At 66.0% G+C, this 48,876-nt stretch carries 33 protein-coding genes; 12 read left to right on the plus strand and 21 right to left on the minus strand.

Features of this window, described 5'->3' with window-relative positions:
- The 4 genes from R2834_21750 to R2834_21765 form a co-directional block, all read left to right on the plus strand.
- Positions 1–1,590 (plus strand): hypothetical protein (locus tag R2834_21750; GenBank protein MEZ4702972.1); only part of this gene is annotated, 1,590 nt, incomplete at its 5' end.
- Between the two features lie 125 nt (positions 1,591–1,715).
- The gene (locus R2834_21755) at positions 1,716–2,591 is read left to right on the plus strand and encodes a cytochrome c (GenBank protein ID MEZ4702973.1); all 876 of its coding nucleotides are present in this window, start codon (positions 1,716–1,718) and stop codon (positions 2,589–2,591) included.
- 22 nt (positions 2,592–2,613) lie between these two features.
- Complete coding sequence (locus tag R2834_21760; protein ID MEZ4702974.1) at positions 2,614–2,751, plus strand: hypothetical protein; 138 nt, start codon at positions 2,614–2,616, stop codon at positions 2,749–2,751.
- Between the two features lie 26 nt (positions 2,752–2,777).
- Positions 2,778–3,728, plus strand: a complete 951-nt coding sequence (locus R2834_21765; protein ID MEZ4702975.1) for an ABC transporter permease — start codon at positions 2,778–2,780, stop codon at positions 3,726–3,728.
- Between the two features lie 77 nt (positions 3,729–3,805).
- Here the strand turns inward: R2834_21765 and R2834_21770 are convergent, their stop codons facing one another.
- From R2834_21770 to R2834_21800, 7 genes are all read right to left on the minus strand, one after another.
- Positions 3,806–4,507, minus strand: a complete 702-nt coding sequence (locus R2834_21770) for an ATP-dependent Clp protease proteolytic subunit (GenBank protein ID MEZ4702976.1) — start codon at positions 4,505–4,507, stop codon at positions 3,806–3,808.
- Between the two features lie 238 nt (positions 4,508–4,745).
- Positions 4,746–6,146: a trigger factor gene (tig, locus tag R2834_21775; GenBank protein ID MEZ4702977.1), complete on the minus strand. Its 1,401-nt coding sequence runs from the start codon at positions 6,144–6,146 to the stop codon at positions 4,746–4,748.
- Between the two features lie 78 nt (positions 6,147–6,224).
- Positions 6,225–6,593, minus strand: coding sequence for a hypothetical protein (locus tag R2834_21780; protein ID MEZ4702978.1), 369 nt, complete (start codon positions 6,591–6,593; stop codon positions 6,225–6,227).
- 82 nt (positions 6,594–6,675) lie between these two features.
- Positions 6,676–9,972 carry a BamA/TamA family outer membrane protein gene (locus R2834_21785; GenBank protein MEZ4702979.1) on the minus strand — a complete coding sequence of 1,099 codons (3,297 nt, stop codon included), beginning with the start codon at positions 9,970–9,972 and terminating at the stop codon, positions 6,676–6,678.
- A 157-nt stretch (positions 9,973–10,129) separates the two neighbouring features.
- A complete protein-coding gene (locus tag R2834_21790) occupies positions 10,130–11,356 on the minus strand; it encodes an ABC transporter permease (GenBank protein ID MEZ4702980.1) in 1,227 nt (408 codons plus the stop codon).
- A gap of 152 nt (positions 11,357–11,508) precedes the next feature.
- The gene (locus R2834_21795; GenBank protein ID MEZ4702981.1) at positions 11,509–12,438 is read right to left on the minus strand and encodes an ATP-binding cassette domain-containing protein; all 930 of its coding nucleotides are present in this window, start codon (positions 12,436–12,438) and stop codon (positions 11,509–11,511) included.
- 113 nt (positions 12,439–12,551) lie between these two features.
- Positions 12,552–12,836 carry a hypothetical protein gene (locus R2834_21800; protein MEZ4702982.1) on the minus strand — a complete coding sequence of 95 codons (285 nt, stop codon included), beginning with the start codon at positions 12,834–12,836 and terminating at the stop codon, positions 12,552–12,554.
- Positions 12,837–13,172: 336 nt separating this feature from the next.
- On the opposite strand from R2834_21800, the gene R2834_21805 reads away from it, so the two are divergent.
- On the plus strand, positions 13,173–13,433 hold the full coding sequence (locus R2834_21805; protein MEZ4702983.1) for a DUF4290 domain-containing protein: 261 nt from the start codon (positions 13,173–13,175) through the stop codon (positions 13,431–13,433).
- 47 nt (positions 13,434–13,480) lie between these two features.
- Here the strand turns inward: R2834_21805 and ruvC are convergent, their stop codons facing one another.
- From ruvC to ggt, 6 genes are all read right to left on the minus strand, one after another.
- Positions 13,481–14,023: a crossover junction endodeoxyribonuclease RuvC gene (ruvC, locus tag R2834_21810; protein ID MEZ4702984.1), complete on the minus strand. Its 543-nt coding sequence runs from the start codon at positions 14,021–14,023 to the stop codon at positions 13,481–13,483.
- Between the two features lie 91 nt (positions 14,024–14,114).
- Positions 14,115–14,861, minus strand: a complete 747-nt coding sequence (locus R2834_21815) for a YebC/PmpR family DNA-binding transcriptional regulator (GenBank protein MEZ4702985.1) — start codon at positions 14,859–14,861, stop codon at positions 14,115–14,117.
- Positions 14,862–14,972: 111 nt separating this feature from the next.
- Entirely contained in the window at positions 14,973–15,377 is a 405-nt protein-coding gene (locus R2834_21820) for a hypothetical protein (GenBank protein MEZ4702986.1), read from the minus strand.
- A 49-nt stretch (positions 15,378–15,426) separates the two neighbouring features.
- Positions 15,427–15,990 (minus strand): hypothetical protein, encoded by a 564-nt coding sequence (locus R2834_21825; protein MEZ4702987.1) that lies wholly within the window; start codon positions 15,988–15,990, stop codon positions 15,427–15,429.
- Positions 15,991–15,999: 9 nt separating this feature from the next.
- Positions 16,000–17,481: an HD domain-containing protein gene (locus R2834_21830; GenBank protein MEZ4702988.1), complete on the minus strand. Its 1,482-nt coding sequence runs from the start codon at positions 17,479–17,481 to the stop codon at positions 16,000–16,002.
- 101 nt (positions 17,482–17,582) lie between these two features.
- Positions 17,583–19,340: a gamma-glutamyltransferase gene (gene ggt / locus R2834_21835; protein ID MEZ4702989.1), complete on the minus strand. Its 1,758-nt coding sequence runs from the start codon at positions 19,338–19,340 to the stop codon at positions 17,583–17,585.
- Between the two features lie 110 nt (positions 19,341–19,450).
- Between ggt and R2834_21840 the strand changes: the two genes are divergently transcribed.
- Positions 19,451–21,031: a D-aminoacylase gene (locus R2834_21840; GenBank protein ID MEZ4702990.1), complete on the plus strand. Its 1,581-nt coding sequence runs from the start codon at positions 19,451–19,453 to the stop codon at positions 21,029–21,031.
- A 40-nt stretch (positions 21,032–21,071) separates the two neighbouring features.
- A complete protein-coding gene (locus tag R2834_21845) occupies positions 21,072–22,727 on the plus strand; it encodes a D-aminoacylase (protein ID MEZ4702991.1) in 1,656 nt (551 codons plus the stop codon).
- Positions 22,728–22,770: 43 nt separating this feature from the next.
- On the opposite strand, the gene R2834_21850 is transcribed toward R2834_21845, so the two are convergent.
- The 7 genes from R2834_21850 to R2834_21880 form a co-directional block, all read right to left on the minus strand.
- Complete coding sequence (locus R2834_21850; protein ID MEZ4702992.1) at positions 22,771–23,919, minus strand: ABC transporter permease; 1,149 nt, start codon at positions 23,917–23,919, stop codon at positions 22,771–22,773.
- Between the two features lie 3 nt (positions 23,920–23,922).
- On the minus strand, positions 23,923–25,014 hold the full coding sequence (locus R2834_21855) for an ABC transporter permease (GenBank protein ID MEZ4702993.1): 1,092 nt from the start codon (positions 25,012–25,014) through the stop codon (positions 23,923–23,925).
- A complete protein-coding gene (locus tag R2834_21860) occupies positions 25,011–25,736 on the minus strand; it encodes an ABC transporter ATP-binding protein (GenBank protein MEZ4702994.1) in 726 nt (241 codons plus the stop codon). Before R2834_21860 ends, R2834_21855 begins: the two co-directional genes overlap by 4 nt.
- Positions 25,736–26,659, minus strand: a complete 924-nt coding sequence (locus tag R2834_21865) for an ABC transporter ATP-binding protein (GenBank protein MEZ4702995.1) — start codon at positions 26,657–26,659, stop codon at positions 25,736–25,738. Before R2834_21865 ends, R2834_21860 begins: the two co-directional genes overlap by 1 nt.
- Before the next feature lie 236 nt (positions 26,660–26,895).
- A complete protein-coding gene (locus R2834_21870) occupies positions 26,896–27,795 on the minus strand; it encodes an HlyD family efflux transporter periplasmic adaptor subunit (protein MEZ4702996.1) in 900 nt (299 codons plus the stop codon).
- 66 nt (positions 27,796–27,861) lie between these two features.
- Positions 27,862–29,109: a TolC family protein gene (locus R2834_21875; protein ID MEZ4702997.1), complete on the minus strand. Its 1,248-nt coding sequence runs from the start codon at positions 29,107–29,109 to the stop codon at positions 27,862–27,864.
- Positions 29,106–29,711: a TetR/AcrR family transcriptional regulator gene (locus tag R2834_21880; protein ID MEZ4702998.1), complete on the minus strand. Its 606-nt coding sequence runs from the start codon at positions 29,709–29,711 to the stop codon at positions 29,106–29,108. The genes R2834_21875 and R2834_21880 overlap by 4 nt, the downstream gene beginning before the upstream one ends.
- Before the next feature lie 712 nt (positions 29,712–30,423).
- Between R2834_21880 and R2834_21885 the strand changes: the two genes are divergently transcribed.
- From R2834_21885 to R2834_21900, 4 genes are read left to right on the plus strand one after another with little or no spacing between them, the layout of a single operon-like run.
- Positions 30,424–31,626: a hypothetical protein gene (locus R2834_21885; GenBank protein MEZ4702999.1), complete on the plus strand. Its 1,203-nt coding sequence runs from the start codon at positions 30,424–30,426 to the stop codon at positions 31,624–31,626.
- Positions 31,627–31,632: 6 nt separating this feature from the next.
- On the plus strand, positions 31,633–32,778 hold the full coding sequence (gene wecB, locus R2834_21890; GenBank protein ID MEZ4703000.1) for a UDP-N-acetylglucosamine 2-epimerase (non-hydrolyzing): 1,146 nt from the start codon (positions 31,633–31,635) through the stop codon (positions 32,776–32,778).
- Positions 32,744–33,901, plus strand: a complete 1,158-nt coding sequence (locus tag R2834_21895) for a glycosyltransferase (GenBank protein MEZ4703001.1) — start codon at positions 32,744–32,746, stop codon at positions 33,899–33,901. The genes wecB and R2834_21895 overlap by 35 nt, the downstream gene beginning before the upstream one ends.
- Positions 33,902–33,925: 24 nt before the next feature.
- Positions 33,926–34,876 carry a sulfotransferase domain-containing protein gene (locus R2834_21900; protein MEZ4703002.1) on the plus strand — a complete coding sequence of 317 codons (951 nt, stop codon included), beginning with the start codon at positions 33,926–33,928 and terminating at the stop codon, positions 34,874–34,876.
- A 155-nt stretch (positions 34,877–35,031) separates the two neighbouring features.
- Here R2834_21900 and R2834_21905 read toward each other — a convergent pair whose 3' ends face one another.
- Complete coding sequence (locus R2834_21905) at positions 35,032–36,006, minus strand: universal stress protein (protein MEZ4703003.1); 975 nt, start codon at positions 36,004–36,006, stop codon at positions 35,032–35,034.
- A gap of 288 nt (positions 36,007–36,294) precedes the next feature.
- On the opposite strand from R2834_21905, the gene R2834_21910 reads away from it, so the two are divergent.
- Positions 36,295–48,876, plus strand: a 12,582-nt coding sequence (locus R2834_21910) for a LamG-like jellyroll fold domain-containing protein (GenBank protein ID MEZ4703004.1), incomplete at its 3' end; no start/stop codon positions are given.

Below are 48,876 nucleotides of genomic sequence, written 5' to 3' on the forward strand. Positions count from 1 at the left end.
ACGCGCAAGTTGCCGATCTCGGCACGGCCGGATACGTTCAGCTACCGGGCGTCGACGTTCGTCCGACGGCATCGCGCGGCCGTGCTGGCTACCGCGCTCACCCTGCTGGCGCTCATGGCCGGCATCGTCACGACATGGCACCTTGCCCGCGCGGCGGACGTGGCCCGCGACCGCGCCGAACGCCGGTTCAACGATGTCCGATCACTGGCCAACACCCTCCTTTTCGACCTCCACGACGCCATCCGCGACCTGCCCGGCGCCACCCCCGCGCGCCGGCTCCTCGTGGCCAACGCCCGCATCTACCTGGACAGCCTGCTGCGTGAATCGGCCGGCGATGCGTCGCTCCAAGCCGAACTCGCCGAAGCCTACTTACGCGTCGGCGAAATCGAAGGCGACCCGCATTTCCCAAACCTCGGCGATCTCGACGCAGCCACCGCAAGCTACCGGGAGTCGGTCCGCCTGCACACCGAACTGGCGGCGATCCATCCGGAAGACGCCGGCGTCCGGCAGGCCCTGGCCGTCAGCCTCGGCCGCCTCGCCGTCGTACAGTCCTGGGGCGGCGCGAACATCGACGCCATCGCATCCAGCACGCGCGCGCTCACCATCCTTGATTCGCTTTCCGGCATCGCACCGCAAAACACCACGATCCGGCTGGACATCGGACGCATTCAGAGCGAACTGGGGTGGTGGCTCATCTGGGCTGGCCGCGTGGCAGAGGGCCTGGCACAGCTCGACCTCGCCGACGAGATCCTGGAGGACGCCGTACGCCGGCATCCTGACCACATCGGCCTCGGTATCGACCGATGGCGGGCCGTTTCTTATCGCGTCGACGGCCTCACCTGGAGCGACGCCAAGGCGGAAGCACTCGAACTCCTGGCGCGCGACGGGTGTCCGCTTCTCGCGAATCTCGACCGACGTTTCCCCAACCATCCGCGCATTCTGTCGAGCTTCAAAGCGTGCGTATACAAACTCGGCAACCTGTACATCGACTTCGGCCAGACCGAGGCCGGCATCGACGCACTCCGTCGCTCGCTCGCGCTGGCGGAGGACCTGGCACGTTCCGACTCCACCAACATCCAGGGGCTGCGCGGCATCGCCATCGTTCATGAGGCGCTCGGCAGCGTCTATCGTAGCCTTGGCGAGACGGACCTCGCCCTGGGCCATTTCCAGGAAGCGCTTACCCTCAAGAAAACCTTGTTCGCGCTGGACCCGGACCACGCGGAAGCCGGCAACACCCTCGCCAATACCCAGCGATCCCTGTGCACCTTCTTTTACGACGCCGGCCAGCCGGCGCGCGCGCTCGCGTACTGCCAGGATGCGCTGGAACGGCTCCGCGGGACCGTCGCCCAGGATCCCGGCAACGCCATCGGCAGAGAAAGCCTGGCGACAACCTATGTAGAAACCGCCCGCGTGCACGCAGCGCTGAGCCGGGAGGTGGGCGCCGGCGATCGGGCCAGACATCATCGCGACGCGGCCATCCAATTTTACGATCGGGCTCTCGACGAGATGGGCCGGCTGTCCAGCGCCGAGTTCAGCCGGTCCATTTCGCCCGACTCGGTTGCGGCCGAACGGGACACGTTCGTTCGTTGATGCCGGCTTTTCGGCCACTGCCTTGCATCTATCCTATAGTGCACTGATATTTGCTCGCATCGCTCCGGGTCCTGCACCCCGGCACGCGCTCTGTTTACTCATCTGAAAGGTCACTCGATACCGCCATGAAAAAGCTGTTGAAGTGGGTGGGGATTGTTGTCGCTGTCGCACTGGTTCTCGTCGCCATCACCGGTTTCATGCTGATGCAGTCCGGTAAATCCAAGGCCATGGAGCGGTTTGAGGTGACGGGCCTCCTGGAGTCGGCCCCCTCCGATTCCGCCACGCTGGCCCGCGGCCTGCACATCGCGCAGACCCGCGTCTGTCACGATTGCCACGGCGAGGCGTTGGAGGGGAAGGTTTTCGCCGATGCGCCGCCGTTCCGCATGGTTGCGCCGAACCTGACGTCGGGCAAAGGGGGCGTCGCCGCCAGCTACCGCAGCATCTCGGACTGGGACCGATCCATCCGGTACGGCGTCCGGCCGAACGGAACCGCCCTCCTCATCATGCCGGCGCGCGCGTTTCACCACCTCAGCGACACCGACGCGGCCGCACTGATCGCCTATGTCAGGTCGATGCCCCCGGTGGATAACGAGTTGCCGGCGCGCGAAATCCGGCCGCTCGGGAACGTGCTGCTGGGAGCGGGGGCTCTCGACATCGCGATGGAAGTCCGCACCCAACCTGCGCGGAAAGCCGCACCGCCGGAGGGAGCCACACCCGAGTACGGGGAATATATCATCGACTCGCTCTGCGCCTACTGCCATGGCGACGACCTGGGGGGCGGACCGGCGCTCGAACCCGGAACCCCGCCGCCGCCCTCGCTGGCGGCTGCCAGCGCATGGCCGCTCGACCAGTTCGCGACCGCCATCCGGACCGGCATCGCGCCCGGCGGTCGCCAGCTCAATGCTCAATTGATGCCGACGATGGCGTTTTCGCATTTTACCGACCAGGAAATCGAGGCCGTCCACCGGTATCTCCAGCAACACTTCGGAACGTCGATGTGAGACGCGCCGGCAGGGCAATCGCATGCTCGCCGTGGCCGCGAGAAGCGTATGGGAGATGCTCACGTTTGAAGAGCAGGCGATTGCCCCGGGCACGCCGGCCGGCGACGTGTTTCTGATCGCCGCGCGTCGTATGCTTCGCCCGTACGCAGATGACGGATGAAGCGCGTGACGACGCGTCAGACCTCGATGAAACGACTCCTTACCGCGTTCGGGCCCTTCGCCGGCCTGGTTTTCGTATGTATCCTGTTCGCCGTCCTGAGCCCCTCGGCGTTCACGAGCTTTTACAATCTCAAGACCATCCTCACCCAGAGCGTGATCATCGGCATCGCGGCGCTGGGTATGACGTTCGTCATCATTTCGAAGGGCATCGACCTGAGCGTGGGGTCGCAGATTGCGCTGTCGACGGTGGTCGTGGCGCATCTGATCAACGCCGGCGGCGACACGCCCGGCTGGGGATGGGCGCTGACGGCGGCGGCCGGCGGCGTGCTCGCGGGCGGCCTGGTCGGGCTGCTGAACGGGGCCTTTGTCGCTCGATTCCGGATCGTCCCCTTCATCGTGACGCTGGGTTCGATGCAGATCGCGCGAGGCGTAGCCAAATGGATCGGGCAGGAGCAGACGGTTACGACACCCCGGAACGCGCTGAACGGGCTGATGCTGATTGACCCCGATCCGTCGTGGCTGGTGTTTGCGCCGGGGATCTGGATCTGCCTCATCGTGCTGGCTGCCGCGGCGCTCACGCTGAACCGCACCCTGCTCGGCCGGTACGTCTACGCCATCGGCTCGAACGAGCAGACGGCGCGACTGTGCGGCATCGCCGTCGACCGGTTCAAGATCATCATCTACACCCTGTGCGGCCTGTTGACGGGCGTCGCCGGCGTGCTGCAATACAGCTACCTCACCGTGGGCGACCCCACATCGGCCGTGGGGCTGGAGCTGGATATCATCGCCGCCGTCGTGATCGGGGGCGGATCGCTCAACGGCGGAGAGGGGAGCGCGACCGGTTCGATCGTGGGCGCGCTCATCATGGCCGTGCTCCGCAATGGGTGCAACATGCTTGGCGTGCCCAATTTCGTCCAGGAGATCATCATCGGCGCCATCATCGTGGGCGCGGTGTCGCTTGATCATCGCACATCGTAAAACGCAAAAGGCAAATCGAAGTCGCGGACGAACTCCAATTTGCCTTTTGCGATAGTCGATTTGCGCTCAGTCCGCGCTCACTCTTTCCCGTTTTTCCCGGTCCCGCCCTTGGTTTTGCTGGGCTCGAGGACGTTGTCGATGAGGCCGTAGGCTTTGGCTTCGGCGGCGCTCATCCAGTAGTCGCGCTCGGAGTCTTCCTTGAGGACGTCCACCGACTTGCCCGAGTGGTCGGCCAGGATCTCGTACAGGCGTTGCTTGATCCAGAGGATCTCGCGCGCCTGGATCTCGATATCGGCCGCGGTGCCCTGGCTGCCGCCGGAGGGCTGGTGCAGCATGATGCGCGAGTTGGGCAGCCCGGCGCGCCGGCCATGGGAGCCCGCCGCGAGCAACACCGAGCCCATCGACGCCGCGAGGCCGACACAGATCGTGGCGACGTGGCAGTTGACGAACTGCATGGTATCGTAGATCGCGAGGCCGCTGTACACCATGCCGCCGGGGCAGTTGATGTACATGTTGATGTCGCGATCGGGGTCTTCGCTCGCCAGATAGAGCAGCTGGGCAACGGCGAGGTTGGCGATCTGATCGTTGATCGGCGTACCGATGATCACGATCCGGTCTTTCATCAGCCGGCTGAAGATATCGTATGCGCGCTCGCCGCGCGACGTCTGTTCGACGACCATGGGGACGAGGCCGCTGATGGGCTGATCGCGGAAGGGGCCGCTGTAGATCTCGCCCGGAATCGACAGGCTTTTGGTAAATTTGAGAAAATCGTCGACCATAAATCTATCTACGCTTTCACGATGCGGTTGAAGGGAAATGGCACAGGGTCAATGACGCACGATTCAGGAGGTACGTCAACCGCACGGCTCCATCGAACGCTTTGAACATACATCGTCCATTTTTTGCGATTTCAAAGCGTCGCCGGCGGAATGACCTCCACACGCGCGCTCTTTTTCATCCATACGCCCCGGATCAAACTCCGTTCTACCCACACCGAAGAATCTTGCGGGCGAGCGATCAGGCGCCCAGGGGCTCTGCAGCGGCTTTTTTCTGGGCGTCGCGCGCCTTGAGCGCTTCGCCGTACGCCTCCGCCTCCAGCTCGTTCATGCGGAACCGGGCCGAGAGGACATCGATCACCTTCTTGCTGATCAGCTGCTGGTCGAGGTTCTTGTCCATCCCGGTGGCCTTGTAGTATTTCTGGTAGGCGCCGGCCATCTCCTCGTTGCCGCCGGCCATTTCCACGAAGAAGGCGTTGATGTCCTCCTCGGTCACCTCCAGCTTCTCCTGATCGATGACGGCGTCGCGGAGGAGCATCCAGCGGGCCTGGCGCACGGCTTCGGGGCGGTTCGCCTCGGCGAAGGTCGCGGGGTCGAGCCCTTCGGGGAGCCGGCCTTCGTTGCGGCGTTTCATGTCCTCGAGATAGGACGCGAGGAAGATATCCACGGCCGAACCGGGCACCTCGAAGTCATGCAGATCGAGCATCCGCATCACGATTTCGCCTTCGAGCAGCTCGCGCGACTGCCGCTCCCACATGGTCTCGATCTGTTTTTCGATCTGGCTGCGCAGCTCGCTTTCGGTCGATGCCTGGTCGTTGCTGACCCGTTTGATGAACGCCTCGTCCATCTCGGGCATCTTGCGGCGCTGCACGCTCTTCACCGTCACCTCGTAGGGATCGGTGGCGTCGCCGCCCACCTTCTCGCCGGACGGCCCGACGAGCAGCGGCTCGGCGCCGGCTTCCTCGTCGTCGGCCTCGGCCGGCAGCTCGACGCGGAACGAGGCGCCGGCCTTTTTGCCCACCAGCGCATCGCGCAGCTGATCGCGCAGCCGCTCGTCGTCCATGAAGAACGACAGGTCCTCATCGCGCGACCCGACGACCGGCGTGCCCGAGGCGCGATCCAGCCGCTGCATGTCGATCACGATATAATCTTCCTTCCCGATCTCCTGCTCGTCGGACGGATCCTCCAGCTCGGCCTGCTCGAGGAGCATGCGCTGGAGCCGGGTTTCGATCTCCTCCGGCTTGATCTCGTGCTTGAGCTTCAGAATCTCCTCGCCCGACAGATCGGCGATCGCGATCTCCGGGCGCACGCCAAAACGGAGCACGGCATGGAGATCGCCATCGAGCTGGTAGTTGAGTTCGGAGAGATCCGGCGAACCGATGAGCTTGTGCGCGCCGGGATCGACCACTTCATCCTGAAACGCGTTCTGGATAAACCGCTCGACCACATCCATCACGAGCGACTCGCCATAGAGCTTCTTGAGCATCGAGATCGGCACCTTGCCCGGGCGGAATCCTTTCACCTGAACCCGATTCCGCTGCTTGCGGAGCGCGTCCTCTACATGCGGCGCGAGTTCCTGAGCGGGGGCGTCGATGACGAGCTCAAATTCGACGGAATTGATCTGATTGATTGTGGTCTGCACGGCGATTCGGTCCGGATTCGGTGATATGCACTGGGGCACATTGAATCCGGCTGACCGATACGTGTTCCACGCCGGCGCCTACGAGGAAGCGCCCCGGCCCGCCGTCAGTTGCCGCGACAACGTGCGCATGTTGGCATCGATCAGATACTTCCACAACCCCGCGGTGCTTACCCAGAACTTGAACGTGCTGCCGTCGCGCAAACTCAGGATCATATTCGCCGCGCGGATCTGGCCGGCGCGCCACTCCACCTGCTCGACCTGCTCCAGCAGCAGCATCTTCCGGTACACGCCGCCGAGGGTGATTCCGGAGAATTCGATGCGATTCGGAAACAGGTGCGCGCGGGCAAAAAGCAGGCGCTGCTCCGGGTCCCTGAATCGGCTGGACAGCATCACATCTTCCGGCGCGGCCGCAGATGTGCTTGCCGACCCGTTGGTGGTCTTCGGCATGGGATAGCCCTGGCTTGGTGGAGGGGGTGGGGCTAGCCAGGGTATCGGCGCGGCGTCGGGGTGCTTTAGGACGCGGAATGGATCAGAAGTCGAACCCGATCGAGAAGTTGAGGCTCTGCCGCTTGAAACGCCGGCCGTCGTACGGCCAGGCAAAATCGAAGCGCAGGGGATAACCGAGGAAGATGGTCCGCAATCCCACGCCCGTGCTCAGCGCGAAGTCGTCGAAGATGCGCTTGCCCTGGGCGTCGACGGTGTACAGGTCGAACGGATTGTCGAATCCGCGACCGCCCCAGACGGCGCCGGCATCGAGGAAGGCCGCGCCCTGGATGTTGTACAGGGGGAGGAGCGGCAGCGGCCCGGGAAGGATCGCGGCGATGAGCGGGAAGCGAAACTCGGCGTTCACCAGTCCGAAGTTGGTGCCGTTGAGCGCGTTGATCCGGTAGCCGCGCAGCGGCATGATCGGCGTGGCCAGCACGAAGTCGGAGATGTCCTCGATCGGAAAGCCGTTGTTTTCGTCGAAACGCCGGTTGATCCAGTTCTGGAGGCCGGCGGTATAAAACAGCTGCTGCGTCGGCCCGATGGAGGTACCGCCCGAGAAGCGGAAGGCGAGCGTGTACAGCGATTGCCCGATCGAGGCGTAGGTCCGCGCGTCGCCCAGCAGCGTGACGAACCGGACGGTTTCGCCGGACAGGCCGAACGGGCTGCCGGCGAGGCTCACCGAGAACCGGGATCCCTCCAGAGGCGCCAGCGGCCCGGGCGTGGTGACGTCGCGGGTGAAAATCACGGAGGGATGGAGGAGCGCGCGGGTCAGGGCCGGCGCGGAGGGCTCCACGATGTCCGACTGGCTCACGCCCACCACCGAGAGGTCGACATCGACCCGGCGGAACTTGTCGAAGGGATAGGACGCCGTCAGGCTGACGCCATACTGGCGGTACCGGTAGATGGTTCGCCGGGCGAAGTCGGGCAGCAGCCGCGAAACGTGGAACCCGGATCCGCCCCAGTCCACCCGCTTCGGCAGGTAGACATAGGACATCATGTAGTCCGAGTTGCGCAGATCCACGAGCAGGTTGGAGGCCACCAGCACGCGGTGGTTGCCGAGCATGTCGCTGAAGATGATCTGCGTGATCCCCTGGACGCCGAAGAGCGCGTCGTAGCCGGCGGCGCCGTACACGAGGTCGGGCGAAAAGCGCAGCTTGTATTTGCGCGGCTTGTAGCGGCCGTCGACATCCACATTCCCGTGGGGCGTAAAGGGATTGATGAGATAGTCGAGTTCCTCGGCTTGCTGGTCTTCGGCGTTGGCGCTGAAGATGTAGTCGCGCAGATCCACGCGGACGTTCCCGTACCGGGAGCTGTCCCACTCGGCGTCGACGGAGAACGGGCTGTCGTTTTGCGCATCGGCGTCGTCGCGGGCGAGCATGAGCAGCCGCGACGCGAGGAAGTCATCGGTGCGCGACGTCGCCCGGGTGAAGGCGGTGCCGTCGGTCGCGTCGCGGAGAAACGGGTTGGCGAGCCGCAGGCCGTCCGGCGCCAGGGCGATGGCCGGCGCCGGCGTGAGGGTCTCCTGAACGACGCGCTGCGCCCAGACGTTGGGCGTCAGGTTGGCCTCGGGCAACACGCGATCGAAGGGGTTCTTGAGCACGTAGAGCTGGGGCCGGCCGCTTTCGAGGCTCATCAGCGCCGCCGTGCCGCCGTCCGCCGACAGGGACACCTGCGTGATGCCGTTCAGCGCGTTCGTGAGCGGGCGCACCAGGCCCGAGACGAGGTTTTTTTCGTAAAGGTTGAAGATCCCGTTGCGATCCGAGATGAACAGCACCCGCGTGGAATCCTCGCCGAATTTAGCGCTCCGATCGTCCCAGAGCTCGTTGAACGTGAGGCGTTCCGCCTCGTCGGCCCCGAGCGGGAGGAGGTAGACATCGTACTGCCCGAAATCGTGCTCCTGCATCGCGAAGGCGCCGGCCTCGAACTGCCCGAGGCGCGTGTAGGAGCCGCGGTCGCTGTGGAAGACGAGGGAGCGGCCGTCCGGGCTCCACGCCGGCTCGTGATCGCTGAACAGGTCGTCGGTGTAGTTGATCGTCTCGTGCGTATCGAGATCGAGGACGAAGATGTCGCTCTGGGCGTCGACCGATGCCTCGAAGGCGATCTGCTGCTCGGTGGGGCTCCAGGCGACGGAAATGATCTGATCGACGCCCGGCACGCGGTAGTGGATCACGTCGTGCGTATCCACATCGATCACCGCGATGGCGTCCGTCGGTCCGCTCTTGACGGCGAGGGCGATGTGCCGGCCGTCCGGGCTCCAGGAGATGCCGGGCGTCAGAATCCGCAGGCTCTCAAACTCGGCGCTGGTCTGCCCATCCACCAGTTTTTGCTCGATGGTCCCTTCGTTGGCGTCCGCGATGTAGACGTCGAACAGCCCGTTGCGCGTGGTGATGAACGCCAGCCGATCCCCCTGCGGCGAGAGGGACGGACTCGTGTTGTAGAAGCCCCCGTTCGCCGTCGTGATGATCGCCCGCGCGAAGTCGTTGACGTCCTCGCGGGCGGCGAGTTCGGGAAAATAGACCTGCTTGAGGGCGCGGTGCCAGCGTTCGGACAGCTCGTCGAGCGACAGGCCGGTCGCGCGTTTGAAGCTGGCCTCCACCGATTGCGAGAGGCGCAGCCGCTGCAACACTTCGGCGATGCGTTCCCGGCCGTACTGCTCGCCGATGTAATCCCACACGCCCTGGCCGGCCTGGTAGGAGGCGAAGCCGCCGATGTATTTCATCGGAGGGATATCGTCGTGCACGACGGCGTCGCGCATCCAGTCGTCCGCGTCCGAACTCCACCCTTCCGACGCGTATTCCGCGAGGCCCTCGTTGAACCAGTGGGGAATCTGGAGGCGGATGTTATTCTGGATGATGGACTGGAGCGATCCGCCGTAGAAAAAGTCGTTGAGCATCGCGTGCACCAGTTCGTGGTGCAGCGTCTGGCGGTACTGGCGGTAGTCGCCCACGAAGGGGATGGCGATGCGGTTCTTGTACGGCTCGGTGACGCCGGCGATGCCTTCGGAGAAGGTAGGCAGGTCGACCGCGTTGGTCACCACGAAGTCGTTGTGGCTCTGGTAGACGATGATCGGGATGCGCCCGTTGATCTCGATCTGGAGGAGCCGGCGGGCATGTTCGTAGGCCTCTTCCGCGAAGTGCGCCGTGTAATCCGCGAGGTCGCGCCCGCCTTCGTAATAGTAGATGTCGAAATGCCGCGACTGGAGATACGACCAGGTGAGTTCGGCATACTGCACCTTGTTTTTGCCGTACCGAAAATACTGAGCCGTCCCGGGTGCCGGCGCGCAAAGCCACGCGACCAGCACCACCAGCAACACACGGATCACAGCTCCGGTAGATCGCATCGGGAACGCCCGGTAAGGGGGATGGGACAGAATCGGCGGGCCTTGTATCCTTCTAGGCAGGCGGGGGGGAAGGGTTCCAGGTTTGAGGTTCAAGGTTCAAGGGCTTCTCACTCAAGCCCCTTGAACCTTGAACCTCAAACCTGGAACCCGAAACCCTTCACTCGTACCGGACCCACCGGATCAGGTCCTTGATGCGCGGCTTCTTGCCGTACATCAGGATGCCTACGCGGTAGATGCGGCTGCTGAGCCACATGGCGCCGAGGAACGTGCCCATCAGGATCACATACGATAGCCCCACCTGCCAGAACGGCACCTCCGTCACCGCGACGCGGACGACCATGAGGATCGGCGAGAAGAAGGGGATCATGGAAAGCACCGTGGCCAGGGTACTGTTGGGGCTTTCGACGAAAAACACGATGAACATGATCGGGATGATGATCAGGGCGTAGATCGGCGTGAGCAGGCCCTGGGCATCCTGCTGCTGCTCGACGACCGACGACACGGCGGCGAAGAGGCTGGCATACAGCAGATATCCCCCGATAAAAAACAGGACGAACCAGATAAAGACGCGCGGAGCGATCTGGGGGATCGTAAAATCGGCCGCCTGGAGCAGTTGCTCCTGCGTCGCATCGAGGGGCAGGTTGAGGTCGGCCGGGTTGAGGAACATCGACGCGATCCCGCCGGCGAAAAAGGTCGCCCCGAGCATCAGCAGGCTCCACGCGATCATCTGCACGAGGCCCACGGCGCCGATGCCGAGCACCTTCCCCATCAACATCTGAAAGGGGCGTACCGACGACACCATCACCTCGATGACGCGGGTGCTTTTCTCTTCGAGCACGCCCTGAATCACATAGGCCCCGTAAATGAACATCGCGGCGTAGATGATGAAGCCCATGATGTATCCCAGGATGGAATAGAAGGCGGCGCTGTCGGCCTGCTCGCCTTCTTCGGTCAGCTTGACGGCGCGCACCGGAATGCTGGATTCGAGGATGTCGAGGATATCCTGGGAGACGTTTTTCTCCGCGAGCCGGTAATCCTCCAGCGACCGGCTGAGGGCGCGTTCGAGGCGCGACTCACCCGAGAGGCCGCTGCCTTCCACCGAATAATACACGGCCTCCCCCTCGTCCTGCATCAGGCCGGCCGGCAGCGTCAGGTAGCCGTTGTACACCCCTTTGACCACCGCGTCGCGCAGGGAGTCGAGCGGCGACTCGGTCCGGACGAACACAAACCCGTCCGCCGCGTGCCGCTGCAGCCCGTCGAACAGGGCGCTCGTCTCGTCGATCACGGCGATCCGGCGCTGTTCGCTTTCGGAGGCGGCGAGCCCGATCACCGCCGGCAGGATGGCCATCGCGATCAGGATCACGGGCGCCAGCAGAGTGCCCACGATAAACCAGGTGGATCGCACCCTCCGTATAAACTCGCTTTTCAGTACTATCCAGATCTTTTTCATCGAGGCTGACGGCGTGTTCAGACGTTTACGCGGCGGGGTCCGGGTGCACGGGTTCGGGGGCGGTCCCCTGCCGTGCCGGAAGGTGCTCAGGAAGCCGTTCGCGCGGTGGCTTGTCCTTCGACCACGGAGACAAAAATATCGTTCATCGAGGGTTCGACGCGTTCGAAGCGGTGGATATCCTCGCCGGCGGCCATGGCCCGTTCGAGCACGATCGACGGATGCCGGTCGTTCAGCATCTTGAGTTCGACCCGGTGGGCCGTCCGCTCGCTGACGCTGATGACGCCTTCCTGCACGAGTTCCTCCACAAACATCCCCTCGCCGCCAAACTCGACGACGACGCGGTTGCGGCCGAAACGCTGCTTCACCTCACGCAGCGGGCCGTCGAGCACGATTTCTCCCCGCGAGATCAGGCAGATGTCGTCGCAGAGCTGCTCCACCTGCTCCATGCGGTGGGAGGCGAAGAGGATGACGCGGCCCTGCTGTTTCATGTCGAGGATGACTTCCTTCAGCACGCCGGCGTTGATGGGGTCGAGCCCGCTGAACGGCTCATCGAGGATCAGCAGTTCGGGCTCGTGGACGACCGTGCTGATAAACTGCATCTTCTGCTGCATCCCCTTCGACAGCTCCTCGGTCTTCTTCGAGGCCCAGTCGAGCGCGTCGAACCGTTCGAGCCAGTGCTTGACGCGGCGGTTGGCCTCGGGGCGCGACAGGCCCTTGAGTTCGGCGAGGTAGACGAGCTGCTCGCCCACCTTCAGCTTTTTGTAGAGGCCGCGTTCCTCGGGCAGGTATCCCATCCGCTCCTGGCTCCACACGCCGACCGGCTTGCCGTTGAACGTCACCCGCCCGCTATCGGGGATGGTGATGTAGGCGATCATGCGGATCGTGGAGGTCTTGCCGGCGCCGTTGGGCCCGAGCAGCCCCATCACGCGGCCCGATCGGGCTTCCAGGGAGACGTTGTTGACGGCCTTGACCTGGCCGTATTGCTTGGATACCTCTTCTACACGCAGTTCGGTCATACAAACGGATGGAAGGCGGGAAAGTGGGTTGCAGCGCCGATTCGCTCTACGTCATGTCCATGAGAGGTTACACGGCGCGGCAAAAAAACACCCCGCCGCCGTGCGCGCGGGGATCACAGCAGGGGAAGGGTGGCCTGCGGGATGGGGATGAGGTAGTGCTGCTCGAAGACATCCTCGTGAACCCCGAACTCGCCCGTACCCCGAAAATCGACGGCGACATACGGGCCCACGACCCGTTTGACCTCGCCGATGCCGTAATACGCCGGCATCGGTCCGTAATACACCAGCTCCCCCATGAGCAGCTCCTTTTTCTTGCGCGCCCGGCGGTGAAATGCCGGTACGCTCGGAAGCAGCTCGAGGCGGTACGGACTCAGGCCATATTTAGCTCCAGACGCCATCGATGACTCGTTTGTTAGGCCCCCTACATACGCCTCGTCCATGGTTCAAGATTCCAGAAAACCCCAGCGAGAATAACCGGAAGTACCCATAAGATTCAAACGAATTCGTCGAAATTCGTAAAAATGAAGGACTCACGCAGTTTCTTATTCACAATCATTTGGTTAGATTGATTCGGTTCGATATAAAAAGGGAAGCTCAAACCCGCCCCCGGCGGCCGCAGGCTTATCAATAACCCCACCTACGTTCAAGCACCGGCTTCTGTACGGTCTTTTGCTTTTTATCGCGAACACTCCCATCCTCGTCCTTAACAGTTCATGAAGTACCCGACAAAAATTGTGGACAGACAAGTAGGGCGCAATGCCGAGCTCTTCGCCCGAGCGATTACCAAACTGGAAACGCCCGAACAGCGCTATCCGTACCTCCGTATCCTGATCAGCATTGTCGAACAGGCCCACCCGGAGTGGAACCAGGCCCCCCAGAAAGACCGGCAGATGGGGCAGATGATCGCCAAGATGTGCGACGACCTACTCGAAGTGGATGAAGTCGCCGAAGTGGTGCGCGTCCGCGACGAAGAACGCGGCTATTTCTACGATTGATCGAGTTCTACGCTTGATCGCGGCAGCCGCCACCCACCTGCGCGCGGCTACTCGATGATGCGCCCCGGGTTGTCCCGGAGAAAACTTGCCCAGTTCTTGTGATGGCCCGCCTGCCGGCTGTCCCCCCGATGCCCGTGGCACAGCGCCACCGCCAGCGCGTCCGAGGCATCGAGGTCCACCTGCAGCGCCTCGTCCATCGTCAACAGCTTTCTGACCATATACCACACCTGCTCCTTCGACCCGTTGCCGTTGCCCGTGACCGAGCGTTTCACCTCCTTCGGGGTGTACTGCGTGACGGGTAATTCCCGGTTGAGGACCGCCAGCATCGCCGCCGCCTGTGCCCGGCCGAGCTTGAGCATCGATTGGGGGTTGTTGCCGTAAACGGGCATCTCGATGGCGCATTCGTCCGGCAGCGACCGGGCGATCACCTCCGTCACCCGGTCATAGATGTGCTTCAACCGCCATTCGTGACTCTTCGACGCGTCCAGCCGCAACACCCCGAACTCCACGAGCCGCTCCCGGCCCCGCTCGACATCGATGACGCCGTAGCCAGTAAAACGCGAGCCAGGATCGATGCCGATGATGCGCAAAATAGGTTTAAGGTTCTGGGTTTAAGGTTCAACGGTTGTACGCGATGCCCGGTTCACCCGCCTTGAACGTGGAACTCCGAACCTTGAACCCTTACGACAACGCCTCGATCGTCGCTTCGTCGAAGTGGAGGGTCGTGGTGACGGACTGTACGTCCTGGTTGTCCTCGAGCATTTCGATCAGGATGGCGAGCTTACGGGCGACCTCGGGCTCGACGGACACGGTGCTCGTCGGGACCCGGATCAGGTTGGCCTCGGACGGCTCGATGCCCTTCTCGCGCAACGCGGCCTGCACGGACCCGAAGCTCTCCACCGGCGTCGTGATCACGAAGACGTCGTCTTCCAGCACCAGATCTTCGCCGCCGGCCTCGGCGACCAGTTCGAACAGCTCCATCTCGTCGCGGCCCTCGGCCGGCACTTCCAGCTGGCCCTTCCGCAAGAACTGAAACGCGACCGACCCCGTCTGCCCCATGCTCCCGCCGTATTTGCTGAAGATGTGACGCACATCCGCGACCGTGCGGTTGGTGTTGTCGGTCAGGCAGTCGACGTAAATGGCGACACCGCCGGGGCCGTAGCCCTCGTAGCTGACCTCCTCGTAGTCCGCGCCGGCGATTTCTCCGGTGCCCCGCTTGATGGCGCGTTCGACGTTGTCCTTGGGCATGTTCTCGGACTTCGCCTTGTCCACGGCGAGGGCCAGACGGGCGTTCATGGACGGATCGCCGCCGCCCTCCCGGGCGGCAATCATGATATCACGCGCGATACGCGCCCAGGACTGCGAGCGCTTGGCGTCGGTCACTGCCTTCTGGCGCTTGATTTTGGACCATTTACTGTGGCCTGACATACTCTAGCAGCGGTATACGGGTTGTTGCGAAAAGAAAGGGGGCAGTATAAACCTCGCAGGCGGCGCATCGGGTCCCGCCGGCCGGCGAGTTTGCGAACGGCGCGCCTCGCTTCAGGTTCGCGCCGGCCGGTCGCGGGTGCGGTAGAGAAACTTGAGCCCGGACCAATCGGCGTCGATCGCGCACACCTTCACGTCCACGAGCCCGTGCCGGAGCCCGGTTTCGCGGACGATGTTGCCGTCGAGGTCGGCGGCGAGCTTCGAGGTCTTTTTCGGCCACGAGATCCACAGCGTCCCCGCCGGCGCGAGATGCGCCTTGAGCATCGGAAACGCCATCTCGAGTTCGTCCGCATCCCGAAAGAAGCCGTGGATGTAGCCGAGGTCGGGCTCGGGGTGATCCACCAACACCACCCCCTCGGGGAGTTCGCCGAACAGCTCGAAAAGATGCGCGGGCGGGTACATGAACAGCGCCCGGCAGCCGGCTTTCAGACCCAGTTTCTTGAGGAGCGGATTGGCCATGCGGGATACGCGGTGCGATGCAGGGATTCGGGGCGAGCCATGGTGGCGGCTAGAATACGGCCACCAGCAGCGCGATGGCGGCGGCGATGACGAGGCCGATGCCGGCGAGCGCGGCCACCCCCACCACGGCCAGGACGAGGGGGTTGACCATCCGGAAAAGGACGGTGTATTCGACGAGCATCTCGCGGCTGCTTCCGACGAGGGAGCGGATGTCGCGGATCGCGCCGACGAGGCGAAACGCGCGCTGATCGGCGGATGACTCGGCATCCTGCACCGCCGCTCGCCAGGCCATGGCGGCGTGCGCTTTCCCGGCGCCGGCGGTGGCGGCGAGCCGCTCGGGCAGCCGGGCGATCGAAAGGAGCCCGCGATAGAACAGATAGACGATGCCCGCCGGCGCGAGCAAGGCCAGCAGCAAGGCCCCGATCGCCATCCACGCCGCCGCGCTTTCGAACTGGAAGGGGTAAAACAGGCTCCCCCACAGACCCATCGCCGCCAGCACGAAGACGGCGGCGGCGCTGCGAACCTTGCCCACCACCGCATGGGCGCGCACGGATACGGCGGCGACCAGGCGTTCGGTTCGGCCTTCTGGGGGTGTCTTCTGGGCTGGTTCCATGGCTCCCTTTCAGGAACGGGGCGCGGGCGCGCCCTCGAGGATGGCGTCCTTGATCTGCATCAGATAATCGAACGCCGCGTCATGTTCGTTGGGGATCACGCCTTCGAGAATGGCCTCGCGGACGGCCTCCTTGAGGAGTCCGATGGCCTTCCCGGGCGGCAGATTGAGCGTCTGCATGATCTCGATGCCGTCGACCGGCGGCTGGAAGTTGCGGAGCTTGTCGTTTTCCTCGACCTCCACGAGGCGCGCGTCGACGCGGTCGAACGCGTCGAGGTAGCGCTGGACGCGGCGCGGATTCTTCGACGTGATGTCGGCCCGAACCAGCGTCATCAGATCCTCGATGTCCTCGCCGGCATCGAACAGCAGCCGGCGCACGGCCGAGTCGGTCACCTGCTCGTCGACCAGCGACACGGGCCGATGATGCAGGCGCACCAGTTTCTGGACATACCGCATCCGGTCGTCGAGCGGCAGCTTGAGCTTTTTGAACACGCCGGCGACCATGCGCGCACCGCGGTCTTCATGCCCGTGAAAGCTCCAGCCGACGCCTTCCGTGAACCGTTTCGACCGGGTCTTGCCGATGTCGTGCAGCAGGGCCGCCCACCGGAGCCACAGGGTCTCGGTGGGGGGGCGGCCGGCGGTCATCGCGACGAGGTTGTCCACCACCTGGAGGGTGTGGAAAAAATTGTCCTTGTGCTTGAGGCCGTCGATCGCCTCGACGCCGGCGAGGTCGGTCAATTCGGGCAGGATATGCCGCAGGAGGCCGGCCTCGTACAGGATGCGGAACCCGACGGACGGCATGCCGGCCATCATGATCTTCTGCAGCTCGTCCGTGATCCGTTCCCGGCTGAGGAGGGAAACGCGCCCGGCCTTGTCGCACAGGGCCTGAAACGTATCGGCGTGGAGTGTGAACCCCAGCTGCGTGGCGAAGCGGGCGGCGCGGATCATGCGCAGCGGGTCGTCCTCGAACGTAACATGCGGGTCGAGCGGCGTGCGAAGGATGCCGGCCTCGAGATCGGCGCGACCGCCGAAGGGGTCGAGCACCTCGCCGAACCGCTCGGCATCAAGCCGGAGGCCCATCGCGTTGATCGTGAAGTCGCGCCGGCGCTGGTCGTCTTGCAGCGAGCCCTCTTCCACGATCGGCTTGCGCGAGTCGCTCCGGTAGCTCTCTTTCCGGGCGCCGACAAATTCCAGCACCATCGCGTCGTCCGGCATGCCGGCAAGCGGGATGCGGATCGCGGCCGTCCCGAAGTTCTCGTACTGATGGACCGACTGCCCGCCGAGCCGGCGGGCCGCCGCCTTCGCGAGCCGCAGCCCGCTTCCATCCCCCAGGGATACAAAATCCAGCTCGGTCACATCCCGCTCCAGCATCAGATCGCGCACGACGCCGCCGACGGCATAGGCCTCGATGCCCGCATCCGCCGCCGCGCGGCCGACCTCGCGGAGGACGCCGGCGTAAGGCTGCCTGGCGATCTGTGGGGATAAGTTTGTCACGAGTGGGTTGGCAGGTTGCAGGTTGGATGGTTACAGGTTGGCAGGTTACAGGTTGAGGGCATGCTCCATACCAGAAAACCTGGAACCTGCCAACCTGCAACCTAATATCCCGCGACCATGCCGTCCTTGCGCATTTCGGTGGCGCCGTGGTACACGCCGGTCCGGGGGTCGCGGAGGATCATTTCGTAGCCGCCGTAGGCGCCTTTGTCGACGCGCACCGTGTGGCCCCGGGCGCGGAGGGCCTCGACGACCTCGGGGGATACGCCGCTTTCGAGATGGACGACCCCGCCGTCGGTCATCACCGTACCGGTCGGCTCGCTGCTCCCGTCATGGCGATAGCGGGCGGCATCGCCGGCTTCCTGCACGTTCATCCCGAAATCGAGGATGTTCGCGAGCACCTGCACGTGCCCCTGCGGCTGCATGGCGCCCCCCATTACGCCGAAACTCATGAACGGCTCCCCGTCCTTCATCACGAACGCCGGGATGATCGTATGAAACGGCCGCTTCCCGGGCGCATAGACGTTCGGATGCCCCTCCTCGAGTGCGAAGAGGGCGCCGCGGTCCTGGAACATGAAGCCCAGCCCGTCAGGCACCAGCCCGCTGCCGAGACCGAGGTAGTTGCTCTGGATGAGCGAAACCATCATGCCGTCCTTGTCGGCGACCGTCATGTAGATGGTGTCGCCTTCCTCGAGCTGCGCGGCGCGTTCATCCAGCTGCCGCATCGGCCGATCCATCCGGATCGTTTCGCGCTGCCGCGCGGCATAGTCCTTCGACAGCAATTGCGCGAGCGGCACCTTGTAGAAATCCGGGTCGGCATAGAACCGGGCGCGGTCCTCGAAGGCCAGCTTCTTGGCCTCGATCTGGACATGCAGGTAGTCGGCGCTGTTGTGTCCCATCGCGGCGAGGTCATAGCCTTCGAGGATGTTGAGCATCTGGAGCGCGGCGACGCCCTGGCCGTTCGGCGGCAATTCATAGACCTCGTAGCCGCGGTAGTTGACGGAGACGGGCTCGACCCAGTCGCCGTGATGGCTCTCGAAATCCGCTTTCCGGAGCGGGCCGCCGATGCGTCGCATGTAGGCGTCCATCACATCGGCCAGCTCGCCCTTGTAGAACGCGTCGCGCCCCTGGCCGGCGATCAGTTCGAGCGAGCGGGCGAGGCCTTTGTTGACGAACACGTCGCCCACCCTGGGGGCGCGGCCGTCGATGAGGTAGGTCGCCCGGTAGTTGTCCGTCTCCTCGATGTCCGCCGCGGCCGCCTCGAGCGCGCTGACGTTGAGGCCCCAGTCGTACGCGATGATTTCCGTGACGGCGTACCCTTCGCGGGCATACTGGATGGTCGGCGCTAGCAGGTCGCGCATCGGGAGCTTGCCGAACCGATCGTGGAGGGCGAACCAGCCGTCAACGGCGCCAGGCACCGAGACCGAGAGGGCGCCGCGATCCGGGATCATGGTTTTCCCGCGCGCGGCGAGCAGCGTCTTCAGGGTGGCGAGCGACTGCCCTTTCGGCGAACGCCCGCTCCCGTTGTAGCCATAGAGTTTTTTCGTTTTCGGATCAAAAACGATGGCAAAGAGGTCTCCCCCGATGCCGCAGCTGACCGGCTCCATGAGTCCCAGCGCGGCATTCGCCGCGATGGCCGCGTCCATGGCGGTGCCTCCTTTCTTCAGGATATCGATAGCAATCTGCGATGCCAGCGGATGGCTGGTCGCCGCGATGCCGTTACGCGCGAGCACCGCGCTGCGCGTGGCGAAAGGCTGACCGACCTCCCGATCCCCGCCGCCCTGTGCGGCGGCCGGCAACACGGCCAGGACGGAAACGGCGAGAAACAGCACGAGAGCGAGGTGGGAGCATGAGGCGTCCATACAGATTGCAGGTTGCGGGTGAAAGAAGTATGATGGGCTTCCAGCGCGCGCAGCGATCCGCGGCGGCCGGCATCTAAAATCAACCATACGGGCTAAATCTGCAATTCTACATGAAGGTCAATGGGATCCTGCTGCTTCTGCTCGCGCTGGCATGGCGCGGGGCGGCCAGCCAGCCTTCCGGCCAGATCTTTACCGTGATTCTCGAGGGCGGGCAGGTCTACGACGGCCTCGGCAACCCGCCCGTGCGCGCCGATGTCGGGCTCCTGGGCGACCGCATCGCCGCCATCGGCGACCTCAGCGGCCGGCGGGCGGCCACGCGCATCGACGCCGCCGGCCTGGCGGTCGTGCCCGGCTTCATCGACATCCACAGCCACGGCGACCGCGACATTTTTCTGCGCCCGGACGCGGGGAACTACCTGCGCCAGGGGGTGACCACCATCATCGCCGGCCCCGACGGCAGCTCGCTCCACCCCATCGGGGAGGCGCTGGGCCGGCTGGATGCCCGGCCGGGCGCCGTCAACTTCGGAACGATGATCGGCCACGGCACGGTGCGCGGCGAGGTGCTCGGGAACGAGAATCGCGCCCCGACGGCGTCCGAGCTGGAGCGGATGAAACAGCTCGTCGACATCGGGATGCGCGAAGGGGCCTTCGGCCTCTCGTCCGGTCTCAAGTACGTGCCGGGCGCCTACGCGACCACCGAGGAAGTCATCGAGCTGGCGCGCGTCGCCGGCCGGTACGGCGGCATCTACATCAGCCACATGCGCGACGAGGGGCTCGGGCTGATGGAGAGCGTCCACGAGACCATCCGCATCGGCGAGGAGGGCCGGCTGCCGACGCAGCTGACCCACCACAAAGTGATCGGCAAGGCGATGTGGGGCTCGAGCATCGAGACGCTGCGCCTGGTCGACGAGGCGCGCACACGGGGCATCGACGTGTCGATGGACCTCTATCCGTACACCGCGTCCAGCACCGGATTAACGGTCCTCTTCCCCTCCTGGAGCCTCGAAGGTACGCAGGGCGACCTCGTCGGCCGGCTGCGCGACCCCGAGCAGCGCGCCCGCATCCGGGAAGCCATCCTCTTCAGCCTCCGGGAAGATCGCGGCGGCGGCGACCCGGCGAACGTCGCGGTGGCCTACTGCCCCTGGGATACGACGCTCAACGGAAAAAATCTGTCGGACATCCTGCGCGAGCGCGGTCAGGACGCGACGCTCGAAAACGCTGCCGAGCTGGCGATGGATCTGCAGGAAAAAGGCGGGTTTTCGGGCATCTTTTATGCGATGCAGGAGGAGGACGTGCGGCGGATCATGCAGCACCCGATGACCATGATCGCCTCGGACGGCGGGATCCCGGCGCCCGGTGTCGGCAAGCCGCATCCGCGCAACTACGGCACCTTCGCCCGGGTGCTGGGTACCTATGCGCGTGACGAGAACGTGCTCTCGATCCCCGAGGCCCTCCGCAAGATGAGCAGCCTGCCGGCGTGGCGGCTCGGCCTCGCCGACCGCGGCGTCCTCCGCCCCGGCGCGATGGCAGACGTCGCCGTCATCAACCTGGATACCGTCGCCGACCCCGCGACCTTCCAGGACCCCCATCGGTACAGCCAGGGCGTCGTGCACGTATTCGTCAACGGACAGGCCGCCCTGATCGATGGAGAACCGACCGGCATCCGGGCCGGCCGGGCATTGCGGCACTGAGGCGCGAGCGCAGCGGCGCACCATCCAACCTGAATCATCCATGATACGCGGTACCCTTTTTCTGGCGGTGGCGCTGGCGCTGATCGCCGGCGGCTGCGGTTCGTCCGGCGCCGAAGGCATCGAGGTGATGCGTCGCCCGCCCGACACCCTCTACACCTACATCCTCGAAGGCGGCACGCTGTACGACGGACTGGGCAACCGCGCCATCGAGACGGACATCGGCATCGTCGGCGACCGCATCCTGGCCTTTGGCGACCTGGCCGGCTACCGCACGGAACAGCGCATCGACGTGACGGGGCTCACGGTGACGCCGGGCTTCATCGACATGCACAGCCACGCGGCGTCGTCGAGCATCCAGGGAAGCGACCTCTTCCAGGAGCCCCTCGCCGAAAACTACATCCGCCAGGGCGTTACGACGGCCATCGCCGGCCAGGACGGGTCGTCGCCCTACCCGATCGGCCCGTTTCTCAAGGAGGTCGACCGCCGGCCGGCGGCCGTCAACCTCGGGCTGACCGTGGGGCACGGCACGATCCGCGCGTTCGTCATGGGGAACGTCGACCGCAAACCCTCGCCGACCGAGCTGTCCCGCATGGAAGGCATGGTGAAAACGGCGATGGCGGACGGCGCCTACGGCCTCTCGTCCGGCCTCGAATACACCCCGGGCGCCTTCGCCAAAACCGACGAACTGATCGCGCTGGCGAAAGCGGCCTCGCCGTACGGCGGCATCTACACCAGCCACATGCGCGACGAGGGCGGGAAGCTGCTCGAAAGCGTCGCCGAGACGATCCGGATCGGCGAGGAGGGCGGGCTGGCGCCGCATGTCACGCACCACAAAGTGATCGGCAAGGCGCGCTGGGGCCTGTCGAAGGAATCGCTGGCCCTGATCGACGAAGCCCGCGCGCGCGGCGTCGACGCGGCGAGCGACGTGTATCCCTACACGGCGTCGAGCACGGGGATAAGCATCCTGCTGCCGGCGTGGGCGCGGCAGGGATCGGCGGAACAGCAGCGCGCGCGGCTGCGCGACCCCGAACAGCGCGTCTTCATCCGCAACGACGTGGTCGAACACATCCGCACCGAGCGCGGGGCCGATCCCTCGACCATCGTCATCGCCAGCTGCAGCTGGAACCGGAGCCTGAACGGCAAGAGCCTGTCGGACATCCTCGTTGAGCGCGACAAGGAGGTGACGCTGGAGAACGCGGCCGACCTGGCCATCGAGTTGCAGGAGAAGGGCGGCTGCGTCGGCGTCTTCCATTCCATGTCCGAGGAAGATGTCGAACGCATTCTGGCGCATCCGACGACGATGGTCGCCTCGGACGGGGGCATCCCGAGTCCGGGCGCCGGCGTGCCGCATCCGCGCAACTACGGCACGTTCGCCCGCGTCCTCGCCCGCTACGTGCGCGAACTCGATGTGATCTCGCTGCGCGAGGCCATCCACAAGATGAGCGGACAGCCGGCGCAGCGCCTCGGCCTCGTCGACCGCGGCGTACTCCGCGAGGGCGCGTTCGCTGATGTCGCCGTCTTCGACCCGGCGCTCGTTCAGGACCTCGCGACGTTCTCCGAGCCGCACCAGTATGCCGCCGGCATGGTGCATGTGTTCGTCAACGGCCAGCCGGTGCTGCTGGATGGGGAAATGACGGGCAAACGGCCCGGTCGGGCGCTGCGGCATGCGCCGAAACAGGCGGCGCCGGCGGATTGAGGGGGCGGGCGCGACATCCGGGCGGACGCAACCTGTTGCGTCCCTACGCGGCGGTTTTGCGGTACTGGCGTACGGCCAGGGACATCATCGCGATGGCGAATACGACCAGAAACGCCACCTGCGACTGCACCGCCGCGATGCCGGCGCCTTTCAGCAGCACCTGCCGCATGATCTGGATGAAATAGGCCACCGGGTTGAGCAGCGTGATCTTCTGCGCCCACGCCGGCATGCTCTCGATGGGCGTGAACAGCCCGCTCATCAGGATGCAGATCACGATGATGAACCAGGCGATAAACATGGCCTGCTGCTGGGTGTCGGTGAAGGTCGAGATCCACAACCCGAGCCCCAGCATCCCGAAGAGGTACAGGCCGGCGAGCGCAAACACCAGGGCCAGGTTGCCGAGGATGGTCACGCCGAAGACCAGATGCGCGACCGTCAGGCCGACCCCGAGGTCGAACATCGCGATGATCCAGAAGGGGAGCAGCTTGCCGGCGATGAAATGCCCTTTCCGGATCGGCGTCACGTTCAGCTGTTCGATGGTCCCGATCTCCTTCTCGCGGACGACGTTCATCGCCGATAGAAACGTCCCGATCATGGTCACCAGCAGCACGAGGATGCCCGGCACCATATACGTCTTGTAGTTCAGATCCGGGTTGTACCAGTGCGATGTCACGATCTCGATGCGCGCCGGCACGGTCGCCGCGGGAGACGCCGCGGGAGACGCCGCGGGAGTCGCCGGCAGGTAGTCCACCTGGATCGACCGGTTGTGGGCCTCGATGATCTGGAGCGCATAGGCCTGCGCCACGCCGGCCGTGGCGCCGTCGAGTGCGTTCATCGTGATCTGGACGCGGGCCATGCCGGCCACCCGTAGGTCGCGCTCGAAATGGGCTGGGATCTGCAGGATCATGTTCACGTCGCCCCGCTGCATGGCCTCGTCGGCATCGCGGGTCGTCTGGACCCGCTGCACCACCGTAAAGTACCCCGACGCCTCGATCCGCTCGACGAGTTGCCCCGACGCCGTGCTCCGGTCCTCGTCGATCAGGCTCACATCGGTGTTGCGCACCTCGAACGTGGCGGCCGACGAGAGGATAAGCAGCTGCACCACGGGCATGACGAACAGGATCGGCAGCATCGCCCGGTTTCGGAAGATCTGCAGAAACTCTTTCTGGATGATGAAGAGGAACGTGCGCATGGCCTAGAGCCTCCGGGTGCTGACGGTGATGAAAAACAGCGTCATGCCCACGAGCACGAGCGTTTCCTTCCAGAGGTACGCGATCCCCACGCCCTTCACCATGATGCCGCGCACGATGATCAGAAACCATTTCGCCGGCACGATGTGGCTCACGAGCTGCAACGGATACGGCATGCTGGCGATCGGGAAGATGAAGCCCGACAGGATCACCGTCGGCAGCAGCAGCCCGGCGAGCGAGATCATCATCGCCGCCTGCTGCGAGTCGGTCCGCGTGGAGATGAAGACGCCGAGCGACAGCGCGGTGACCGTAAAGAGCAGGCACTCGGCCAGCAGCAGGGCCACGCTGCCGCGCATGGGCACCTGAAAGACGAACCGGGCGAGCGCGAGCACCACGCCGACGATGCCGAACGAGATGACGAGATAGGGGATCACCTTGCCGATGACGATCTGCGCCGGCCGCAGCGGCGACACCGTGAGCACCTCCATGGTCCCCATCTCCTTTTCCCGTGTGATGGTGATGGAGGTCATCAGCGCGCAAATGAGCATGAGGATGAACGCGACGAGACCCGGGACAAAGAGGTACACGCTCTCGAGGGTCGGATTGTAGCGCATGTGCACGTCGGGCACGATGCGGACCCCCGTGGCGGCACCGGCGGCCAGCTCCTGCTGGTAGGACTGCAGGATGGCCGTCGTGTAGGCCAGCACCGTGTTCGCGGTGTTCGGGTCGGTGGCGTCGGTGAGGATCTGGATGTGCGCCACGCCGTCGCGCGCCAGGCGCTCGGCAAACGCCGGCTCGAAAAGGATCGCCTCGCGGGCGCGGCCCGACTGGAACGCGGCCTCGACGTCCGCATCGTGGGTGGCGAACTCGACCCCCTCGAAATACGGCGCCGCCAGCAGCTTGCTCGCGATCTCCCGGGTGACGTAGTCGTTTGACGGATCGACGATGACGAGCTTCGCGTCGTTGACCTCGTTCCGGATGGCGAAACCGAAGAGCAGGAGCTGGATGACCGGCATCCCGAACAGGATCACGAGCGTGCGCCGGTCCCGCAGGATGTGATAGAACTCCTTGATGATAAATCCCTGGAAGGTCTTCATGCGGCGCCTCGCGCGAGCTGGACGAACACGTCGTTCATGGAGCCGGCCGCGAAGGTTTTCTTCAGCCCGCCGGGTGTGTCGAGCGCCTCGATCCGGCCGTCTACCATGATGGAAACCCGATCGCAGTACTCCGCCTCGTCCATGTAATGGGTGGTGACGAAGACCGTCACGCCGCGGGAGGCGGCTTCGTAGATCATGTCCCAGAACTGCCGGCGCGTGATGGGATCGACGCCGCCCGTGGGCTCGTCCAGAAAGACGACCTTCGGGTCGTGGAGGACGGCGATGGAGAACGCCAGCTTCTGCCGCCATCCGAGCGGCAGCGCCTTGATACGGGTGTCGGCCGCCGCGTCCAGTTCGAGGCGATCGAGCAGCGGGCCCGTTTTTTCGCGGATCGTTTGCAGCGAGAGCCCGTAGATCCCGCCGTAAAACCGGATGTTTTCGCGGATGGTGAGGTCTTCGTAGAGCGAGAACCGCTGGCTCATGTAGCCGATCTCCCGCTTGATCCGGTCGGGCTGGGTGGCGACGTCGTACCCCGCCACGGTCGCCTTCCCCGAAGAAGGCGCGAGCAGTCCGGTGAGCATCTTCATGCACGTCGTTTTGCCGGCCCCGTTGGCGCCGAGGAAGCCGAAGATTTCGCCCCGGTCCACGTGGAACGAGACGTGATCGACGGCGGTGAAGGCGCCGAAGGTCCGCGTGAGGTTATCGACTTCGATGATCGGCATCAGACAGGCTCCGGGGGTTCGTGCATGAGGGCCATGAACACATCCTCGATGCCGGCGGTGATCGGCTCGACCGTGGCGCCGGCGAAGCCGTTGGCGTCCAGATACGCCCGCAGCGCGGACGCATCGGCGTCGGGCCGCGCGTCGGCGTAATGCAGGCTTTCGCCGAACGCGTAGACGGAGATGGCATGCGGGTAGGCGCGCAGCGTCTGGATGAGGCGGTAGCGGTCGCCGGCACGGATGGCGAAGAGCGGGTGCGTGAACCGGTCGGACATGCGCTCCGGCGCATCGATCCCGAGCAGCCGCCCGTCCTGCATGAGCGCGACGCGGTCGCAGCGGCCGGCCTCGTCCATGTACGGGGTGGAGACGACGATGGTGATGCCGCTCGCCTTGAGCCGGCGGAGCATCTCCCAGAATTCCTGGCGGGAAACGGCGTCGACGCCCGTCGTGGGTTCGTCGAGGAAGAGCACCCGCGGCCGGTGGATCAGCGCGCAGGACAGGGCGAGCTTCTGCTTCATCCCGCCCGAGAGCTGTCCGGCCCGCCGGTGCTTGAAGGGTTCGATCTGGCTGTAGATGTCGGCGATGAGGGCGTAGTTGGCTTCAACCGTCGTCCCGAAGACCCGCGCGAAAAACGTCAGGTTTTCCTCGACGGAGAGATCCGGATAGAGCGAAAAACGCCCCGGCATGTAGCCGAGCCGGAGCCGCAGGGCCCGGTAGTCCTTCACCACGTCGAGCCCATCCACCGTCGCCTCGCCGGCGTCCGGCTTGAGGAGCGTGACCAGCATCCGGAAGAGCGTCGTCTTGCCGGCGCCGTCGGGCCCGATGATGCCGAACAATTCCCCCTCGTCCACGTCGAGGCTCACCCCGTCGACCGCGATGACGTCGCCGAAGCGCCGGGTGAGGTTGGAGATCTGGATGGATGGCATCAGGGTGGCAATTAATAAAACTTGTCAGGAACGGCCTGCGGCCGTGGTCAGGAGGCTACGCTGGCAGGAACGGCCTGCAGCCGTCGTCATGAGTCGGCAGTCATAACCAGTGTCGCGTCATGACCCGCGAAGCGTCATGACCCGCGAAGCGTCACGACTCGCGAAGCGTCATGACCCACGAAGCGTCACGACTCGCGAAGCGTCATGACCCGCGAAGCGTCACTACCCGCGAAGCGTCACTCCCACCGCGCCTCCCCCGGCATGCCGATCTTCAGGGCGCCGTCGGGGTTCGGGACGCGGATGTCGATGGCGTAGACGAGGTTGACGCGTTCGGCTTTGGTCTGAATCATCTTCGGGGTGAACTCGGCTTCGGACGCGATCCACACGATTTCGCCGGCGAGGGTCCGGTTGGACGTCCGGTCTTCGTCGATCAGCACGTCGACGGGTTGGCCGAGGCGGATGTGCGGAAGCTGGTCGCCGCTGATGTAGGCGCGGAGTTCGAGGGTGTCGAGGTTTGCGATCTTGTAGAGCGGCCGGCCCGGGGCCGTTTGCTCGTACCGCTCGGTGTAGGTCGCCAGGACGGTGCCGGCGATCGGGTTCACGAGCACGCTGCGGCGGATCTGGTCGTCGATCAGCGCCACCTGGGCGTCGAGGGCTTCCATCTCGCCGAGGATGGTGGCGTTCTGGGTGCGGATCGACTGGATCTGGCGGTCCAGCACCCGCAGCTGGCCGTCGATGTCGTCGAGCTGTTTCGGCGTCGCGGCCTGATCTTTCAGGAGCTGCTCGACGCGTTGTTTCTCCCGGAGCGCCACGTCGCGCTGGGTTTCCAGCACGTCGATCTGCGCGAGCACGCCCGCGATGCGCGAACGGACGGCGTCGCGGCTGGCGCGGATCTGGGCGCGGGACAGCGAGAGCTGCGTGGTGTCGACGAGGCCGACGACCTGGCCGGCCTCGAGCACCCGGCCCTCGTCGGCCGAGAACGCCAGCAGCTGGCCGGCGGTCTGGGCCGAGATGATCGTCTCGGTGGCCCGGAAATTTCCGTAGGCATCGGATAGCGGCTCGCCTTGGCCGCATCCGCTCGCGAGGGCGAAGAGGACGGCGAGGGCTATCCCACCAGGTATCTTGAGCGTTTGCATGAGATTGAGCGTTCGGGGTGTACGGAAAGATCGTCGGGGCAGGGCGCCGGGGATCCGGCGCGCCCGTCACCAGCCATTGCCAAGTACGGTGGCATATTCAATGCGGCTTCGAAGGAGCTGCAGCGCGTGCAGGTCGCGGGTGAGCCGGGCCTGCTGCTCGGCATTCCGTTCGATGAGATAATCCGTCGCCGTCACGACGCCGTTTTCGAGCTGGCTGGCCGACGCGGACGCGATGCGGACGCGGAGACCGATGATCTCGTCATCCTGCGCGATCAAGGCTTCGAGGCGCTCCATGGCTTGCAGGTGCTCCTGCACGGCCACGTCGAGCTGGCGGGTGAAGGCCGCTTCGCGCGCGGAGACGACCTCGCGCTGGAGCGAGAGCGCGTCGCGGTCTCGCCGGCTCGCGTGCCAGTCCCAGAAGCCCCACTGGACGCGCAGGCCGAACGAATAAAACGGCTGAAACCGGTTGTCGAACAGGTCGAGCCCGGCCGGCCGGCCGTAGGCCGCTTCCACGAAGCTGGCCACGCGGGGACGCGTCTTGACGGACGCCAGCGCCTGCTGCTCGGCGAGCAGGGTCTCACTCAGGGAGAACGCCGCGTATTCCGGGCGTTTGCGCTGATTCTCGAAGACCGGTGCCGGAGGCTCCGGCCACGCCAGCGGGTCGTCGCCGACGGGTTGACCGATGAGTTCCGCAAGCACGGCCACCGCCGTCTGCCGCGCCGATTCCGCCTCCGCGATCTGCTGGCGGATCCGCAGCTGTTCGACTGCGAGCACGTCCGCATTGCCCGGCGTCACCACGCCGGCGCGCACCTGCGCCTCGAGCCGGCTGTGCCGCGCCGCGAGATCCTCCGCGAGCGTGCCCAGGGAGGCCAGCCGCGCCTCGGCGGCCAGCGCGCCGAAATAGGCGGCATTGACCTGTTCGCGGACGCGGTATACGTCCACCTCCACATCCTGCCGCGCCATGTCGCGCTGGATGCGTTCGAGATGCTGCTGGGTGCGGGTCGCGCCGCCGTCGTACACCAGCTGATCCACATTCAGCGACACCCGGTATTGATCGTGGCTGATCTCCGGCCCCGAGACGCCGGGCAGCGCGATGGGGAACGAGGGCAGGGAGGATTGATACACGGCCTGGCTCTGCAACGACAACGACGGCAGGAAGCGGGTCGACAGATTGTCGAGCCGCAGCGCGGCGATGTCGTCCTGGAGCGCAAGCTCCTGCCGGCGCGGATGGTGCGCCTCGGCCAGCTGGTAGCAGGCTTGCAGGTGGAGCGTGTCGGCCGGAGCGAGGAGGAGAAAGGCGATGAATGCGATCATGGCACGAGGGCGTCAGTGATGAAGCGGACGACCGCTTCCTTTCGCTGGTTCAAAAACGTCAGATAGTCCGAATCGCTCATTTCGGTGATGGTCTGCACCATGGGGCGGGCGACCACCGGGAACGCGCAGAGCGCCACCAGATTGGCGAGAAAGTGCGCCGGCTCGATGGGCCGGATCTCGCCGGCCGCCACGGCGGCCTCGATCTGCGCGCTGAGCCGCGCATACAACCCATCCGTCTGCCGGCCCATGAACTGCCGCAGCCGGTCCGGATTGCGGCGCAACTCCTCGACGACAAAGCCGGGCAGGTGCGGATGGGCCAGCACCTGGTCGACGTATTTGTGCACGAAGCGCGCCGCCTTCTCCATCACCGGCGCGTCGCCGTCGAGCGTTTCGAGCACGGGCGCCATGACCTGCTTCGCCGCGCGGTGGAAGACGGCCTCGAAGAGCCGGTCCTTGGTGCGGTAGTAGTAGTGCAGGAGCGACTGATTGAGCCCCGCGCGGCGCGCGATTTCCTGCATGCGCGCCCCGTGAAAGCCCTTCTCGTGAAACTCGTCGGTAGCCGCCGAGAGCACCCGCCCTTCCGTCTCTTGCTGATTTTCCATGCGATTCGTTCTGCTTGCCGGAGCATACTAACCAGTTCAATTAAAAGATTCAACTGTTTAGTCAAATTTTTTGATCAATGGCGGCGGCGTGACGGCGTGGGAGGGTTGTTTTGGGGGATGCAGGATGCAGGATTTCTCTCCAGCATCCCCGAGTCCAATCCAGGAGCCCGCATCCAACATCTTGCATCCAGCATCCCACATCATGCATCCCGCATCCAACATCTTGCATCCTGCATCCCGCATCTCGCATCCAACATCTTGCACCCAACATCTCGCATCCCGCATCCTGCATCCTGCATCCAACATCTCGCTTCCAGCACCCACCATCCCGCATCCCGCATCCCTGTTGCCGATTGAGCCAAAGACGCACCCCCCATGATCTGAACTGATTTCGCTCCGCTTGCGGGTGATTGTATCATGGGAGTGTCCGGGGCGGCCGCTGCATAGCCCTGTCATTTCTGAAATGCCGACCCCTTTTTTACGGAGAAAGCGCGGCCTGCAAGGATCTTACGATGCAAGGAACACAGACTCCATGTTGCGGCCTGTCGCGCGGCGATACCCCTGATCAGCCGGCCCAATCCCCGGATGTGCTGGCGCCGTCGTGGCAGTTTGGCGCGCAGCTTGTCGCATGGAATATCGAGAGGGGCTATTTATCGCCCCTCATCGAGCCGATACTCAGCAGACCTACTCTGGATAGAACAGTATTTGTGTGATGGATGATCACAATGGATCGATAGATGCGGCGCTCGACGTCGCGGCCCAGGAACAGCCCATGAATGGTGAAACGGTTACCGGCAAGCAGCGCCAGACGCCCGTCGCGCATCAGCGGATGATCGACTGGCTCATCGCCACGCCGGTGCGCAACACGGACCCCGGCCAGAAACGCTTCGGGTCGTTCAACCACGGCGTTCATGAAAAAACGGGACGTGTCCCGGGCCAGTACACCGAAATCACCGGTTACGGCGTGAGCCTGCTCGCGCATCTGTACCGCTGGCACCAGGAGGACCGATACCTCCAGGCGGCGCGCGAAGCCGCCGGCTTCCTGATGCGCATCCAGTTGCCCTCGGGCGCCTTCCCGCACTGCCCGGACCCCGAAGGCACCTGTGCCGAGGGCGAGCAGTACACGTTCGACACCTCGATGTGCACGATGGGCCTGATGGATCTGTACCGGGCCGACCCGGACCCGGCCTACCTCGACAGCGCCCGGCGCGCCGGCGAGTGGCTGATGTCCATGCAGCGCGAGGACGGGGCCTTCCTGGCCAAGTTCATCCCGAAGACCGGCACGCCGAACACCGGCAACTTCTTCGGCGACGGCAGCTGCATCCACGTCAAGAACGCCATGGCGCTCCTGAAGATAGCCGACGTCACCGGCGAAGCCGCGTTCGACGAGGCGGCGCGCAGGGTGTGCGACTATACGCTCGGGCTTCAGGCTTCGGACGGGCTGTTCTGGGCGATGCCGACCAAAGATTTCGTGTTTACGCACGCCCATTCGTACGCCTGCGAGGGCTTCCTCTCGGCCGGCGCCTATACCGGCGACGACCGGTACACGCAGGCCGCGCTTCGCGGCATCCGCTGGTTGCAGCAGTCGCAGAACGCCGACGGTTCGGTCTACCAGGTCTATGCCGACCGCCGCGGCGTCAAACACCAGGTCCGCCGCGCCGTGGATGCCTTCAAGGCCGCCGACGCCACGTCGCAGACGGCGCGCCTGAGCTGGCTCGCCGGCGCCGGCTTCGAGACCAATTACCGGCGCGCGATCTCCTTCATCGAATCGCAGATGTGGAGCCCGCAGGGCGGTCTCTACTACACCAAGGGTCGATTCCGCACGAACAAGATGATGTTCGCCTGGCCGGCCATGTTCGCCATCGAGGCCTTCGAGTTCCCGCGCAACGACGTATCCCCGAAGGACCTTTTCTAGATGGACATGGAGCAGAAACGCATCAAGGTCCTCGTGATGTTCGGCACGCGGCCGGAAGCCATCAAGATGGTTCCCCTCATTCCCGAACTCCAGAAATACCCCGACATTTTCGAACCGATCGTCGTATCGACCGGGCAGCATCGCGAGATGCTGGCGCAGGTGCTGGCGCTGTTCGAGATCGAGCCCGACCACGATCTGGACGTGATGGTGCCGAATCAGACCCTCGCCGGCCTGACCTCGCGCCTCATCCAGAAGCTGGATGCGCTCTTCAGCGAGGTGAAGCCGGACGTCGTGCTGGTGCACGGCGACACGACCACCGCGCTCGCCGGCGGGCTCGCCGCCTACTACCATCAGATTCCGATAGGTCACGTGGAAGCCGGGCTGCGGACGTACGACAAATACAGTCCGTTTCCCGAGGAGATGAACCGTCATCTCGTCGATACGCTCGCCACGTTCCACTTCGCGCCGACGCAGACGTCCGCCGACCACCTCCGCAGCGAGGGGTTGCCGGACACCTACATCCGCATCACCGGCAACACGGTCATCGACGCGCTGCAGACCGTCGTGCAGAAGCCCTGCGATCTGCCGCTCGACCTCGACTGGGGCGCCCGGCGCGTCATCCTCGTCACGGCGCACCGCCGCGAGAGCTTTGGCGAACCCCTGGAGAACATCTGCCAGGCGCTGAAGAACATCGCCGCGCAGTATCCGGATGTCGAGATCGTCTACCCGGTGCACTACAACCCCAACGTGCGGCGCACCGTGTATGCCCAGCTGGAGGGCGTGGAACGGATCCACCTGATCGACCCACTCGACTACCTGGAGTTCGCCCACATGATGGCGAAGAGCTACCTGATCCTGACCGATTCGGGCGGCATCCAGGAAGAAGCGCCGGCGCTCGGCGTGCCGGTCCTCGTCATGCGCGACGTCACGGAGCGGCCCGAGGCCGTGGCCGCCGGCACGGTGCGCATCGTCGGCACCGACACCGCCGCTATCGAAGCGGAGGTCGACGCCCTGATGCAGCCTGCGGCGCACCGCGCCATGTCCCAGGCGATCAACCCGTACGGCGACGGGCTCGCTTCGAGCCGTATCGTTTCCATCCTCAAAGAGGCTTTTGCCCATGAACCTGCTCTGGATCCCACACAGCCCGTCTGAGCCTGGTGCGCATCGCCGCGATCAATATTTTATCCGAATACTCCGGGAACGGCATCGGATCTATACCCTCACGTGGCAAACCTGGAAGAGCGGCGACCGCTTCAAGGCCGTCATGGCCGGCCTGCGCTTCTATCCGCTGACGATCGACGGCCTGGACGCGTTTCACGTCCGCCGCATCCCCGACTTTTTGCGGCCCTTCCGCAAGCACTACAAAAACGTCGGCATCAACCAGCACTTTTTCCATCAGGATATCCGCCGCATCGTGCGGGAGTGCAATATCGACATGGTGATCGCCGGCCCGACCAGCTTCATGACGGGCTATCCGCCCTTCGATCTGGACGTGCCGCTCGTGTTCGATTACCTGGATTGCGCGGACTGGGAGGCCAAGCCGGATCATCCTGAAAAAGTCTACATGCAGGAGTCCGACGCCATCCTCTGCGTCTCCAGCATCGCGAAGGAGCGCGCCGAGCAGTTCGGCAAGCCGTCGCTCTATCTGCCGAACGGCGCCGACATCGAGCGGATGCGCTCGGCCAAGGGCGACGCGGTGCGGAAGAAATACGGCCTGGAGGACGCCAACGTCGTGAGCCTGATCGGGCTGACGTGCAGCCCGCGGCATTACTTCCTCGAGTCCGTCCTGCACGCCAAGAAGCAGATGCCGAACCTGAAGTGCCTGCTCGTGGGGCACTCGCCGGCCATCGAGGCATCGCTGGCCAAAATCCCCAACGCCGAAGAGACCTTTATCTTCACCGGCCCCGTCCCGTACGCCGAAATCGCGTCCTATTTCGCGGCGTCGGACGTGGGGATGTACCCGGTTGACGAAGCGGTGTATTACAGCGCGGCGTCGCCCATCAAGATTTTCGAGTACACGGCCGCCGGCAAACCCGTCGTCGTGCCCCGCATCACGGAGGCGGAGCGGCTGGGGTTCAGCAACCTCGTGTTCGCCGCGCCCGAGGCCGAGCCGTACGGCGAAGGCATCCTGCGCGCCTTCAACCAGCCGCCCGTGCACGTCCCGCAGATCGACAATTTCGACTGGACGTACCTCGCCGATCAGCTCGATCAGTTCCTGCACGAGTTGGTCAACGAACCTGCCCACGAACGCGTCGCCCCGGCCATCCAGGTGTGAGGCGTGCTATTATCCCCATCTCGTATGACAGCGACCGACGTGATCGCCAACCCGACTGAACACGACATCCAGCGCGCCGAGAAGCGTCCGAACGATCCGTTCCCGCTGCGCATGTTTTTCGGGCACCACAAGTGTGCTTCCGGCTGGATCGACAACATCCTCCGGGAATTCTGCCTCCACATGGGGCTGAAGTTCAAGATCGTGCACCAGCCGTATTCCTTCGAGAAATACGGCACGCTCGGCAAGCTGGTCGATGCCGAGCGGATCCAGTTCCTGGCCTATATCAACACGACCACGAAGTACACGCCGGACCTGAAGGTCTACCGCGGCTTCCACGTCGTGCGCGACCCGCGCGACATCGTCGTTTCGGCGTATTTCTCGCACCTCCACAGCCTCAAGGCCCCGACGTGGGACGAGCTGAACGTGTTGCGCGACAAGCTCTCCGGCCTGAACAAGGAAGAAGGTCTGTTCTTCGAACTCGAATACCTCGGCCAGCAGTTCAAGGAGATGTCGGAGTGGAACTACAACCAGGAGCACATCCTCGAGGTGCGGATGGAGGAGCTGAGCGCCGATCCGCTCGAGGGCTTCCGCCGCATCCTGGAGTTTATGGAGATGTACGACACGACGTCGCGCAGCGGCCTCTCCCGGAGCGCGCACGCGCTGCGGTTATCGATGAACCGGCTGAACCATAAGGGCCGCCGGCACATGCCCGGCAACCTGCCCATGTTCCCGGTGCCGAAACGCCCCGTCTACACCCTGCCCCAGGACGCGCTGGAGAAAATCGCCGACCAGCTCAGCTTCGCGAAGCTCGCCGGCGGACGCACGAAGGGCCAGGAAAACGTAAACAGCCACTACCGGAAGGGCGTGCACGGCGACTGGAAGAATCACTACAACGACGAGCACATCGCGTATTTCAAGGCCCACTACAACGATTTGCTGATCCTGCTCGGTTACGAGAAGGACGGGGACTGGTAGCAAAACCGGGACGGTTTTGCGTTTAAAGAGAAAGGTTCAAGGATCAAGGACGTGGAAAGCCCTTGAACCTTGAACCTTTCTCTTTGAACCCCATCCCATCCCCCAACCCAGTCGCCCGGCGGACGGGTTGCCCCGTCCGCCGGGTCGGGTGCCGCTTACAGCATCGACGCCGTGTGACGGCGTTCGAGCTGGATGACCGGTTTCCCGCACGGAGGAACGATCAGCACCGGCTGCGTCACGCGATGCAGCAGGCGTTCAGTCAGATGCGGGCCGAGTTTGAGGGCCATCCCCGAGCCGCCGTGGCCGGCGAGCAGCACGAGGCCGGCATCCAGCCGGGCCGCATGCTCCGCGATCTGGTTCACCGCGTTGCCGCCCACGACGTAGATCTCGTAGCGCAGGCCGGCCTCGTCCAGATCGGCCAGATGCCGGCGGATCTCGTTCCGGAAGCGCCCACGAATCGTGGGCGACGGCGCCTCCGGGTCCGAGATGCCGAACAGATCGGGCAGCACGAGATCGTTCGCCGCAAACACCACATCCAGCTCGGCCCCGAACGCCAGCGCGAGTTCGCGCGCGGCCTCCAGCGCATCCAGGCTCTGCTGGGAAAAATCGTAGCCGAGCAGCAGCCGGCGCGGCATCGACCACGCCACCCCCTCGTGCACCGCCAGGACCGGCACGTTGATGCGCCGGAGCACTTCCGCCGTCACGCTGCCGACCAGCAATCGGTTGATGCCATTCCGTCCGTGCGTCCCCATCACCACGAGATCCGCCTGGCAGTCCATGGCATAGGTCAGGATCCCGTCGGCGATGCTGTCGCACCGGATATAGTCGTACACGAGCGTCAGCCCGTTGCGGTCGTCGAGCGAGGACGCGCCCTCCACGGCGCGCGACACAAAGGTTTGGAGGTGGTGGATGGTCTGCTCCGGAGCGGCGGCCGGACCCGGCACGACATGCAGGATATGCACCTCGGCGCCGGAACGCCGGCCCAGGTCGTACGCCGGCTGCAGCGCCGCGTCGGCGCACGGGGAAAAATCGGTGGGGAAAAGGATGCGTTTGAACGGCCACATGACGATGCCCTCGCTGCTATGCTTCGCTTCGGGGATCAGGCTGTCCGTAACATACGCCTCATGCATGTCGGCTTCTGGCGGGCAATCCGCCCTTCGCATGTGGGGGCGGATCGGGCATCACGGGGATCCTGTTTTCCGCCGCGTGAGCCGTTGCACGTCGAATGGGTGTTTTCTATTCAGGAGACCGGGCCGCTGCGCGGTGAGCTATTTGCCTTTGCTCCTTTGTTAATAGTTCACAATTGCCTTATTTGGCGATTCAACGCTCCGCTCTCTCCCACGCATCGTTTTTTCCGCTCGCAGCTGCTCCCGCGGCGGCGGCACACCCGGCTTCCGGCCGGATCATACAGGACCCACATGAGCTTCATCGACGCCAGCCTCGATCGCGAAGCGCTCGAGCTATTCCGGGAACGCCATTCCGACCTCCGCACCCTCCAGGACATCGTCCGCATCGACGAGGACGCCTTTGTCGCCCGTTTCGCGGCCGACGACTTCGCCTGCGACGCCCAGCTGGCGCGTCGCGTCCACCAGACTGCCGCCGCCATCCTGGAACGCGCCGCGCTGGTATGGGCCAACCTGAAGGAAGCCGCCTCGCCGCACCTGCGGCAGACGCTTTTCAACAACATTCCGGAGGCGTTCCTTCAGTACCTGTCGGAAATCCCCGACTATCAGCGTCTCTTTGGCAGCCTCGATTACCTGTCGTGCAGCCACGCGGAATCGGTGTATGGGCCGGCCGCCTATTTCGTCGATCTCCTCCGCTTCGTCGACACCCACGTCGCGAGCAATCCGGCCAACCGCATCCCGGACAGCCTGCAGCTGCACAGCCGGCGCCCCGACCTCCGCGCGATCGCACTGGACGAGCCGAACACGACGGGCCTGATCCCCTACATCGACCTCGTCATCGACGTCCTCGAGGCACTGGTACGCACCCGGGAAAACCCGGACGCCTACGCTGCGCTGGTCGATGCCGGCCATCCGTTCGATCTGCCGTTCCATCTGCCCCTCGAGGAGATCCGGGCCTACCTGGACAGGATGAAGACCAGCCTCGGGGCCATCTATGGGGCGTTCGCTCGGCCGGACGCCATCCAGATCCGCGAGCGGCTCGGGCTCTCGCCGGCGGAATTCGACCTGATCGCCGAAGCGAACGACGACGCCGGCGCGCTCGACATCCGGTACGGCGGCGCGGCCGACCTCGCCAATGTGGCCGTCTTCCTGCAGCGAACCGGACTATCGCGGTCCGACCTCAATGCGCTCATCTACCAGGATCTCGACGCGCACGAGTTCAACGCCGGCCTCTCGCGCCTCTTTTTCATCAACCGCGCCGACGACGGCCTCGGGCATCTGGCCATCGAACAGGACCCGACGCGGCCGCTGGACCCGTCCTACGGCTCGGAACGCATCCTCAACCTGAGTCCGCAGAAGCTCGACCGGATCTACCGGTTCGTCAAACTCGCCCGCAAGCTCGACTGGTCGTTCGACGATCTCGACTGGGCGCTCCGTTCGTTCGGCCCCTCATTCGAACCGGAGGCATCGCTTTCGTTCGACGGCATCAACGACGTGGTGACGATCGGAAACGCGCCGGCCGACCTGGTCGGCGACACGTTCACCATCGAAGCCTGGGTCAATCCGGCGCACGCCGGCATCCATCCTATTCTGGCCAGGGGGACGAGCGCCGGCCAGAAGGAACACGCCATCCATTTCGTGCTCTGGATCGACAGCGAGGGCCGTCTCGCGCTGTTCGACAAGCCCCTGTTTACCGCCGACGACAAGGCGCTCGAGGGCAAGACCGGCGCCGACCTCCGCGACGCGGCCGACGGCCTGTCGTACCTCCGGAGTCAGCAGACGCTGCCGATGGGCGTCTATTCCCACGTAGCGGTTTCGGTCCGCAAGGGGGATGTGGTGTTCGTCATCGACGGCGTGGCCACGCCGGCCGAAAACCCGCAGCGGCTGTCGTTCGCGCCGCTCGGGGAAGACCTCGAGATCGGCCGCGACCTCAACAGCTGTGTGTTCGAGGGCCTGATCAAGGACGTGCGCCTGTGGGCCACCGACCGGAAGCCGGACGAGATCGCGCGCGACCGCTACCGCCGGCTCAGCGGCTCGGAGGAGCACCTCGCGGGCTACTGGCCGCTCGCGCCGTCGCTCTCGGGCCGGCTCCACGACCACACCCCCGGCGCCCGGCACGGCATCGCCGGCGGCGACGTGCTCGCCATGCAGCCGGCGTGGATCCCGTACCCGCTCGTGCTCGACCCGCCGCCCCGGTCCGCCGGCCTACACTTCGACGGCATCGAGCAGTACCTGTGCGCGCGCAGCGTCGACGACTACGCCGCGTTCGGCGCGCTGACGATCGAGGCCTCGGTGCATCTCGAGTCGCTCCGCGATCAGGTCCTCATCGCCAAGGGCAGCGAGCCGTCTAAACAGCTGCAGTTTCTGCTGGGTCTGGACGCGTCGGGACGGCTCATCTTCCGCACCAGCGCCCTGCCCGGACGCGTCGTCGCCAGCGAAGGCGTCCTCGCTCCCGGCGCGCTGCGGCATGTCGCCGTAACCCTGGTGAACAAGCGGATCTCGTTCTGGATCGACGGCCAGGCCGCCGGCGCCACGGAGCTCGATGCCACCCTGTCGCTCTCGCCGCGCGGCAACAGCCTCTTTATCGGAAGCGACTTTTCCGGCGCATTCGCGCACGGCCAGATCGGCGAAGTGCGCGTGTGGAACCGATCCGTCCCCAGCGCCACGCTGCGCCGGCACATGCACCGGGAAGTCCCGCCCGAAGAACGCGAAGGCCTCGTGGGCTACTGGCGGCTCGACCGGATCGAGACGGCCGTCCTGCAAGGCGCGCCGCGGCGCATCGCGCGCGACCACGCCCGCGGCCACGACCTCGTCCTGGGCGGGTTCGTGGAAGACTACAGCCCGGAGCCGGTCGACATCCTCACGCTTCCCGGCGCGCCGGCGCCCGCTCGCCCCGGCGTTACGCTGGCGTTCGACGGCATGAACGATGGCGTCCGCCTCACCGCGACCGCACAGGCCGCCGGGTCCCCGCCGGACCGGATGACGCTCTCCTTCTGGTTCCGGGCGCAAGACACCCGTCCCATCGACCCGGACGGCCCGCGCAAGCAGGTGCTTTACGGCGTCGGCGACGAGGAGGGCGGGCTGTCGGTCTATCTGACGGAGGGCCGGCTGTTCGTCGCGGCCTGGTGCGCGGACTATGGGCCGCGCAACGTCAAGGAGACCATCCTGGCCACAAACGGGGTGCGGTCGGGCGTCTGGCACCATCTCGCCGTCACCAACGACCAGTCCGCCGCGCAAAAACCGGTCGTTTTCCGGGCCTATCTGGACGGGCAGCCGCTCGATCTGGAATCGAGCACGGTGACCGGATCCCGGCTCAAGGCCGATCAGAAAGGCGTTCCGCTCGACTTCACCGTCAGCGGCACGCTGGGCGGGATCGTCGCCCACGCCGGCATGCTTCGCCTGGCGGGCGCGTACGTGGACAGCGCCCCGCACCTCACGCACGGCTTCGCCGGCGAAATCGCCGACCTCTGCGTCTGGCGCGATACGCTCTCCCCGGACGTCATCCGGACCGAGCGCTTTGCGCCGCCGGCCGACAGCGACGCCTCCCTCGTCTACCGACTGACGCTCGACGAAGGCGGCGGGACGGCGTTCGACGTCATGACCCCGCCCGCCTCGCCCTGCAGCCCCGCCGGCGTCGCCGCCGCATGGAGCGCGCGCAACGTCTCGGCGGCCACGACCGACGCCAGCGCGCCGCTCGAAAATGCCTACCTCCACTACGCCCCCGACGCCGGCGCCTCCGCGTCGCTTCGGTGGCGCAACTACGTCTACACCGGCCGGATGCGCGCGTCAGACACGGATGCCGGGATCGGCGTGACCTTCCTGAGCCGGCATCCCGAGGGCGTCGACCGCCTCTACGCCCTCCGTCGTTTTGCCGACCGGCCGACGTTCCACCTCATCGGCTTCCCCACGACCGACGCCTCGCTGCGGATCGACACCGGCGTGGCCATGACGCCCGACGCCTGGCAACGCTTCTGGATCGAAACCGCCGACGACCCCACCGACGGCCCGGACGGCAGCACGCGCATCCGCGTCTGGCTGTGGCGCGACGGCGACGCGCGGCCGGCCGACCCCATCGTCGACGTCCTGGACGTCAGCAACGGCCGGATCGACGCCGGCAGCGTCGGCGTCTGGGGGTTTGGGCCGGGGGAAAAACGATTTGACGACCTGCAGGTCATCGAGGCCGCCACGGCCGGGGCGGATGGCGCGGTGCATCTGCTCAGCGAGTCCTTCGAGACCCACGAGGCGGGCGAGCCGCCTTCGGGATGGATCGGGACCGGCGACCGGGTGCTCTTCGGCCAGCCGGCGGACCTCTTCCAGACCGTCGTCCTGCGCGACAACCAGGTGCTCCGCACCGTGTCTTCCCAGTTCAACATCCACGCGCACTACCGCGGCGCCGGCGACTTCGCGACCTGGAATGCCTACGAATTCAGCGGCCGGATCTGGTTCGGCGACGCCGACAGCGGCGCCGGCCTGACGTTCTTCAGCCAGTACCCGGAGGCGGATGCCTACTACCGGCTCCGCCGCATCAAGGAGAAAAAACGATTCCACCTCGCGTCGCATCCCGCCGGCCGGATCAGCGAGGGCGAGCAGTCGGAGATCCCGATCGACACGCGGCCGGACACCTGGTACCGGTTCCGCATCCAGGCGATCCACGTGCCCGATCATCCGCGCCAGTTCGACGGCCACGGCGCCACGGTCCTCCGCATCCGGATGTGGGAGGACGGCACGACCGAGCCGGACACCTTCGCCATCGACGCGATCGACTTCAGCGACCCGCTGACGCACGGCACCATCGGCCTGTGGGCCGGCGACGTCGGCGAAAAGATGCTCGACGATGTGCGCGTCGTCGCGCTCGATCCGGCCGCCGGCACGGCCGGCGCTGAGCTGTACGCCAGCGATTTCGAGGCCGGCGCGGAAGACGCGCTGCCGGACGGGTGGGTCGCCACCGCATCCAACAACAGCCTGAGGCCGGCCGCGGACCTCTTCGCGCTCCATGCGTTCGGTCGACGCGTCTACGCCCCCATCGCGCCGCCCGCCGGCGACAGCCTGCACACGCACTACCTGCCGGCGCAGGGCATCGACGCCGGCGCGTGGCGGAACTACGTCTACACCGGACGGATGTACGTGGCGGATGCCGCCAGCGCCATCGGCGTCACGTTTTACAGCCGCTACGGCGCGGGCGAAGACCGCTACTACCGGCTGCGCCGAACGCCCGCCCGCCCGGCGTTCTACCTCGACGCCCACCCGCACGGCCTCGACCTGCTCTCCGGCGACCTCGCCCTGGCCGCCGTCCCGACGGCCGACGACACCTGGTATCGATTCCAGATTCAGGCCGACACCGTAGAGCAGGGCGCCGGCACGGCGACGCGCATCCGGGTCCGCGTCTGGCCCGACGGCGAAGCCATGCCGGCGGAGGACCAGATCGTCGCCCTCGACACGAGCGCCTCGCACATCACCGCGGGCACCGTCGGCCTCTGGGCCGGCGACACCGAGCGCGCGTACTTCGACGACCTGCGGGTCGGACAGCGCTACCTCGACGAAGCCTTCGCCGGATACCCCGCCGGCGCCAGCCCGGCCGGCTGGCAGGATGGCGGCAGCGACGAGGCGACCGCCCGCATCCAGGCCAACACCCTCTTCCAGGTCGGCGAGGTAACCGGCCAGCATGTCCTTGCGACGGATGTCGCCACCCGAAAGGACGTCGTCTCGATCTACAAACATCCGGCGATCGACAGCCGCGCGCTCGACAGCTACACGTACACCGGCCGGCTGCGCTTCAGCGACGAGGCCGGCGGCGCGGGTGCGGCGTTTTTTGCACGCTCGGCGGACCACAACGACTTCTACGGCCTCGTTCGCCCGGCCGGCGCCGGCGCCACGTTCCGCCTCGCCGCCTTCCCCGCCTCCCGCCGCTTCAGCGTGCAGGTGCCGGATGCGGACAAGGTGCACGACTCCGGCATCGTCGGCAAGCCCGATACCTGGTACCGGTTCCGCATCGCCGTGCGCTTCAACCCCGGCGAAAGACCCGAGGGAAAAGTCACCGTCCTGGCGCGGGTCTGGGAGGAGGGCCAGCCCGAGCCGGCCGCGTTCCAGATGAAGGCGGTCGATCGCAGCGCGCCGCTCACGGGAGGGTCTGTCGGCGTCTGGGCCACGGGCGAGGGCGCCAAATACTTCGACGACCTCGTCGTCGATCGCCTCACGCCGCTGCTGGATCAATCCTTTGAGGAGACGCCTGCCGGCCAGAAGGCGAGCGCCTGGGTCGATACGGCGTCCACGCCGCGCTTCGCGCCCGACGCGACGCGTTTCGCCACCGCGGTATCCGACGAAAACGCGCCGGCATGGCGACGCATCGCGGATCACCCCGTCTGGCCGATGCGGCATGTCGTCCGGTTCGATGGCGTGCAGCGGTACATGGCGGCTTCGGGCGCCGGCTTTGTCGATGCGGACGGCTTCACCGTCGAGGCGTGGGTATACCCGACCGAACACCGGATGAACCCGATCCTGTGCCAGGGCGAAAGCGCGTCGCGGCAGGGCGGCATCTGGTTCGGCCTGAGCGAGACGGGGGCGCCGGCTTGCGTCCACGCGCGGTCGGGACTGACGGTAACCGCCGCGTCGGGCGCGTTGCCGACGGACCGGTTCACGCATCTGGCCTTTGCCGTGTCGCCGGCGGGCGTCCGGTTCTTCATCGACGGACAGCCGGTGGATCCGGCCAGCGCGCTCACGGCCGAGGCCGAGACGATGCTGGTTCAGGCGGTGCTCAACGCCGGCGGCGACCTCGAGGTCGGGCGCGACATGGCGAACCGGTATTTCGCCGGCTTCGTCCGGGAAGTCCGCGTCTGGAAGGGCGCGCGCGATGCCGATGCGCTCGAAGCGAGCCGCTACCTGCCGGCGCGCCGGATCGCGGCGGACGGCGGCGCGGACCTGCTCGCGTACTGGACGGCGCCGGAAACGGGCGCGCCCGCGCATCTGCTCATCCCGAGCCGGGCCGGCGCCCCGCGGGCGTTGCGCCTGGGCGGCGTCGCCGGCGCCCGGCAGCCGCATCCCGTATCCAGACCCCTCTTCACCGAAACGGGATTCTGGAACCCCGAGCGCCGGGTCCTGGCGTTCCGGAGCGCTGAGGACGGGCTGCCCGTCGAAACCGGCGCCCCCCAGACGCGCCAGCGGCGCACGATTGAGCTCTGGTTCAACGCCGACGACACCGCCCGCGCGGATCGCGCGCAGGTGCTGTACCGCGAAGGAAGCGGCGAGGCCGGCCTGGCGATCTACCTCTTCGCCGGCCGGCTCCATGCCGGCGGTTACGCGGGGGTGTCGTGGCCCGGCAGCTGGCTGGCGACGGAGCGCATCCGCTCCGGCCAGTGGCATCATGTCGCCCTGGTCCTCGACGGCCGCGGCGCCCTGAAGAGCGGCGCCCTGCATGCCTATCTGGACGGCAAACCCATGGGCCGCGCCGCGGGCCGACAACTCGACGACTACACGCCGGCCGCCCTCCTCGGCGGCGCGGCGGCGGTGGGACCCTGGCACCGCGACGATATCCCGACGGCCGCGCCGTGGTTCTCGGGGCGCCTGCTGGGGCTGCGGATCTGGGAGACGGCGCGCACGGCGGACGAGATCTTCGCCGGCCGCGAAGCGCTGCTCGACACGGCCGACGACCTCGCGCTCAACCTGACCGGCGAGACGTTTTTCGGCCGCCTCGCGGCTACAGGCCGGCTCGAGGCGCTGGGCTGGCGGGATGCGAGCCCGCTGCCCGATGTCGCGCTCGACGCCGACAGCCTGGGCCGCCTCGCCCGCGCCGCCGACGCGATGGACCGCCACCGGCTGACGGTCGACCGTCTCGCCGCGATCTGGGGACCGATCAAATCGACCGGCAAGGCCGACGGGCGTACGCTCTTCGACCGCGTCTACAACGCCGACGAGGCGTCGGAGCGCCAGCCGTGGTCGCCCTATCAGCCGGCGATCCGCTGGCAGGTGGACGGCGCCGGCAACCATCCGGAAGACCTGGCGCTCCGCGCCCGGCTCATGGGCGCACTGCACCTGTCGGACGACGAACTCGCCCGGCTCGTCGCCGCGCTCAGCGGGGACGGCGCGCGCGAGGTGATGCTGGATGGCGCCTATCTCACGCGGCTCTATCGCCTGACGCAGACAGCGCGCGCCTTCGGGCTCGACATCCAGGCCATCGGCCGGCTCCTCGCGCTGACGGGCCTGACCGGCGTGGCCGGCCTCGACGACGTCCACACCCTCAGCGAGCGCAGCGCGTGGATGAAAGCCGCCGGCATCGACATCTACCTGCTCGATCTGCTGGTCCACGACATCCAGAGCGCCAGGGCGTCGTTCCACTTCGACGACGCCGGCATCCGCGATCTGGCCGACCGGCTTCGCCAGCAAGCCGCCGACTTCCTGGCCACGCCCGACCGCTTCGTGTCCGATTCCATCAGCCAGATGGAATCGATGGTCGCCGTGCGCTTCCTGGGCGGCCCCAACGCCCTCGCCGGCGTTCCGGTAACCCCCATCGCGCCGGCGCCGCTGAGCGGCGAGGGCATCGTCGAATCCACCCTGTTTCAGGCCCGCGATCTCGCCGGGCTGGAAGCCGATCCGGCGTGGCAGGCGCTCCTGAACGACCTCGCCGGGGCCGCGCCGTGGGAGGGCGTCGTCCGGCCTGAAGAACAGGCCGCCTGCACCTGGTCCGCCCGATTCGCCGCCGACCTCGACGCGTCCGTGCCCTGGGCCGCCGATGCGCGGCGCCGCATCGTACAGGCCGGCGTCGCCGCCGGCAAGGCGGACGCCGTCCTCGCCAAATTGCAGCGCCATGGCGTGCTCGGCGCGCAGGCGCAGGTCGTCCACGACGCCGTCGCGCCGGGCGCCCTCAACGAGGCGCTCCGCGCCAGCGACGGCCTCGCTTCGCCCGGCAACATCGGCGACAACGTGGTCCGTGCGATCGGCCGGGAACTGGGGGCGCTCCGCGCCATCCAGCAGTCTACCTTCCGGCGCCTCGTGGATGGCGGCATCGCGAACGCGGCGGGCGTGGTGCAGCCGGAGGCGGCGATCGACGACGACGCCCTGCGCGCACTCTACGAACCCGACGCCGCCCCGGGACCGGAGGCCCGCGCAGGCATCCGGGCGGTGATCGAACGCCGCCGCGCCATCCAGCAAACCTACGGCGGCGCCCTGTTGCAGCTCCGGGCCACGATGGAAGCGGCGCTCGAGACCGAAATCGCCGCGCTCTTCGACACCGACTCCGACCAGACGCGCGCCGTCATGGCGCATCTGGCGGCATACATGCCTCCGCATGTCGTGACGTCGACCCTGCTGGCCGTCGGCGCCGGCGCCCTGCCGTCCGAGATCGTCGGGCTGCCCGAGACGGGCGGCGCGGGGTATCTCTACCGGCTCAGCAAGATCCTCCAGCTCGCCAGGCTGTTCGGCATGAACGCCGGCGAGATCGACACCCTGCTGACCTCGCCGGCCCGCTTCGGCCTCGCCGGCGAAGCCGCCATCCTGCGTCCGGCCGTGGCCGACCTCGAGCGGCTCCACACGTACCGCACGGTGCGCGACGCCCTCGGCGCCGACCGCCTGCTGGGCTTCCTGGAGGCCGGCGACAGTGCCTCGGAAACGACCGAGGCGCTCGCGCGCCGGATCGCCGGCGTCACGGGCTGGGACGAACGGCAGGTTGCCGCGGCGATGGCCTATTTTGGCGATGCGTACGATTTCCGGCGGGCTACGGGTCTGCAGCGGCTCCGCGACGCCTTCCACCAGGCCGCGTTGACGGGTTCGGACATCCGCTACCTGATCGACCTCGCCCTGACCGACCCGGCGGACTATGCCGCCCTGCGCCGGCAGGCCGACGCCACCTTCGACGTCCTCCGCGCCCGGTACGACGAAACCACGTGGGACAAGGCGTTCAAACCCGTGCGCGACGCCCTCGCGGTCGCCCGGCGCGACGCCCTGCTGTCCCGGGTGATGCGCGACATCCCGGAGGATATCGCCAGCCGGCGCGACGCCGACCTGCTCTACGAATACCTGCTCATCGACGTGCAGACCGGCAGCCAGGTGAACGCCTCGCGCATCCAGCAGGCCATCGCCAGCGTGCAGCTGTACGTGCAGCGGTGCCTGATGAACCTCGAACGAGGAGTCGACCCCACCTCCATCCCGGAGGAGCAGTGGGCCTGGATGAAGAACTACCGGGTATGGGAGGCGAACCGCAAGGTCTTCCTCTATCCCGAAAATTATATCGAACCCGAGCTGCGGGACACCAAGACGCCGTTCTTCGCCGAACTCGAACAGGAGTTGATGCAGAGCGACATCGACCAGGCCGCCGTCGAACGCGCCTACGTGAACTACCTGGACCGCTTCCGGGAAGTCGCCACGCTCAGGATCGTGGGCAGCTACCTGCATCGCGAGCCGGAACCCGCCGGCGCCGGCAAAACCGCTCCGAGCACGGCCGAGGAGACACTGTACCTCGTCGGACGGACACAGACCGACCCGACCACCTTCTACTACCGCGAGCGCGTCACCAACCGGTTTGGCGAACGCTGGCTGCCGTGGAAAAAGATCGATCTGCCCATCAACGCCGAGTTTGCGACGCCGGTCTACGCCTTCGGCAAGCTGTTCCTGTTCTGGCCGGAGTTCGTCAAGCTGAAAAAATCCGTGCAGCGCCAGCTCGGAGCCGGCATCCGGACCGCGTACACGGTCGCCCAGCTAAACCGGACGTTCTCCAGCCCCAAAACCCGCAGCGACCAGAACGCGCTGTGGAAGGAAATCAGCGCCCTCAAGGCCCAGATGGACGCGATCAGGTTTTCGGTCTGGGGCGCGATTTTCATTGAGGTCCACCTCAAGCCCCTGTACATCCAGAAACTGGGCGAATATGCCGCGCTCAGCGTCGAAGTCTCGCTCCAGATCGGGATACGCAACGCCCTCTCCGCGGAGTTGAGCAAGGAGGACATGACCAAACTGACCGACAAGGCGTGGATCATCGACTCGGAGTATTACCTCTACAACGAAACGACCAAGAGCCGCGTCGAGCAGTCCATCGACGTCTACAACGCCACGATCAAGTACACCTACTTCAACCTCAGCGGCGCGTGGGTCCATCCGCAAACCTATGCGGCGCTGGAGAATGAGCTGACGGTGGACGAATACCGCCGGCCCGAGTGGCAGCGCCTGTATGCCCAGCAGACGCTCCAGCTCACCCAGTCGGACTCCGGTGAACGGAAGGCCGAGGCGGACCTGCTCGTCGCGCAGATCGATGCCGACACGGACATCCAGGTCCAGGGCCCCGCTTTCGGCATGAACGCGCTGACCGTCTCGTTCTGGGCGCGCATCGACGCGGCCGGCGGCGGCCGCTGGCTCGGGTGGGCGTACACGTTCCCGCCGGCGGTCCTGGACCTCCTGCCGCAGGATCCCGACGCGGACCTCCCGCCGGAGACGATCGACAAGATCGCGGCCGAACTCATCGGGCAACAGCCGCGGGCCGTGACGCAGGACGCGTTGTCTACCCCGACGGTGCTCGCCGCTTACGACGACGACGCGCTGCAGATCGAGGCGGCCAACGCCGTGACGGAGATCGCCGGGCGGGCGAAGGCCGAGAAAGCCGTCGGCGACGTGCTGGCCCTGCTCGAAGCGGCCCGCAGCCAGGCCGACCGGAACGACTTCGCCGCATGCGGCAAAAAGGCATCGGAGGCGTCTCAGGCCGCCTCGGGCTTCGAACGGGCCGCCGACATCAAGAAACAGGCCGACGCGTTGAAGCAATCCGCCGACAAGGCTGTGGCCAGCGAAAAAGCCGCCCAGGCTGCCAGCGCGGCGCTCGAAGCCGAACGCGCCAAACCGCGACCCGACGCCGCACGCGTGGCCGAACTCGTACGCCTCGCCGTGGCGGCCCGCGACGCCGCCGACCGCGACGCCCAGGATACGCGCGCGCTCGCCGAACAAACGGAGCGCGCGGCCCAGATCGCCCAGATCGCCGAACGCCTCAAACCGCGCTGGGAAGCCAAAAACGCGACGATTACGGTCCGCATGAAAGGCGCGAGCGCCACGTTGACGGCCCCCTGCGGCTACGGGGCCTGGCGCCACATTGCCCTCACGCTGGAGCGGGAGGGAGCCGGCTACAAGGCGACCCTGTACGCCGAGACGCCCACCGAAACCGCCCGGCCCGTGCAGGGCACCCTGTCGGCGCCGGCGTTGACCCCGTCGCGCAACGTCGTCATCGGCCGCCGGAGCGCCCTCGCCGCCTCGTCGTCCTCCCTGGCGATGGCCGAGGTGAGGATCTGGAACAGCGTCCGCGACATCGCCACGATCCGGGCAGACCGCAGCGAGCGGCGAACCGGATTCGAGGAAGGGCTCTTTTACCTGCCGCTCAACCTCAAGCCGATCGGCTCGAGCGTCGAGCTGGTGTCGATCCTCGACCCGAACGAGCTGTCGTTCTTCCTGCCGCGCGTGACGCTCGTCCCCCGCGAACGCATCATCCTGATGTACGGCCACGGGCGCACCAGCACCATCAAGAGCCTCCGCAACAACCTGGAGGACCAGAGCTTCTCGCTCAGCCTGGAGGCGCCATCCGGCATCGGCAAATACGACGTGCTGCTCAGCCGCGAGGCCGGCTCGAGCATCGCCTCGCCCAAGGCGATCGTGCACCTGGGCCAGACCGCCGGCCTGCAGTTCCGCGACTACGCGACCGGCGAGCCCAACGCCGTCGTGTTCGCGCCGCCGCAGACGTCGGCATCGGACCTCGATCGCCAGCGGTATCTGATGCGCAACCTGGAGGAGCGCGAATCCTCGCTGATGGATGTAAACAACCTGCCCGGATGGTATATCGTGGATACCGGAGACGAGCAGTTCCTCGCGAAAGCGCAGATCGCCCGACCGGGCTCCAACGCCCGGCAGGTCCTGACGACG

This window comes from Rhodothermales bacterium (assembly GCA_041391505.1).
In the GTDB taxonomy this organism is placed as follows: domain Bacteria; phylum Bacteroidota; class Rhodothermia; order Rhodothermales; family JAHQVL01; genus JAWKNW01.

Bases quoted from the DNA above. Each gene is read 5' to 3' on its own strand.
- R2834_21755 (MEZ4702973.1), top strand. From the start codon at position 1,716: ATGAAAAAGCTGTTGAAGTGGGTGGGGATTGTTGTCGCTGTCGCACTG.
- R2834_21760 (MEZ4702974.1), top strand. From the start codon at position 2,614: ATGCTCGCCGTGGCCGCGAGAAGCGTATGGGAGATGCTCACGTTTGAA.
- R2834_21765 (MEZ4702975.1), top strand. From the start codon at position 2,778: ATGAAACGACTCCTTACCGCGTTCGGGCCCTTCGCCGGCCTGGTTTTC.
- R2834_21770 (MEZ4702976.1), bottom strand. From the start codon at position 4,507: ATGGTCGACGATTTTCTCAAATTTACCAAAAGCCTGTCGATTCCGGGC.
- R2834_21780 (MEZ4702978.1), bottom strand. From the start codon at position 6,593: ATGCCGAAGACCACCAACGGGTCGGCAAGCACATCTGCGGCCGCGCCG.
- R2834_21785 (MEZ4702979.1), bottom strand. From the start codon at position 9,972: ATGCGATCTACCGGAGCTGTGATCCGTGTGTTGCTGGTGGTGCTGGTC.
- R2834_21795 (MEZ4702981.1), bottom strand. From the start codon at position 12,438: ATGACCGAACTGCGTGTAGAAGAGGTATCCAAGCAATACGGCCAGGTC.
- R2834_21800 (MEZ4702982.1), bottom strand. From the start codon at position 12,836: ATGGCGTCTGGAGCTAAATATGGCCTGAGTCCGTACCGCCTCGAGCTG.
- R2834_21815 (MEZ4702985.1), bottom strand. From the start codon at position 14,861: ATGTCAGGCCACAGTAAATGGTCCAAAATCAAGCGCCAGAAGGCAGTG.
- R2834_21820 (MEZ4702986.1), bottom strand. From the start codon at position 15,377: ATGGCCAATCCGCTCCTCAAGAAACTGGGTCTGAAAGCCGGCTGCCGG.
- R2834_21825 (MEZ4702987.1), bottom strand. From the start codon at position 15,990: ATGGAACCAGCCCAGAAGACACCCCCAGAAGGCCGAACCGAACGCCTG.
- ggt (MEZ4702989.1), bottom strand. From the start codon at position 19,340: ATGGACGCCTCATGCTCCCACCTCGCTCTCGTGCTGTTTCTCGCCGTT.
- R2834_21840 (MEZ4702990.1), top strand. From the start codon at position 19,451: ATGAAGGTCAATGGGATCCTGCTGCTTCTGCTCGCGCTGGCATGGCGC.
- R2834_21845 (MEZ4702991.1), top strand. From the start codon at position 21,072: ATGATACGCGGTACCCTTTTTCTGGCGGTGGCGCTGGCGCTGATCGCC.
- R2834_21850 (MEZ4702992.1), bottom strand. From the start codon at position 23,919: ATGCGCACGTTCCTCTTCATCATCCAGAAAGAGTTTCTGCAGATCTTC.
- R2834_21855 (MEZ4702993.1), bottom strand. From the start codon at position 25,014: ATGAAGACCTTCCAGGGATTTATCATCAAGGAGTTCTATCACATCCTG.
- R2834_21860 (MEZ4702994.1), bottom strand. From the start codon at position 25,736: ATGCCGATCATCGAAGTCGATAACCTCACGCGGACCTTCGGCGCCTTC.
- R2834_21865 (MEZ4702995.1), bottom strand. From the start codon at position 26,659: ATGCCATCCATCCAGATCTCCAACCTCACCCGGCGCTTCGGCGACGTC.
- R2834_21870 (MEZ4702996.1), bottom strand. From the start codon at position 27,795: ATGCAAACGCTCAAGATACCTGGTGGGATAGCCCTCGCCGTCCTCTTC.
- R2834_21875 (MEZ4702997.1), bottom strand. From the start codon at position 29,109: ATGATCGCATTCATCGCCTTTCTCCTCCTCGCTCCGGCCGACACGCTC.
- R2834_21880 (MEZ4702998.1), bottom strand. From the start codon at position 29,711: ATGGAAAATCAGCAAGAGACGGAAGGGCGGGTGCTCTCGGCGGCTACC.
- R2834_21885 (MEZ4702999.1), top strand. From the start codon at position 30,424: ATGGATGATCACAATGGATCGATAGATGCGGCGCTCGACGTCGCGGCC.
- wecB (MEZ4703000.1), top strand. From the start codon at position 31,633: ATGGAGCAGAAACGCATCAAGGTCCTCGTGATGTTCGGCACGCGGCCG.
- R2834_21895 (MEZ4703001.1), top strand. From the start codon at position 32,744: ATGAACCTGCTCTGGATCCCACACAGCCCGTCTGAGCCTGGTGCGCAT.
- R2834_21900 (MEZ4703002.1), top strand. From the start codon at position 33,926: ATGACAGCGACCGACGTGATCGCCAACCCGACTGAACACGACATCCAG.
- R2834_21905 (MEZ4703003.1), bottom strand. From the start codon at position 36,006: ATGCATGAGGCGTATGTTACGGACAGCCTGATCCCCGAAGCGAAGCAT.